Raw genomic sequence first — 57,671 nt, forward strand, 5'->3', positions numbered from 1 at the left:
CCGTGCAGCCATGGCCCTCGCTGCGATACCACCTGCCTTGGGCTGTGGTGCAGCCAGAGGATCAGCAGGGTGAGCAGGTATTCCGCGATGAAGTGGGCCAGAAGAGTTTGCCATTGAGCTCGTTAGATCCTTTGAACGCATACCCCTCTCAAATCAGAGGGAGAATCTCCAATACTTAACGAGGAACAATATAGCAACAACATTGAAGAAGCGAGGCATCAGCAAAGAGATACACATCGTTTTGTAAGGCAAGGCATCTTCACTCAGTAACTCTTGCCTCACGCCAGTTTTGCTCTGTGATGTTTTATCAAGCTTGTTCTGAGTTACTTGAAATCCGGGAGGCCCTTTAGTGTTTTAAAGAGGAAGTATGCGTATACTTGCCAACGAGAATAACTCAGCTTAGCAATGGGAATATCTTCACTTCCGAAAGACAAACAACACTGTAACAACCTGAAAGAAAAACTATGAATACTGGTAAGTTACACATGACACGTCGGAACGCCGTCATTGGCATCTCCGGTTCTTTACTGGCAGCACCTGCTCTGGTTTCCTCCGCCCAGGCCAACCACCACGGCTCCACCGATTACACCAACAAGACGCTGACAATCAGCCCCTTCTCACTTGCCATCAGTGAAATGGCGACAATGAAGGCCAGCAATCCATTGGTGCGCCAGTTTGCAGAGCTGGAAAGCGAAGAACAAACTGCGGTCTCAAAAGTGATTGAATCCACAGGCGCCATGCCTCCCCCGCGTCCCGCTGCTCTGGAAAACATCTACAAGAAGCTGGAGGCCGAAAACGGTGAGGACTTTGACCGTCTGTACATCTCAGCTGAAATCACTGGTCATGAGGACTTGCTGAAGATTCAATCACCGGAATCCGGTAAAAAGCCTGTGAACGTGGATGTGGCAACAGCAACCATTCTGGTCGCTTTCATCCATACCCATCTGGCGATGCTGGCAGAGATCCGCAAGCAAATCGGCTAAACAACTCATTCAAACATCTCAGAAAACACCAGTGGTGCGCTCCGGCCTCACTGGTGTTTTCCTGTCAAATTCAGCCACCCCAACGATCACATCTTCAAATTTGGCTCAATTATCGCTGTCTCCCGAGAGATCTTGCTAAGATTTCCTGCCCACTCTCTTAGTCACGGATGTTGCTTTTGGAGAACATCTGACCGCAACTGGAATGGAGTTTGAGATATGCCGAAGGTCATTTGCAGATATAAAAACTACGATGACTTCTATAAAAACCGCACAAGCATCTGGGCTGAAATCAGACGTCGGATGAACATCCACGCGACGGACACTGCAAGCTTCGACAAACTCATTTTCCAGGGCAAGGCAGCCATCCGGCTGACCTACGACAATCATGTCGAAGACGCGCCGGATATGAAGAAAGCCAGAACGAACATTGCCGCACTTGAAAAAGAGAAAGCAAGAACCTTCCGCTTTGTTCAGGCCTCCAAGTCACTGGAAGAGGATATCTCGACAAAACACAAAATGCTCAAAGTGCTCGAAAGCCAGCTGAAGCAGCAGGAAAAAGACCCTAAAACTGATCCCAACTATCGCGATACGGCGAAAGAGCTCAAAAAGCTGCTCAAGCTCCAACCTGCAGTCAAAAAGAAGATCCAGGAATACGACAGTGCTCTGAAAGCACTTGAAAAAGCTGAAGCAGACTACGACCCGCTGAAAAAGCAGGTTGAAAAAACCATCCCAATGAGCGTTCAGACAGACGGCAAAAACATGATGCTCTATATCGGCGGACGCGCCGAAGCATCTGTCCGCCTAAGAGCAACATTGGCGCAGAAGTAGGTTTTGCCGCAAACCTGCGAATGCAGCGAGAGGAGCCAAACAGCTCCCTCGCTTTTTAATTATTGATCGCCAACCAGCACGAACCAGTCATCCTCTGAGATAACCTGAACACCAAGGCTCTGTGCTTTGGTGAGCTTAGACCCAGCCTTCGGACCCGCGATCACCAGATCAGTTTTCTTGGAAACAGAACCAGATACTTTCGCACCCAGACTTTCCGCACGAGCCTTCGCCTCATCACGACTCATGCGTTCCAAACTACCTGTAAACACGAGTGTTTTTCCAGCAACAAGGCTGTCAGAGCTATCAACAACAACCACATCAAGCGGGGTGATCTGGTCAATCAGCGCAGTAAGCGCGTCGCGGTTATGTTCCTCTGCAAAGAACTCGACCAGAGCATTGGCAACTGTGCCGCCAACTCCGTCAATGTCATTGAGTTCACGGTAAGCTTCTGAAGTTGCATCAGTTGCTGCAATCATGGCATCAGAAAAAGCACTCCAGGAGGAGTAAGCCCGAGCCAGCAGCTTGGCATTTCCTTCACCAACATGGCGAATACCAAGCCCGAAAATCAAACGGTTCAGTTCAATTTGCCGTTTGCTATCAATAGCTTCAAACAGCTTGCGCGCAGAAACAGCACCAAACCCCTCACGAGACCGCAGTTTATTGAGAGACCCCTTATCCCGTTCCGCTAACGTGAAGATATCCGCTGGAGTGCGGATCCCACCTTTATCCATGTCATATTCGTAGAACGCTTCCACCTGCTTCTCGCCCAGTCCTTCAATATCGAAGGCATTACGGGAAACGAAATGCTTAAGCTTCTCAATCGCTTGCGCTGGACAAATCAATCCACCTGTACAACGGCGAATAGCATCAACCTTGCCAGAGTTCGGATTGACTTCGCGAACAGCATGAGAACCACAGGCCGGACAGTTCACGGGATACTCGAATGGAACAGAATCCTCAGCCCGTTTACTCAAGTCCACGTCCACGATTTGTGGGATAACGTCACCGGCACGCTGGATAATCACCGTATCACCAACACGGATGTCCTTGCCATCTCGGATGGGTTCACCATCCTGACCAATGCCTTTGATGTAATCTTCATTGTGAAGAGAGGCATTAGAGACCACAACACCGCCAACCGTAACAGGTTCCAGCTTTGCAACCGGAGCCAGTGCACCCGTTCGTCCCACTTGAATTTCAATGGCATTGAGCGTTGTAAACGCACGTTCTGCCGGAAATTTATGAGCAATCGCCCAACGCGGTGAGCGCGATACAAAGCCAAGACGGCCCTGCAGATCCAGCCGGTCCACCTTGTAAACCACGCCGTCAATATCATAACCAAGACCGGAGCGATCCTCCTCGATCCCATGATAGACTTTCAGGAGTTCCTCAGCGCTCTCACAGCGCTTCATCAGCGGGTTGATCTGAAAGCCCCACAGTCCGAACAGTTCCACCATGCCCATCTGCGTATCAGCAGGAACCTCACTCATATCCCCCCAGGCATAGGCGAAGAACTTAAGTGGACGTGTCTTGGTGATCTCGGAATTCAGCTGTCGCAAAGACCCTGCCGCCGCATTGCGCGGGTTTGCAAACACCTTGCCGCCATTGGCTTCCATACGCGTATTCAGTGCCGCAAAGTCCGCATGACTCATGTAAACTTCGCCGCGCACTTCAACCACATCCGGCACACCCGCAGGCAACACCTGCGGAATATCCTTAATGGTCAGCGCATTAGCTGTCACATTCTCACCAGTGGTGCCATCACCACGGGTCGCGGCATAAACCAGTTTGCCGCTCTCATAGCGCAAAGAAAGGGAAAGGCCATCAATCTTAGGCTCAGCCGTCACCGCGAGGGCACCCATCAGCGGATCGTACTTTAAGAAACGACGCACCTTGCCAATGAAGTCCTGCACATCCTCATCAGAAAACGCATTGTCCAGAGAAAGCATCGGCACGGCATGAGTAACCTTGCCAAACCCGTCAGCAACTGCACCACCAACCCGGTTGCTCGGGCTGTCAGCGCGCACCAGGTCCGGGTGAGCAGCTTCCAAAGCCTCGTTCCGGCGGCGCAGCGCATCATAGGTTGCGTCATCAACAATCGGTGCATCTTTGGTGTGATAGGCTGCATCATACTCAGCTATCAGCCCCGCCAGCCGCTCCAGCTCCAGCGCAGCTTCCTCCGCGTTCAGGGCTTCAATTTCTTTTTGAGAGGTATCAGCAAGGCTCACCGGTCTACTCACCTGTTTAATCATCAACTGGGGATTAGTCTTATCGCCACCGGGAATAACACACCACCCGGAACAGCCAAGATTTAGACAGGAATTACCCTGAGCCCAAGAAAAGTTGGCCCACGACTTTACGCAGTTTGCGTTGCTTTGTGTGATTTTGCGTTGATTTGCGTTTTTTACGTGAAACCTGCGTTCCTATGTAACGGGAGGCCCAGGCTCAGGTTGTCCCAAGCCCTTCATCCTTTCCAGGCTCATCAGAAATGGAGTTATCCCCCTCCTCTGGGTCATCCCCTACACTTGTTTGCATCTCATCAATACCGATCATCCGCATCAGCACCGCAGCCAACGCCAGCGCAGTGAAGATTGGCCCCACCGGGAAGCCGTGAGCCGCCAGCCCAATATTAACGATCGGCAAAAGATAAACCGCAAACAAAAGGAGCGGCGCCACAAACGGAGAATTTGCATCATCATCAAACAGACCAGTACGCGTCGCATAAAGGTAGAGCGCTGGAGAAAGCACTGCATAGTCCCAGAGGAACAGGAAAGGCGTTGCCAGCAAAACACACAGCGTCACAGCAAGATTACGGGCAATCGGTTCACGCTCACGCATAAACAGCCAGAACACCACCACGAACGCCAAAACCGTAAAGGGCAATTGCACCAGATATCCAGCCGTTGCAGAAAACCCGAGCGCCCGCATGGCACCAAATGCAGACGGGATCAGATAAAGGAAGCTGCCCTCACCTTGGTCCATGACAGTTGCCAGCAAGGACGGAACCGTGTCCAGATAGATCCACCAAAGACCGGACCCAAAGAACACAGCAGAGGCATCAACAAGGAACGCCACAGTCGCAACACAGGCGCACAGCGCGATGATGCTGCGATGGGCAATCAGTATAATCGGGATCAGCATAAACAGCTCAGGTTTGATGGAAACACACCCAAGCAACACACCCGCCCATGCCGGATGCCGGTCCAGCAGACGCAACCCGCCATAAAGGAACCCGCCCGCCAACATGCCAAACTGGCCGTAAAACAGGTTCACCAGTGTTGCAGGAGCAAAAATGAAAAAGGTGAACGCACGAATGGGCGCTTTACGGCTAAAGGCGACAGAAAACGAGAGCAAAGCTCCCATCCCCATCCAAAGGCTATAAGCTTGTAGGTAGGTAAGTCCAGACAACGGAACCAGAAAGACCAACAGACTTGGCGGATGCACCCACGCGTAAAAGCCGGAGCCACCAGCCACATTGCGCTGTACTTCATCATAAAACCAGCCAAAGTCATAAAGCTGCGCAGCTTGCCCCGCCACAGCCATGCGAGAGGCAAGCAGGAACTGGTAGAAGTCGCCGCCCACCCTGCGCAGATCGAATCCATCAAGGCCCATCACCGATCCAAACAGATACAGCGGATAGACCACCACAATCAGCAGCAGCGCGATGACAAAATAGATCTGTAAGCGGGCGAACGAGATAAACATCTACCGGCCTCCATCTATGCATATCCCCGTAAGTGGTTCCGGTTTTCGGATGAGAATATGCGCAAGTATAAAGTCTTGGTTGCCGGAGAGTTTAGAAGATACCAAGTTAATTATTTGAATACGCTACGTAATTTAAGATTCTTTTAGGGAAATGAAACAGTGTTCACAAGAGAAGGTATGCCACCAAATTCTTTATAGGAAAATCTGAAGAAGGGTTATGCTCGCAAAACCTGTCCCTTGCGCCTAGTTAGAGCACGGCCTTGGCTCACCCAAAAAAGGTCCACTCCCAAAACACCATGGCCACCACTCCCTCCTTGATTTTCAGCAGTAACTAGGGAACTCTCCCTCCTGCAATCAGGAGTTCCAATGGCCGCCCCTCAGGACGCAAAGCGTGTGCCTCTTATCGAGGCCCGAAATATCTCAGTCACCAAGCAAGGGCGTCAGCTCTTTTACGCCTATTCGTTCAAGCTGTATGAAGGCGATAAACTGTGCCTCAGCGCTCCTTCCGGTCGTGGCAAAACAGTTCTCCTTCGCATTCTCGCAGGGCTGGATAAACCGGAGGCAGGCGAGCTGCTCTTCAATGGCGTCTCTTACACAGCAGGCGGACGAACGCAGCTTCACAAACAGCTCAACTGGCTGCCTCAACGCGTCAGCCCTTTGGCAGATCATATTCGCGATGCCCTGCTGGCCCCGTTTGAGCTGCAAGCCAACCACAAACGCAGGCCATCAGATGTTCAAATGCTGGAAGCTCTCACAGTAGCAGGTCTACCCAACGCAGCACTCGATCAGGCGACAAGCAGCCTTTCTGGCGGGGAACGTCAACGCCTCGCACTCGCCCGTGCACTTCTCCTCCAGCGCCCGTTATGGATTGCAGACGAACCTACAGCCGCCCTCGACAAAGCCCACGCCCTCGCCTGTGGCGACCTGCTAATGGAAACCACTGGGACACTGCTGGCTGTCACCCACGACGCCCACCTTCAAAGCAAGATTGATCAGGTAATTGAACTGCCAGAACCAGCACAGCCAGGCTCACAGGAGCGCGTGCAATGACCTCAAATGTCGCATGGAGTGATCTGGCTCTCTTTTATCTCATAGCAATCATCCCACTGTCCCTGCTGTGGACCATGGGTCTGAGGGACCTTTCACGGGATCTGGCAATATCCATTGCCCGCATGAGCATTCAGCTGCTGGTTATCGGGTTCTATCTGCAAACCGTCTTCGATCTGGACAATCTGGCCCTTAACCTGCTCTGGCTGGTTGCCATGGCAACAATTGCTGCAATCACCTCGGCTGGCCGCGCACAAATGCCCCGCCTCAAATCAACAGCCCCGCTCACGGCAGCTATACTCATTGCCATGCTGCCAGTGCTGCTGATGTTCATCGTAATCCTCAGCCGTCCTGTGCCGTGGTACTCCGCGCAAGTCACCATTCCAATCGCCGGCATGCTGCTCGGCAACGCTCTGGGTTCACTGGTCATCGCACTGCGCCGGTTCAACCTGAGAACGCCGGAAGATAAGGAACACATCGAGCTGCTCACCACCATGGGAGCGACCAAACTGGAAGCCCGGCGAACACTCGTCAAATCCTCCCTGCGCGCAGCCGCCTCCCCCGTTATCGCCAGCATGGCAACACTGGGACTGGTCTCTCTTCCGGGAATGATGACCGGTCAGATTCTCGGCGGCTTCAACCCGATCGAGGCAGTCCAGTACCAGATCGCCATCATGCTCGGCATCTCCGCCACCCAAACCCTCGCCATCATCCTCGCCCTCCGCTTCACCATCTATATGGAGTCGGAGTACGAGTGATCAGAGACAAAGTGTCTTTCACCAGCAATTCTTGGGCATCAGCGATTTTGCGGGAGGGGTCAGCTTTTTCGATATGATGGAATGAGCCAACATATGGGCAATTTCTTTGTGACAATCTACCGGTGTATCGTCGGAGACGCGATTCCGGGTAACTTAGGCTATAAGTAAGTCAATAACTTACCATAGGAGAGGATCAAATTTACCCTTATGTGTTGCAGGAACTCCGATCAAAGTAGGAAGCTTAAATCAGCTCTTCTTGGCCCATTAGACGCTTGGCTGCGGCACGGGCTTCTTCGGTGATGGTGGAACCGGCGAGCATACGGGCGATCTCTTCGTGTCGGTCGCCCTCGGCGATCTCAGTCACGCGGGTCGCCACACGGTCCTTCTCCACCTCATCCTTGCGGATCAGGAAGTGACCATTGGCACGCGCGGCCACTTGCGGCGCATGCGTCACCGTCAGCACCTGAACACTGTTCGCAAGGCGGGCAAGACGCACGCCAATCGCTTCAGCCACGGCACCGCCAACACCCGTGTCGATCTCATCAAACACCAGTGTCGGAGACGAGCCCTTATCTGCCAGCGACACCTTCAGCGCCAACAGGAAGCGGGAGAGTTCACCACCCGAAGCAACCTTGAACATAGGCCCCGGACGAGTACCCGGATTGGTCTGCGCCCAGAACTCGACAGTGTCGATACCGGACGGCCCGCGCTGTTCAACATCACTCTCGATATTGATGATAAACCGCGCCCGTTCCAGCTTTAGTGCCGGAAGCTCAGCATGAACCGCAGCCTCAAGGCCTTTAGCAGCTTTCTGACGCTTCTTTGACAGCGCCGCCGCCAGCTTGTCATAGGTTTGCTTGGCAACCTCTACAGCGCTTTCCAGCGCCTGCAATTTCTCTTCACCTGCATCCAGATCAGAAAGGTCACCTTCCATCTGGGCCCGCAGTTTAGCAAGATCATCCGGCTGTACAGAATACTTGCGAGCCGCAGCCCGCAATGCGAACAGACGTTCTTCCGTCTGCTCCAGCTCTTGCGGGTCAAAATCAGTATCGCGCAGCGCCTGCTCCAAACCACCGCGCGCTTCCTCCAGCTGGTCCAAAGACCCGCCGATGGCTTCAACCACACTTGTCAGATAGTTGGGCGCCAGATCAACTTTGCGCTCAAGACGGCGCAACAAACTGGAAAGCTCAGGAATTGGAGAGGCTGGTCCGTCAAGTGCTTCATAGCCCTCGCGCAGATCGCCTGCGATCTTCTCCACCTGCATCATATCCTGACGACGCAGAGCAAGCTCATTCTCTTCCCCATCACGAGGGTCAAGCGCACTCAGCTCATCAGCACTGGAGCGCAGATAATCCGCCTCACGACGGGCTTCCTCAATGCGAGCAACATGATCCTTCAGAGCCTTCTCAGCACTACGAACCGCTTTTGCGCTCTGCCCCACCTTCGCAGCATCACCTTCCAGCCCGCCAAAGCTGTCCAGCAGCTGGCGATGGCTCTCAGGATCAATCAGTGCACGGTCATCATGCTGCCCATGAACCTCAACCAGCAACTCTCCGATCTGCCGCAGCAAACCAGCACTCACTGGCGAGTCGTTCACAAACGCACGGGTGCGTCCATCAGACGCCTGCACGCGGCGCAAGATGATATCGCTGTCGTGCTCTAGTTCATTTTCCTGAAGAAGGGTGCGCAGAGGATGCGCCATTGGAACGTCGAAAACCGCGCTCACCTGACCGCGGTCCTGACCATGCCGAACCAGTCCGGCGTCTCCCCGCCCACCAAGGGCGAGGCTTAAACTGTCGAGAAGAATAGACTTACCTGCACCGGTTTCACCCGTCAAAACACTCATGCCGTCGCTGAAATGCAAATCCAGCTTATCAATGAGAACGATATCCCGAATAGAAAGCGATGCCAGCATGGTAGTCTAGGAAACTCCGATTCCTTGAAAGGCTTAAAGGAGTTTCATATCCCCAAATGCCCTGCTAAGCCAGCTGCCTTTGTTCTCATGTGGCTCCAGACCGCCCTTTTTCAAAAGAGAAAACGCATCTTTGTACCACTGGCTCTGCGGGAAGTTGTGTCCCAGCACCGCTGCAGCTGTCTGTGCTTCGTTCGTCACACCAAGTGCATAATAGCTTTCGGTCAGACGATAGAGCGCTTCTTCAACGTGACGGGTGGTCTGATAATTGCTCACCACAGTCTTGAAGCGGTTGATAGAGGCAAGGTAGTTACGGCGCGCCAGATAGTAGCGGCCAACTTCCATTTCCTTACCAGCCAGCTGGTCTTCCGTCGCGCGGATACGCTGACGAGCCTGCTTGGTGTATTCAGAATCTGGGTAACGCTGAACAACTTCACGCATTGCATCCAATGCTTTGGCGGTCACAGCCTGATCACGACCCACATCTGGGATCTGACGGAAGTAGGACTCACCAATAATGAAGAGCGCGTAGGCGGAATCATCGTTACCAGGATAAAGCGAGGTAAAGCGCTCAGCAGCGGAAATCGCTTCAGGATACTTACCCATTTTGAAGTTCAGGTAAGCAATGTTGATCAGCGATTTACGCGCGAATTCGGAGTAAGGATAGATGCGGTCAAGCTCGTAGAACTTTTTCGCAGACGCTTGCACGTCGCCAGATGCACGAAGAGCCAAAGCCTCATTGAACATTACTTCCGCAGGAGTTTCATCCAGCGCAAGATCATCAACATCATCCTTGGTTGCACAGCCCGCAATAACGAGTGCCATCGCCAAAGAGGTATATCTAATCGCTCTTTTGAGGCGATTAGCCCCCAAAGCAGTCCCGGCAGCATCTGAACGCAGCAATGTTTCCGACTCCTATCGTGTTGGGATTCGGGTAAAATCCCTCCCAGTTCACGCTTCTATCTCAATGTTTGGATAACGTCACGTAGTACCACAGCATTTGCCTCGAATTTATGTCGGAATAGAGGCAAAAACCGTTGAATAACTATTTTAGCCTCAGGAGACGTTAGGGCCAAATGCTGCAGCCTGCAGTCCGCCAATCAACTCGGCATGACCTTTTTCGCGTGCATGACGATCTACCAGAGCAACATCAGCTTCGACAATTTCAAAAGCATCCGGGTTCTTGAAAAGCTCCACAAGGATGCAGTGATTCATACGGTGACCGCCTTTGTAAGAGCGGTACTCGCCCAAAATAGGCAGACCAGCAAGAGCAAGATCACCGATCGCATCAAGGCTTTTGTGACGTACGAATTCGTTTGCCCAACGGGTTCCTTCAGGGTTCAGAACGCGATCACCGTCAAGAGCGACGGAGTTCTCTAGGGAAGAGCCCATGGCAAAGCCAAGCTTCCAGAGTTTCTCAACATCCTGCACGCTACCAAAGGTACGGGCACGGGAAATCTCATCACGGAAGTAATCAGGTGTCAGGTCAAACTTGAGCTGCTGACAACCAATTTTTTCGTGATCGAAATCGATGGTGATGTCAAAACGGGTGCCGTCAAACGGGTTGAGTTCACACCACTGATCACCAGAAACGTAGCGAACTTTTTCTTTGATGCGGATAAAGCGACGCTTTGTGCCGAGCGTTTTCAGGCCAACGCGGTCGATAGCTTCAACGAATGCTTCGGAGCTACCATCCATGATTGGCATCTCAGGTCCATCAATGTAAGCGGTCACATTGTCAACGCCCATACCGCGCAGAGCAGCCATCAGGTGCTCAACGGTAGAGATGCCGCTGTCATGAGGATCACCAAGTACGGTGCACAAAGATGTTGCAGTGACTTCCTTCCAGTTTGCTTCCGTCTGCACGTAGCCACCCTTGGTGCTACGATGGAAAACAATGCCGGAGTTCGCGTCTGCTGGGTGAAGTGTAATGGAAGCTGGACCGCCAGAGTGAACCCCAATACCATTCAAGGTTACACTGTCCGCAAGCGTTGTCTGTTTTTCGACACGCATTCCCATATTGTTCCAGCCTTTATCATTCCGCTCCAGGTACATACTGAACCTCACGAGCCACTACTTTCGAATACCCTCTGCGGGTTGGCTGGAACATAGCTCTTGGAGCTTACCAAATAAAATAAAGCTTTATTACGGTTTGTAACGTCCTGAAAATTTTAGGTACATTTACCGACAATTCCATTTAAAAACGCAAAGCAGCAACCCGGAAAAATCCGGATTGCTGCTCGAGAGGCGCGAGTTCTGTTGATAATCAGGTGGCTTGGCGGCGCAGGAACGCCGGGATTTCCAACTGATCATCTTCGATCATTTGTGAGCGTGCAGGCGCAGGGCGTCCACCAGCGTCCAGAGTCCCGGCTGCACCGTGATTCTGAGGCTCGGTTGGACGAGGCGCTGCTGGCTGGCGTGGAGCCTCAGCAAACGCATCTGCCTGTACTGGCTCATGGTGCTCCATGTGCTCATCTTCACGGCGGCCAAGACCACCAGTCAGACGGCGCAGAAGACCCATTGGGCGACGCTCTTCTTCCATGTGATGCTCATCATGCTCTTCAACCTGCTGGGCCATAGTGGCTGGAGCTGGCTGAGGAGTTGCAGATGCCGGCTGTGGTGCAGGCGCTGCAGCAGGAGCATCCGTGCGCGCACGAATTTCACGCTGTGCAATTGGCGGAAAGTCTTCAACACGTGGCATACGTGTCTGAGGCTCTACCTTTTGTGCAACAGGTGGAATAAATGGCTCAGGAATATTGGTAGGCTCATCAAAAGCCTGCGTTGGTTCCTCAAGTGCATCATATTCCTGCACAGGCTCATAACGACGAGACTGATAAGGAGAAATTTCCACTTCCGGGTCAGTTGCAACAGCAACCGGCTCAGAGTGCATAAGTGTTTCGGCTGCTGCGGAGCCCATCGCGCGCATCGCACGAACTGGGGTGGGTGCAGGAGCTACTTCTACCGGCGCAGCTACCGCTGGACTGGGCGTAGGCGTAGTAGCGCTCTGCAGACGCTCTGTGAGTTCAGCCATACGAACCTCTGCAGGAGAGATATCTTCACGCAGCTCTTTGTCGATGCCGGTGGCAACAACAGAAACGCGGATAATACCGTCCAGAGATTCATCGAAGGTCGCACCAAGAATGATGTTCGCTTCTGGATCTACTTCCTCGCGGATACGAGTTGCAGCTTCATCAACTTCAAACAGCGTCAGGTCGTTACCACCAGTGATGGAGATAAGCAGACCGCGCGCGCCCTTCATGGAAGTCTCGTCAAGCAGCGGGTTCGCAATCGCAGCTTCAGCAGCCTGGATGGCACGCTGTTCGCCGGATGCTTCACCGGTACCCATCATCGCTTTACCCATGCCACGCATTATGGAGCGTACATCAGCAAAATCGAGGTTGATGAGACCTTCTTTGACCATCAGGTCAGTGACGTTCGCAACGCCGGAATACAGCACCTGGTCAGCCATGGAGAAGGCGTCAGCAAAGGTGGTCTGTGCATTCGCAATGCGGAACAGGTTCTGGTTTGGAATAACAATGAGAGTATCAACATTACGCTGTAACTCTTCGATGCCGGCTTCGGCAACACGCATACGTCTGGACCCTTCAAACTGGAAGGGTTTGGTAACCACACCGACGGTCAGTATACCTTGTTCACGCGCAGCTCGAGCAACAACTGGCGCAGCACCGGTACCGGTGCCACCACCCATACCCGCGGTGATAAACACCATATGCGAGCCGGACAGGTGATCGTTGATCTCGTCAATAACTTCTTCTGCAGCAGCTGCACCAACTTCAGGCTGGGAACCAGCGCCCAAGCCTTCCGTAACAGCAACGCCCATCTGGATAACACGCTCAGCCTGGCAAAGAGCCAATGCTTGTGCATCTGTATTAGCAACAACAAAGTCACAGCCCTGAAGACCGCTCGTTACCATGTTATTTACGGCGTTTCCGCCACCGCCACCAACACCGAATACGGTGATCCTGGGCTTCAATTCCTGAATATCAGGCATTTTCAGGTTGATTGTCATATTAACCTCGCGACCCTAATAACATGCCCGAAGTCGGGCATGTCGTTCTTCCTCTCGTGCGTCCGCCGCATCTGGCGAAACTCGTGATAGTGGGGGTTATGCGATCCCCACTAGAAACTTTCTCTAATCCACTGACCAACCCGAGCCAGATAGCTCCCGCGACCCTTAAGGCCACGGCGTTGGTGCCGGGGTTCGAATTGCTCAATCTGTGCTACCTGCGGATAAATCAGCAGGCCCACAGCTGCCGAGAACGCCGGACCCTTGGCTTCCTCTGGCAAACCGGAGATACCCAGCGGACGCCCCAGACGCACACTGCGCCCAAGAATGCGTCGTGCCGTTTCAGAAAGGCCAGTCAACTGACTGCCCCCGCCTGTCAGCACAACACGTTTACCCACTCGGCCTGCAAAACCAGAAGCGACAATCCGGTCTCGCACCATCTCCAATATCTCTTCAACGCGCGGGCGAATAACCCGCGTCAGCATCGCCCGGGGGATCTGCGTTGGCAGATCGCCATCCGTATCCACGGGCGGCACCTGAATAAAATCACGGTCATCCACCACACTTGGCAGCGCAGACCCATGTAAAACTTTCAAACGCTCAGCAGCTTCCATCCGAGTGGAGAGCGCGCGCGCCACGTCCATGGTGACGTGATTACCGCCAACAGCCAGCGCATCCAGATGCACCATCTGACCATCAACAAAAATCGAAAGCGTGGTTGTGCCACCGCCCATATCAATACAGGCAACACCCAGCTCAATCTCGTCTTCTACCAGCGTGGAAAGGCCTGCTGCGTAAGGCGTCGCAACCAGTGACTCCACTTGCAGGTGTCCACGCTCAATACAAAGCTCCAGATTACGCACTGGCGGTACTTCTGCAGAAACCACCTGCATGTCCACGCCCAGCTTGCGGCCCATCATGCCGCGCGGATCACGAATGCCGCGGTTGCCATCCAGCCCGTAGGAGATCGGTAGCGCATGCATCACCGCCCGTCCCTCGGTCGCCGTATGGGTAGAACCCGCCGCCAGCACACGCTGAATATCGGCCTCAGTCACACCTTCAGTTCCAAGCGGCACAGTGGCGGAGAAGATCTCGCTCTGCAGACGGCCACAGCTGACAGTCACCAGCAGCGTTTCCACCATCACACCGGCCATACGCTCGGCCTGATCAACAGCGCGGCGGATCGCCTGCTCAGCCTGATCCATGTCCACAACAACGCCGGACTTCATGCCTGCAGACGCCTGATACCCGTATCCCAGCACTTCAATGCCATGCGAACGGCCCGGCATCAGGTCTTCCTCGTCGCCAGGCACCAATTTCGCGATAATACAGCACACTTTCGTGGAGCCGACGTCCAGCACAGAAACCACAACAGATCTGCGGCTCGGCAAAGGCCGCATCCGCGGCAGAAAAATCACGTTCTTATTCGAGCTCATGTGTCCCTCCCGGAGTTGGAGGGCGTACCCCGTTGCTCGATGGTGGTTTTGCGGCGAATGGCGGCGTCATCCGAAAGACGCACCACAACGCGATCCTGCAAACGCAGGTCCACCGCGACGATATCGCGGGAGAGCAAACCACCTTGATCATCCAGCTTCTTAAGTTCCGCCAGCGCATCGCCAACATCAAATTCTGGCAGGCGCACTGTAATTCCGTTTTCCAGGGCAAGATCCCAGCGTCGTTCGGAGCGCAGCTTTGCAGCGCGCACCCGGGCACGGATACCTGGGAAATTGTCCAGCTCGCTCATAATCTCACCAGCACGCAGCTGCGCACCGTGATTAACCACGCGAAGCAAATTCGCATAACGGCCATCCACCTCATCGGTGATGACCTCGCCTTTTTTGGTGATGACAGACGTAATGTCCCCACGCTGCCAGAGCGCATAAGGCTCTTGCTCTTTGATCATCACACGCAGCGTACCGGGGTAGAACTTCTGGATGGCCGCATTCCGGATCCAGGCAATACCTTCCAGACGCTCTTTCGCGTCAGCCGCATCAAACAACATCAAAGAAGGGCGTTCGTGAAGTTCAAGCGCTTCCAGCACCTGAAACTCGGTAACACGCTGCAAACCTTCCATTTTGATCTCGTTCACCGCGAAACCGACGGAGGATGTAACTGATTCGCTCACATTACGGGCGTGTCCACCCAGCGTAATGCCATAAGCAGCGGACAATGCAAGGAAGCCAAAAGCGCCCGCAGTTGGTGCCCAGGATGGGATAAGTGCAAAAAATCCAGTGACCCCCCAAGCGGGTCTCTGGTGCAAACGCGATACGCCACGACTTCTGAAGCGATAGCTCCAGACGCCTGTGCGTTCCCGCAATGCATCAAATTTTGCCTTTATCTTCCGCAACTTGCGTCCTCCACGATCCAACTCACCAATTCTTGAAAATCATGTCCGGCATGTGCCGCGATTTCCGGGAGCAGTGATGTTGGCGTCATGCCGGGTTGAGTGTTCACCTCAAGACAAATCAGTTCGCCTAGGCCACCGGGTCCTTCGTTAAAACGGAAGTCGGCGCGTGTAACGCCGCGACACCCCAGAGCCTGATGTGCCTTGAGACTTGATTTTTGTATTTCTTGGTAAACAGATGGTAAAATTTCCGCAGGAAGTATGTGTTGTGAACCGCCTGGGACGTATTTTGCGTCATAATCGTAATAAGTGTGACCCAGCGGTACAATTTCTAGTACCCCTAACGCCACATCACCCATCACCGCGCACGTCAATTCGCGGCCTGGTATGTAACGCTCGACCATGAGCAAATCACCATACTGCCAATCTTCGCGTGTCAATTCCTGCGGAGGATGCTCTTGCCCCTCCTTCACAATCAGCACACCGAAGGACGATCCTTCGTTGATTGGTTTGATCACATAAGGCGGTTCCATCACATGACGGCGCGCAGCATCAGCGCGGCTGGCCACAATGGCATTGGCAACCGGAACACCGGCAGCCTTCATCACGGCCTTCGCCTTTTCCTTATGCATGGCAAGCGCAGACGACATCACCCCGGAATGGGTGTAGGGAATATCGAGCACTTCCAGAATACCCTGAATAGCCCCGTCTTCGCCAAACGGCCCATGCAGCGCATTGAATGCCACGTCTGGTTTCAGTTCCTGAAGCACAGCAGAAATGTTGCGGTCAACATCCACACGCGTGATCTGATAACCAGCCGCTTCCAGAGCGTCCGCACAGTCTTTGCCTGAAGACAGAGAAACAGGCCGCTCAGCAACCCATCCACCCATCAAAACTGCAACATGCTTGGTCATCACAAAACCCAATCCTGATTTAAACGCCTAAAACAACACGTGAACGGAATTAGCCCGCTTTACCCAAAAACGGCTTAATCGCCGCTCCGTCCACAAACGTCCCAAGACGCTTGATTTCCCATTCCAGACGCGTCCCTGTCTTTGCCAGAGCATCCCGGCGAACAGTCTCGCCAAGCATTTCCAAATCGTGAGCGGTAGCGTCTGCAACGTTCAACATAAAGTTGCAGTGTAATTCCGACATTTTTGCGCCGCCGATCTGCAATCCACGACATCCAGCCGCATCAACCACCTTCCAGGCACTGTTGCCGTCAGGATTTTTGAAGGTGGAACCACCGGTTTTCTCGCGAATGGGCTGTGCTTTCTCACGATGAGCAACAACTTCAGCCATTTCCGCTCGGATCTCATCTTCACTCTGCGCAAAACCTTCAAACACCGCACTGGTAAAAATCAGGTCCTTGGAGGCAGAAGAATGGCGATACGCATAGCCCATTTCCTCATTGGAAAGAGTGAGGATTTCGCCGGATCGTGTCACCGCGTTAACGTTAACAACAAGGTCCTTTGTCTCTGTCCCGTGAGCTCCTGCATTCATGCGCAAGGCGCCACCAACAGCACCCGGAATACCGGTGTAGAATGCAAATCCACCCGTGCCCGTCTTGGCCGTTTCTTCCGCCAGCTTCTTGTCAGGAACGCACGCCCCTGCCCGCAGCTTATGGCCGCCAAGGTATTCAACCTGACCAAACCCGCGGATTGGCAGACGAATAACAACGCCTTCAATGCCACCATCACGCACCAGCAAGTTGGAACCAAGCCCAACCACAGTCACCGGCACATCCTCTGGCAGTGCTTTCATGAACACAGCCAGATCTGCCTCATCAGCAGGCTGGAACATCAACTGCGCGGGGCCGCCCACACGGAACCATGTCACAGCAGAAAGCAGCTGGTTCGGAATAAGACGACCACGAATGTCTTCGACAGCATCACCAAGAAGCGGCAGGAGATCAGGGTAGCTTACAGTTTGGCTCATACAGTCTCTCCTTTGGGAGAGAGCGCTTCCAGCTCTACAGGCAACTTGTAAGCCCACTGGGTAATGTTCCCTGCACCAAGGCAAATCACCAGATCACCCGGCTCCGCCAGCTCTGCAATCTTACCAGCCAGCTCATCAGGACCGGCAATGCTGTGAACCGAACGGTGACCACCAGCACGCAAACCAGAAATCAGGTCAGCCTGATCAGCCCCTTCAATCGGCTGCTCACCAGCCGCAAACACAGGTGTAATCACAACCTTGTCTGCATCATTGAAGCAGGCACAGAAATCTTCAAACAGGCTCTGCAAGCGCGTAAAGCGGTGGGGCTGCATCACAGCAACCACCTTGCCTTCAGCTGCCTCACGTGCCGCATGCAAGACGGACTTAATCTCAACCGGATGGTGCGCGTAGTCATCAAAGAACTCTACGTCGTTCCAGGAGCCAGTGTGCGTAAAGCGACGCTTCACTCCGCCAAAGCTTGCAAGCCCCTTGCGGATGTTCGCATCAGAAATACCGAGAGAATGCGCCAGAGCAATTGCAGCCGTCGCATTGGACACGTTGTGCAGACCCGGCATTGGCAGCACCAGATCTTTCAGCTCAGTTACCTTGTCCCCGCGACGATCATGAATGATCACGGTGAAGATGGACTTGCCACCCTTGGTGGAGACATCAGTAAAGCGAACATCTGACTGCGGGTTGGTGCCGTAAGTGATGATGCGGCGGTCTTCAATCTGACCCACAAGGCTCTGCACCTCTGGGTGATCCAGACACATAACCGCAAATCCGTAGAACGGAACATTCTCAACGAACTGGGCAAACGCAGCACGGACACCATCAAAATCGCCGTAGTGATCAAGATGCTCAGGATCAATGTTGGTCACCACAGCAATATCAGCAGGAAGCTTGACGAATGTCCCGTCGGACTCGTCCGCCTCAACCACCATCCAGTCACCCTCACCCATACGGGCATTGGTGCCGTAAGCGTTGATGATACCGCCATTGATAACAGTCGGGTCCATATGGCCAGCATCCAGCAGCGCCGCAACCATAGAGGTCGTCGTCGTCTTGCCGTGCGTACCGCCAATGGCAATCGCTTGCTTGAAGCGCATCAGCTCCGCCAGCATTTCAGCGCGGCGCACAACAGGCATGTTGTTTTCGCGTGCAGCCTTCAGCTCAACATTGCTGCCTTTGATTGCGGAAGAGATGACACAAACATCAGCGCCCTCAAGGTTCTCGGCAGCATGACCCACCATGACCTTGATGCCCTTATCACGCAAACGCTGCACATTTGCATTCTCGGACATGTCAGAGCCCTGAACACGGTAGCCAAGATTATGCAGAACTTCGGCAATACCGCTCATGCCAATGCCGCCGATACCGACGAAGTGTACTCCCCCAATGTCTACTGGCATTTTCATGAGGCAATCTCTTTCTGTTCAGTTGCCGGTGCAGCACCAACAAGTGTTTCGGTCAGATCCGCAAGGCGCTGTACAGCTTCCGGCGCGCCCTGCGCCTGTGCTGCGTGTGCTGCCTGTGCAAGACGGCCCGGATTATCCATGAGTTCTTTCAGCTCACGGGCCAGTCGTTGCGGATCAAGTTCTTTTTGTGGGATCGGCCATGCGCCACCTGCCTCAGCAAGCACATTCGCATTCATGCCCTGATCGTTATCAAGAGCACCCGGTAAAGGTACTAAAATTGAAGGACGCCCAATCGCTGCCAGCTCGCATACAGTACCAGCACCGGAACGGCTGATAACCAGATGAGCCGCCGCAATGCGCTCAGGCAAATCCGTAAAGAAAGACGCCACCTGCGCGGCAACACCCATCTCGCGATAGGAGCATTCAAGCCCTTCCAGATCTTCAGGGCGGGCCTGCTGCACAACGACCAGCTGCTCGCGATCTTCCGGCGCCATCAGCTTCAACGCAGCCGGCAAAATCTGAGAGAATACACGCGCTCCCTGCGAGCCACCAAACACCAGCAGATGAAAAGCGCCACCTTTTTCAGGTGCGTTATAAGTCTGACCACACACCGCAATCACATTGTCACGCAGTGGATTGCCGGTCATCATTGCTTTAGCAGCCAGATCAGCAGGCAGTGTTTTCAGCGGAAAACTAGTCGCAACCGCACTTGCACCCTTGGCCAGCATCCGGTTCGCCCGGCCCATCACAGCATTGGCTTCATGCAAAATGGATGGAACGCTTAAGAGACGGCCAGCAAACATTGGCGGAAAGGTCGGATACCCGCCAAAACCAACAATCGCAGCAGGTTTAGCTGCGCGGATTGCTTTCATGGCCTGCAATGTACCCAAACCAAGCTTGATCGCTGTCTTGGCAAGGGAGATCGGGTTCCTGCCGCGAATGGTATCACTCTTGACCAGATGCACGTTATCTGCCGGAAAAGCGCTGCCATACTTGTCAGCGCGACTGTCCGTGATGAGCTCAACACCATACCCACGGCGCTTCAGCTCACAGGCCAGCGCTTGTGCAGGAAACAGGTGACCACCCGTTCCTCCAGCAGTGAGCATAATCTTTGGCTTCATTTCACTCTCCGACACAGGCAAAACTCTTTTAGGCAGGCTGCACAGGGGCAGCACGGGTAACGGTAATAATCGGGTTCTTGCGCGGTTGCGGACGTTTCCGCGTCAGCGCCAGCACAAAACCCATCGTCAGGGAAATCGCCATCAACGACGACACACCTGATGAGATCAATGGAAGGGTCATTCCCTTCGCAGGCATTAGATTGAGGTTCACCGCCATGTTGATGGTGCTTTGCAGGCCAAACATGACGATAAGACCGGACGACGCCAGACGGCCAAACGGATCCTGATCCTGTGTTGCCATGTAAAGACCACGCAGCACAACGAATGCAAAAACGGTCACCAGCACCACACAAACGATGATGCCGTATTCTTCCGCAGCCACTGCAAAAATGAAGTCCGTATGACTATCGGGCAAAATTCGTTTCACCGTACCTTCACCCACACCACGACCTAACCACCCCCCGGCAATGAAGGAGTCGATCGCTTTATCGATCTGGTAGGTGTCACCGGAAGACGGATCCAGAAAACGCATGATACGCCCGCGAACGTGCGGCAGATACGTAAAGCCCGCAGCAACGCCAAGAATGCCCATGATCCCAAGCGGCACAATCGCCAGCCAGGACAACCCGTTCAGGAAGAACAGCGCAAACAGCACAATGGTCAGCAGCATGGTCTGCCCAAAGTCAGGCTGCGCCACGAGCATGGCGGCCACAATGCCAAACAGAAGAATGGAGATCAGCTGCCCCGGAATGTCCTGCGCTTTACGCCCCTCAGACAACAGAAACGCAATGATTACCACCAGCACTGGCTTGATAAACTCTGACGGCTGAATGGAAATACCAAACAAGCTCACCCAGCGCCGCGCGCCTTTAATGTCAGACCCGAAAAACAGCGTGCCCAACAACAGCACCAGCATCACGCAGAACACCACCAGTGCCACCCGGCGGATATAGCGCGGGGACAGCGCAGAAACGCCCAGCATCACGGCAGCGCTTGGAATAAGGAAAAGCGCCTGCTTCTTCACGAAGTAGAAGCTCTCAAGCCCAAGGCGTTCAGCAACAGGAGGGCTCGCGGCAAGAGACAATACCAAACCAGACACCATCAGCGTGAAGATGCCGATCAGCATGTAACGATCAATCGTCCAGAGCCATTCTGCAAATGCACTGCGATCCGTACGTGATACCATCAGCGTGCTCCCTCACCCTTCAGCATTTTGGCAGCAGCAACTGCCGCGCTCACAAATGCATCCCCGCGAACTTCAAAGCTCTTGAACTGGTCAAACGAGGCACAGGCCGGAGACAGCAAAACCACCGCCTCACTGCTCTGATCCCGCGCAGCATCTTGCGCCGCTGCCTCAACAGCCAGCTCCAAAGAGCCAAACTTGTGCGCCTCAACAGCCCCGGCAAGCTCTTGCTCAAACTCTTCCGCCGCTTCCCCAATCAGGTAAGCCTTCACGACTTTCGGGAAGTAGGCTTTAAGCGAAGAAATCCCGCCCGCCTTAGGACGGCCACCAGCAATCCAGTAAATCCGGTCAAACGCCGCCAATCCATGGGCAGCAGCTTCCGCATTGGTTGCCTTGCTGTCATTCACAAACAAAACCTTGCCTGCTTCAGCAACCAGCATCAAACGATGCGCAAGACCCGGGAAGGTCGCAAGCGCCCCCGCAATCTCCTCAAGCTCCAGCCCAAGCGCTGCACAAACCGCAACAGCAGCAGATGCATTCTGCCCGTTATGAGAGCCACGCAAAGTGTTGGAGAAAGACAGGTCAGCCACAACCACCTGCTCTTCATCAAAAACCTCGAAGACCTTACCGTCTTCAGCATAAACGCCAAACTCGACAGGCCCCAGACAAGAGATCAGCTCAACCGGCTCACCGCTTTCCGCCCGGCGCTGTGCAATGGCAGCGCTGTACTCATCGTCCACGCCGACAACAGCCAAACGCGCCGCTTTAACAATCCGCTCTTTGATGGAAGCGTAATTCTCCATGTTCCCATGCCGGTCCAGATGGTCCGGCGACAGGTTCATCATCACCCCAATATCCGGCACAAGACTTGGGGCAAGATCGATCTGGTAGGAGGAGACCTCAACCACATAGACGCGATCCTCGGAAAATTCTTCTAGGTCCAAAACCGGACGGCCAATATTGCCCCCCATCTGAACATCCATGCCGCATTCTTTGAGTACATGCGAGATCAGTGCAGTCGTGGTGGATTTGCCGTTGGTCCCAGTGATGGCAACAAACGGCGCCTCAGGACAAACCGCTTCCCGCTCATTGACGAAAAGCTCCACATCCCCAATCACCGGAATACCAGCCTGCCTCGCCCGCTCCACACTCCAGTGCGGTGTTGGATGTGTCAGCGGAACACCCGGCGCAACAACCAGTGCTGCGTAGCGGGACATATCCGCCTCTCGCAGATCGATCGCAGCAAGCCCGTATTCTTCAGCCGTGGCAACGCTGGTCTCGTTATCGTCCCACACATCAACCCGAGCCCCGCCAGCCTCAAGCGCACGCGCAGTCACAAGCCCGGACCCTCCGAGCCCGAACAACGCGACTTCTTTGCCTGCAAGATGACGGATAGGGATCATGTGTCGAACCTCCTAGCGCAGCTTCAGTGTGGCAAGACCAACAAGGGCCAGCACAACAGCAATGATCCAGAAACGAATAACCACCTGGCTCTCAGTCCAGCCCAAATGCTCAAAGTGGTGGTGAATTGGCGCCATACGGAACACACGTTTGCCAGTCAGCTTGAACGACGCCACCTGCACAATCACAGAAACCGCTTCCAGTACAAACAGACCGCCGATGATCGCCAGAACAATCTCGTGTTTGGTCGCAACAGCAATCGCGCCCAGCATACCGCCCAGAGCCAGAGAACCCGTATCACCCATAAAGATCGCTGCAGGTGGAGCGTTGAACCATAAGAACCCGAGCCCTGCCCCAATCACCGCACCACACACAACAGCAAGCTCCCCTGTGCCCGCGACATGGTGGATCTGCAAATAGCTGGAGAACACAGCATTACCAGTCAGATATGCGACCAGACCAAACGCGGCAGCAGCAATCATCACCGGCACAATCGCAAGACCGTCCAGACCATCAGTCAGGTTCACCGCATTGCCCGCGCCAACAACAACAAAGGCAGCGAATGGGATGAAGAACAGACCAAGGTTCAACGTCAGCTCTTTAAAGAACGGAAAACCGATACTGGTGGAAAATGGCTCAGCATCCAGAAGCGTCACCGCAAAAGCCGCAAGACCCGCAATCAGGAACTCAAGACCCAAACGCGCTTTACCGCCAAAGCCTTTGTGCGAAGACTTGGTGACTTTCAGATAGTCATCATAAAAACCAATGAGGCCAAAACCGACAGTCACACCCAGAACGATCCAGGTATAGGGATTGCGAAGGTCAGCCCACAACAGCGTCGCCACAATCATCCCGGAAAGGATCATCAGGCCGCCCATGGTAGGCGTACCCTTTTTTGTCAGCAGATGGCTCGCAGGCCCGTCTTCACGAATAGGCTGTCCGTGACCCTGACGCGAACGCAATGCATCAATGATGCGCGGGCCAAACAGGAACACAAACAACAAAGCAGTCATAATCGCGCCGCCGGTACGGAACGTAATGTATTTAAAAACATTCAGCGCAGACAGGGAAGGATAAACCTCTGAAAGCTCCGCCAGCAAATATAGCATTTAGTCAACCTCAGGACTTACCGGTTGCAGCCGGTTCAGGAAAACGTTTCTTCAAGGCATCCACAAGTGGACCCATACGGGTTCCAAGGGAGCCCTTTACCATCACGATGTCGTTGGGACGCACTTCCGACAACAGGTCTTTTTCCAGTTTGTCGGAGGTCTCTGAATAGGCGCCTCTGGTCTGTGCAGGCAACAGGTCCCAGAGCACCTTCATGTGAGTACCCACACAATAAACCACGTCGATCTTTGCGCGCTCCAATTCACGCGCAAGGTCTGCGTGCAACTTGTCGGAATCTGCACCTAATTCGAGCATATCTCCCAATACGGCGATGCGACGGCCATTCTTCGCAACGGGCAGACCAGCCACCAGATTGATCGCAGCGCGCATACTCGCCGGGTTGGCATTATAACTCTCGTCAACAAGCAACGCCGTGCCACCATTCACATCAAGAACGGTCTGCGCACCACGCCCTTTCGGAGCAGACATTTCCGCCAGAGCCAGACCAGCAAACGCAAGGTTGGCCCCCAGTTCCATGACCCCAGTCAGCACGCCCAAAGAGTTGATCACATGGTGTGCGCCCGGAGCGCCGATCTTGTAGGAAATCTCCTGCCCGAGAATATTGGCATTCAGACAAGAGCAATCTGGGTTTGCGGCTACTTTCTTGGCGATAGACTGAGCACCTGGCCGCATGCCAAAGCTGACAATGTTCCGTACCCCGGCCACAGCTGCCAGATAACGCAGCAGGTCATACTGGCGGTTATCCCGGTTCAGGATCGCCACGCCGCCCTTCTCAATACCACTGAAAATCTCGGCCTTTGCACGCGCAATATCTTCAACTGAGTTAAAGGCTTCCAGATGCACGGGTTCCACAGTGGTTACGATTGCCACATGCGGACGAACCATTTTCACCAGTGGAGTGATCTCACCCCGGTGGTTCATGCCAATCTCAAAGATGCCAAACTCAGTATCAGCATGCATACGCGCCAATGTCAGCGGCACGCCCCAATGGTTATTGAAGCTCGCGACAGGCGCATGGGTGATACCGGACTTGGACAGGCAAAGACGCAAAGCTTCTTTCGTGCCTGTCTTGCCTACAGAACCAGTGACCGCGATGATCCGTGCTTTAGAGCGAGCGCGAGCAGCCACACCAAGACGCTCTAACGCTTGAAGCACATCATCAACAGCCACGTATCGGCCACCTTCTGGCAGCTCCGCAAGCTTGTCACGCGCAACAACAGCGACGACGGCACCAGCCTCAACAGCTGTTCCGGCAAATGCATGACCGTCAAAGTTCTCGCCCTTGATCGCAAAGAAGGCATCTCCGGGTTGGATCACCCGACTATCGATAGAGATTCCGGTTACGTCATCGCTCAGATCACCGTAAACATCCCCATCTACTGCCTCCAGAAAATCGTTAAGCAGCCACAGCGGCCCACGGTCTATTTCAGGCAGTTCAATCATTTGCCGCTCATATTCCGACTTAATGTCCGGGTCCAATAGGTTGATATGGGGGACGATAGTCCACTCAGGCTTGTCTATCGCTGACTTGAGCTTTGGTTTTTCTTCGGTTTTGCTCTCGAAAGCAGCGGTCTCAGCCCTCTCAGCAGGCTCCTCAGAAGCAGGTAATCCACCTAATGCTTCTTTACCGTCCTGCTCATCCGGTTGAGTGGACTGCGATACATCCTCAGTGACCTTGGGAGCAACCTCTTCGAGACCTTCATCCGCAAGAAATGCATCCGCATCCGTGTTTGTCTCTTCTTCCGGCGCAGGAGCACTCTCAGCGTCTGCGTCTGCCTCAACCTTCTCCTCGGCTTCGGCTTCGGCTTCGGCTTCGTTAGCCGCTAAATCACCCAGCAGCTCGTCTTCAAGTGCATCCGGTGTGTCTTCCGCAACATTCGGAAAGCCATCCTTGCCAAAATCAGGATCATGGCTTTCAACATCAGCTAATTCTGCATCTGCCAGATCATCAGCACCCAGAACGTCTTCTTCCAGCGCCAGCCAGTCTTCTTCCTCTTGGTCCTGCGCATCATCGGGGTTTTCCGGCAGAGCAGCTTCCAGCTCCTCAACACCAGCCTGAACCGCAGCCAATAGATCATCATCATCCAGCGCGTCTGCAGCAGCAAGCTCATCACCTTCATCTGCAAGAAGATCCATCTCATCCAGATCAAGTGAGATCTCAGGGAGGTCATTCTCAACAGCAGGAGAAGCGCCATTTTCAGCAGAAGCTTCGGCCAGTGCCTTCTGGATTTCTTCATGGTCAGAGAAAGGCAGGACTTCTGTTCCAACAATCTGCCCTGTTTCATGCCCCTTACCGGCCACACAAAGCACATCGCCTTCTTGCAACATCTTCACCGCTTGGCGGATGGCAAGAGCACGATCCCCAATCTCAAGAGCAGCAGGACAGGCAGCAACAATCTCCTCACGAATTTTGTCAGGATCTTCCGTGCGCGGATTATCGTCAGTCACAATGGAAACATCCGCAAGACGATCAGAAATCTCGCCCATCAACGGACGTTTACCCGCATCACGATCACCGCCACACCCCAACACACTGATCAGGCGACCAGCCGCAAAGGGACGCAAGGCTGCAAGCACATTCTCCAGCGCTTCCGGCTTATGAGCATAATCAACGAATACCAGAGCACCGTTTTCACGTGTGCCCACATGCTCAATCCGGCCCGGCGCACCACGCAGAACAGTCAGCGCTTCAAGAACAGTTTGAAGCTCTACACCAGCAGAAATTGCCAGACCTGCAGCAATCAGCGCATTGCTCACCTGAAAATCACCAGCCAGCGGCAACGCAACAGAAAACACGCCCTCAGCCGTTTCCAGCTCAAGAACCTGACTGAACCCTTCGGGCTGAACGCTAAGCACCTTTAGATCATCGCCGAAGACACCCGTCGTAAACGTCTTAAGGCCGCGCTCCTCTGCATTCGCAAGAACGCGGTCAGCAAATTGCGTTTCCGGGTCAACGACAACCACACCATCATCCGGCAGCAAATCGCAGAACAAACGCAATTTTGCCTGAAGGTAGTCTTCCACCGTTGGGTGGTAGTCCATGTGGTCTCGGCCAAGGTTGGTAAAACCAGCTGCAACAATTTGCACACCATCAAGACGATGCTGATCCAACCCGTGACTGGACGCCTCCAAGGCCGCATGGGTAATCCCATCCTCAGCCAGACGCTTAAGGTCTTCATGCAAAGACACAGGGTCAGGCGTGGTCAATCCGCCATAGCTCTGCCCTGTCGATGTGACAGTACCAATAGTTCCAAGACTGGCAGAAACCAACCCGGCATATTCAAAGATCTGACGCACGAAAACAGCAACAGAAGTTTTGCCCGCAGTGCCAGTCACAGCAACCATCTTCTCAGGCTGTTTGCCAGAGAAAGCCGCAGCCATCAAAGCAAGTTCCCGGCGCGCATCTTGTGCAGCGATCAGCGGAACCTGTTTGGCTTGCTTGCGAATATCATCAGAAAGTCTGTCCGCATCAATCAAAATGGCAGCAGCACCCGCGTCCACGGCTTGCTCGATAAACTGCGCACCATCAACTTTCGCGCCCTTAAGGGCAGCAAAAACAAAACCGGGCTCCACTGCTCGACTATCAGCAGTAAGCCCCGAAATATTAAGAGTATCAACCCCGTCTGGCCCATCGCCCTCGGCGGAGATTATCTCTTGTTTTGTAAGGTCTTTAAGCAACATAGCGTCGATATGTCCGGCCTATGAGACATGAATGTGGCAAACCAGATTTGGAGAACAGTTGTCTTCATATTTCCCCAAAATCTCCGTGTATTGCCTCATTCAATTCTCCTGTTTAGTTTCGGTTCTGATAGGAAACCGGAATTGTTTCCGCGTCATCTGCGAAATCAGGCACCACGCCGAGCATTGGTGCAATTCTGCGGATAACAGATGCAGTGGTTGGCACAGCATTCCACCCGGCAGTAGAATAACGTTGCCCTTCCACGGCTTGTGGCTCATCCAAAACAATCAAAACGAGATACTCAGGATTGGACATCGGGAACGCCGACATAAAGGAGTTCAGATAAACACCTTCAGCATAACGGCCATTCACAACTTTCTGCGCTGTTCCAGTCTTACCGCCAACATCATAACCCGGCACAGCAGCACGCCGCCCGGATCCACGCAGGACATTTTCACGGTTGAGATACCGAAGGATCTCGCTGGTTTGTGGTTTCAGAACCTGTTTAGCAAGCTTGTCAGCTTCTTCCTCACTGCGAGGCAGGAACGTTGGTTCAAGATATTTACCGCCATTGACCAGCGTCGCACCCGCAACAGCCATCTGCAGCGGCGTGATGCCCAAGCCATGACCAAAAGAGATCGTCATTGCAGCAAGGTCATTCCACTTCGGTGGAAGCAGAGGCCGCGCAACGCCCGGTATCTCGGTCTTCATTTTCTGGGTCAGCCCAATCTTTTTCAAAAACGCCTTCTGCTCCTCAATGCCAGCTTTCTGCATGACTTTGATGGTGCCGATATTGGAGGAGTAAATGAAAACTTCAGGCACGGACAAAACACGGCGCTTCCCGTGGAAGTCATCGATCTTCTGACCTGCAACACGGATAGGTTTGGTGGCATCAAAGCCATCTTCCAACTTCACCTTGCCACTATCCAGCGCCATCGCAATGGTAATACCCTTGAAGATGGAGCCCATCTCAAACACACCACCAGTCACCCGGTTCATGCGTTCTTTTTCAAGCGCTTGCTGACGGTTGTTCGGGTCAAAATCCGGCAGCGACGTCATGGCGATCACTTCACCGGTGTCCGCTTTCAGCACCACACCCATGGCCGCTTTGGCCTTGTAGTATTCCATGGAACGGCGCAACTCATCACGCACTGCATGCTGAACACGCAGATCAACCGAAAGCTTGACGGGCTCCATGGTCCGATCCTGCGTAAAGCCAAGATCTTGCAGATCCTTCAACCACGCCTGATCGACATACTTCTCCATGCCAGAGAGGCCCTGGTTGTCGACATTCACAGTCCCCAGAATGTGACTGACCGTCTGACCACCCGGATAAAACCGCTTATTGCTCTCACGGAAGCCAACCCCCGGAAGACCCAGCGCATGTATAGCCTGACGTTGTTCAACCGAGATCTCACGCTTGAGCCAGGTAAACAGTGCATTGCTCTCAAGACGCTTCTTGATGACAGGCGTATCCAGCTCCGGCAGAATAGAGATCAGTCCATCAAAGACTTCATCCGTATCCGGGATCTTGCGCGGCTCAGCATAAAGCGCAGCACTCTTGATATCGGTCGCAAGAATTTCACCATTGCGGTCAACAATATCAGGGCGCGCCTGAGTAACAGAACTCTGCGCAGCAAGGAACCCCTCAGCAGGGTCCCTGTCCTGCAACCCAAGCAGGATCAGACGACCAGCGATAGCCCCATACACAAACACAAAGATGGTCATCGCAAAGAAAATGCGCGAGCGTCCCGGACCACGAAGCCGGATCGCACTTGTGCCATGTTTTTGGGTCACATTAGACCGCCGCAAAAAGGAACTGTCAGCTTTCCTGGCCACGAGCCCCCCCCCCCTTACTGCACGGATGTAACGCGACTGGCGTAACCGCTCATCGCATCAGCAGAGACTGGCTCCATCAGAACAGGTCTAACCGGCAACGCCTTCAGTGTCGTGATCTGCTCCGCACGCAGTGGCTCAAGCTTCAAAATATCGTTGTAACGATCAACGATACCCTGCAAACGCCCGGGCTGATTAAGCACACTCCACTGGGCTTTGTAGTAACGGATATCGTCTTTTTCCTTGGCAATCTCAGCAGAAAGCTGACGCACCTGATCGGCAAGGTTTTCGTTAGACATCTTGATGTCGTAAACGAGCGCAGCACCAATAACCACCGCAACAACAAAGAACAGATTTACGAAGCGCAGCATAGCTTAGCCTCCTAGACCATGGAATGAAGCAAGGCGCGGAACGCCTGCCGCATGAATATCTAATTCCCGCGAAGGCGTATCCAGACGCCGCCCAGCTCTCAAACGAGCAGAACGCGCGCGAGGATTATCAGTAATCTCTTCAACGCTGGCATCCTGATTGCCCTTCACGATAAATTCGAAAGTCGGAGGAGGAATATCCATCTCTGGCATATGACGAGATCCACCACCGCGGGTCTTGCAGCGATCTGCAAGGAACCGCTTCACAATACGATCTTCCAAACTATGGAACGTCACAACAACCAGACGCCCACCCGGACGCAAAATCCGCTCAGCAGCAGCAAGAGCACCAGCCGCCTGATGCAACTCACCATTCACATAGATACGCAGTGCCTGAAAGGTCCGCGTTGCTGGATGAATGCTGGCTTTCTTAGGATTACGCTTCACCACCTTTTCAATAACGCGAGCAAGCTCAAGCGTCGTCTCGAAAGGCTTCTCTTCACGCGCCTGACAAATGGCATACGAAACACTGGAAGCACGCTTTTCTTCACCAAGCATCCCGATGATGCGCGTCAAGTGCTGGCGCTCCATGGTATTCACCACGTCCGCCGCACTTGGACCATCCTGTTCCATGCGCATATCCAGCGGCCCGTCAAACCGGAACGAAAATCCACGCTCCGCCTGATCCAACTGCATGGAAGACACGCCAAGATCCATCACCACACCGTCAACGGCATCATAACCAAGCTCACGCGCATGGTCATCAAGATCAACAAACCGACCATGGACCAGCTGCAAGCGCCCATCGGACTCTTGTTCCAAAACACGACCGTCGCGGATCGCATCCGGATCCCGGTCAACGCCAATCACACTGGCTCCAGCCTCAAGAAAAGCCCTGGAGTAACCACCAGCACCGAACGTGCCGTCAATAATCACATCACCCGGCGCGGGGGCCATTGCCTCCCGCACCCGTTCCAGAAGGACTGGAATGTGACGCGCTGGTCCGCCAGCGATATCGGATTTGTCTCCGTCGCCGCCCGTCATCATAGTGCCCCTCCGGCTGCTGTCCCCGGTGCACCGCCGGAAGACAATACTGCAAGCGCCCGCTTCATGGCCTCGTCGCGGTGCTTGGCGAACCTCACAGGTTCCCAAATCTGAAACTTAAACCCCTGCCCAACAAAGGTGACTTCACCATCAATGCCGGTGTGGTTGCGAATCATCTCAGAAAGAACAATCCGGCCATCCTGATCAATCTTCAGGGTTTCACTGGCACCATAAAGCGCCGTGGACAGAGCGTCATACTCCATTGAGAGCGTCGAAAACGCATCAAGTCGTTTTTGGATTTCAGCTGTAAGTCCGTTACCACCTGCATCAACCGCCTCCTGAAAAGGAGATGGGAAGCAGTAGAGTCCCTCAAAGCCGTCTTTCGCCAACGCTGCACGAAAGGGTGCAGGGATCGATACACGACCCTTTGCATCCACCCGATTGGTGAAGTGCGAAACAAAACCAGCCATTGGTCCCCTCTTTAATGAGCCAGATCTTCTTGATCTGTCAGCGGCACATCAAACAACTCTCCACTCCTTGGAGAGCCAGCGCTCAAATCAGGCAAAAACAACAAGATTACTGAAGTACAAACCGGAATATCCCGGGAGCCTATGGGATACCATGGGATGCCATGGGACGTCAATGAACCCACCAGCCCAAACCGAAAAGAATGCCCCTTAACATCTGGTAGTTATCACCAATTATGGTAAACGAAGTATTGATAGGAGTTTACGCAGGGATTTCTGCGAGTTACACGCATCCAAATTGCGATTACAACCAGAAGCACTCACAGTTTTCACAAAGGTCGAAGAAAGAATTTCGCCGATTAGCTCTAGTGATTTTAACCTATCAGCCTTGGCAAAACTCCGTTTTTCCCATGCCGGACCATGAAATTCCATGCCCATTCAGAGGACGGTGGGGCAAATTCCCATACCTACCCACGATTGTCCTGAGTCGATAATTTCTGCCGGAAAGACACGTCACGCACCACGATCACAATTGGTTTTACTGGTTATTTTGACCGCTCAAACAAAGGAGGCCGGCAGTGCTGCCGACCTCAAACCTCATAAGAAGAAGCAAACTGAGCCGTTATCTGGCGAGACCCAGCCCAACCAGATAATCTGCGCCCTTGCGCAAAGTGGTCTCATCCATGATCTCAAGGATCAGGCGTAGGTTGCTTTTCAGTTTTGCCAGTTCCGCAAACAGCGGCTCCCACGGAATAGACCCCTCACCCGGATTCCAGTGACGGTCAGCATGGCCATCAATGTCCTGAATGTGCACGTGCTGCAAAGCATCGCCTGCTGACTTGATGAAGTAATCAACCGGAGGAGCCCCATAGCACGAGTGCATGTAGTGAGCATGGCCGGTATCAATCGAAAGCGCCAGAGCTTCGCTCTCAAAACTCTTCAGGATCTCCAATCGGTAGGAAGGATCCAGATCTTCAATGTTCTCCAACACGATGACACAACCCATGTCCTCCGCCTTGGCAACAACGTCCTTCAGGTTTGCATGGATCATTTCCAGCTTCATCTGGCGACCATTGTCATAAAGATCGAGGTTGTTGTGATCCCAGATCGTGTAAGGACTGTGCAGCACCATCTGGTCTGCACCCATCTTGGCACACAACTCAATACCCTGATCCAACCGCTTGCGGACAGCCTGCTGAAACAGCGGATCAGCCGCAGAAAGGTCCAGATTCCAGAATGGGCCATGCAGACCGAGGCGCCCCTCATGTCCATCCAGAAGCTTCTTTGCTTCTGCGACCAGGTCATCACACCCATTGTCCAGCAAGTTCCAATTATAGAAATCCTGCAGCTCAAGATCGCGAGGCAGCTCCAGCAACCATTCACGATGTTGGGGAAGATGTTTGACACACATTGCTGCGCCTAAAACCGGCAAACCACTCATGCGGATATTCCAAGATAAGGCCTCAAAAGGCACTGCTTTCAGTTATGCCTTTGCTCTTACATGTCTTGCATGTCAAAGGCATTACATCGCCTAAAGCTGCTTACCTTATTCCGGCTCGCTCTCACTGCTTTAAGCGCTCATCCCGCCGCATATAATTTGCGGCAATCGGAGCACCATGACAGCTTCGATTTGCGCGGTCTACGTACTATTCCAGAGCGATCGAGAGCATCAACAAAAAATGCGCATAACACGTTCAAACGCTGACGCTCTCGTAAGCCCGTTACACTCAGTTTTCCATCCGCACAAACGCCGTTGCCGCCTTACGAACCGAGCGCCAGATAAAGACGAGTAAGCCGATAAGCGCCATACAGGTCAGCACAGTGGCCACAATCCGAAACGTTCCGGCAAATCCAACCGCAGCAATCAAAGGAATGCTGACAAAAACAGAGAGGAACTGACCAAGGAAAACGGAGGAAGTCAGCACCCCACCTGCCATACCACGCCGGAAACTCGGAGCCACCTGAAGTGCAATCGCCGGAAAGTTCGGCATCGCAAGCGCATACCCGGCCCCCATAGAGGCCGTTCCAAGGAACACGCTCCAGGTTTCCTGCAAGGTCAGCAACATCAACCCAATCGCCATAAACCCATAGGCCAGTGTAAATGCACCACTGTAACCAACACGCGCTTTAATCCGCCCATAAAGCAGAGCCGCCGTGCCACCAGTCAACATCAACGCGCCCAGCGCAGCACCTGTCATACTCGCACTGTCATAACCTTGAGCATCCAAAAAGAACGGCAACTGTGTCGGCATGAGGAAGAAGATCATATTGGTCAGCATTTGCAGCAAAGCCAGCGCTGCCAACAACCAGACCCAAGCCGGAGATCCATCGTCTTCTGCACTTGCAACCTTCTTTGCAGCTGCTGAGTGCTTCACCGGCTCGCTGATATAACGCCACAAAAACGGCACCATGAGCAACGCAAGCCCATAAATCGCAAACGGTAACCGCGGAGAAGTGACGGCCAGCAATCCAGCCATTGAGATAAAGAGAAAACCGCCGAAGTTGCGAGCAGAAGTCTGTAATCCCATCAACGAGCTGCGCTGGTTGCCGACAAAGTAGTCACCGATCAAAGCTGTTTGCGCCGTCATCACCATGGCAACTGCAATGCCAAGTCCCAGCCGGCTCACCAATATACTCGTCAGATCCGGCAGGATCATGCCGGCGCTTCCCATCACAGCAAACAGCAAAACACCTGTAAGCAACAGTGCCCGCCGACCGTAGCGATCTGCGATCACTCCAGCCAGCGGGGCACAGATAATAACAGTCAGCGAGGGCGTTGAGACCAAAAGCCGGGACAACCAGAGAACATTTGGATCATCCCGGAACATCTCCTCCAATCCAGCAAGAGCAGGACTGATCGTTGCGTTCGCCATGACTGTTAAAGTAGCCGCCATTAAAAGAGCAATCGCTCTGGGGTCTTTCCAGACCTGTTGCTCGGGCTCCACGTGCACTTGTTTCATTTGCTTATCCTCTTGCAAAATTACCCTGTTGAGATCAGGATACGACTTCAAGTCAACTTGAGGTCAAGTATGAAACTGCTAGATATTGGAGAGATCACCGAACGCTCAGGTGTGAAGCCCTCCACACTACGATATTATGAGGAAGTCGGGCTCATTCAGTCCATAACGCGGCACGGTCTCCGACGTCAGTACGAGCCGCAAATCCTGACGAAACTCTCTCTGATCACACTCGCCAAGGCAGGTGGATTTTCACTGACAGAGATCGCAGGCATGTTTTCTGAAAAAGGACAGCTCCAGATCCCGCGAGAGCAGATCCGTGAACGTGCCGATCTGATTGATGAGCAAATCAAGGAACTCACAGCCCTGCGCGATATCCTGCACCACGTAGCCGACTGCCCTGCCCCGAGCCATATGGAATGCCCCTCCTTCCAACGTATGCTCAAGGCATCGGACAGAAGGAAACCAGCAAAGAAAAAACCGCCGACCAAGTAGCCGACGGTTTCATATTTTCAGGACGCGATTGCTAAGTTCAGTTTACTTCGCTGCACGCTCAACAAGCTTAAGGCATACCTGTGTCGCGCATGCCATATCCTGCACGCTGATCCATTCCAACGGGCCATGGATTTCCTGCATGCCGGTGAAGATGTTCGGACAGGATGTACCCTTCGCAGTCAGCACAGAACCATCGGTTCCACCACGGATCGGTTTGGAAGATACGCTCAACCCCATGTCCTCATAAGCTGCCTTAGCAAGCTCAACTGGGGTCATATCATCACGCAGCCAATGGTGCATGTTGCGATACTGCTCTCTAACCTCGCAAGAGATGGAAGCACGCGGCTCGCTCGCCTGAACAGCAGCACACACCTGCTCCAGCAAATCGGCTTTTGCTTCAAGACCTTCCAACTCAAAATCGCGCAGTACAAAATGCAACTCCGCTTCAGCTGCATTCCCCACCATGTCAGCAACGAAGATAAAGCCATCACGACCATCGGTGGTCTCAGGTGTCATCGTTGCATGTGGTAACATAGCGATGATTTTGCCTGCCAGATGCAACGCATTGACCAACTTATCCTTCGCATAACCAGGATGTACAGAAACACCAGTGATCTTTACTGTCGCACCATCAGCGCAGAAGTTTTCATAGTTCAGCTCGCCCACTTTGCCGCCATCCAGCGTGTAAGCGAAATCCGCACCCAGAGCGCTAGGCAACTTGTCATGCACACCGCGCCCGATTTCTTCATCCGGCGTAAACGCAATACGAAGCTTGCTATGAGGGATCTGCGGGTTTGCCAGCAGATGACGAGCAAGACACATGATGATCGCAACACCAGCCTTGTCATCCGCACCCAGCAACGTGCTTCCACTGGCGGTGATAATGTCATCACCGATTTTCTCGCCAAGATAACGGGAGTTCTCAGGAGACAGGGACAGCTCAGAGGCATCCGGGAAGGAAATTGCAGAACCATCATAAGCACGATGAACGCGCGGCTTCACACCTTCAGCATGGTAGGCTGGGGCGGTATCCACATGCGCAAGCAAGCCAATCACGGGCCCATTCGTCTCGATAGTCGCAGGAATGGTGGCAAGAACAACGCCGTACTCGGTCAGTTCAACGTCGCTGGCACCAATTTCCATCAGCTCAGCACGCAGCACCTTTTGTACATCAAGCTGGATCTGAGAGCTTGGGGACTCCGGGCACGTCTCATCGCTCTGGCTATCAATAGCGGCATAGCGAACGAGGCGCTCTTCCAGTTCCTGATCAAATTCTGTTCTCATAGAAGATCTCCTTGCAGTTACCTTCTATCTGCGCGAAGCTCCATCAACTTTCAAGTTGGAACACTGCCATAGGAGCAAAAGCAAACCGCTTTTACCGCACCTCACTCGCAATTTTCCCTGCAAACCCAAAAAGAACAAAGCCCGACAACACACGGAACCGGCGATACCGCGCCTGAGTAATAAAGCGCGCCCGTAACAACGAGGCCAACGCAGAATACCCGCTTAAAGATAGGACAGAGATTCCGCAAAACGTTGCAACAAGAATACTGGCCTGTGGCAGCAGGGCCAACTCAGAGCTCATAACTTGCGGGAACAGAGCAACAAAAAAACAGGATCGCTTTTGGGTTGGTCACCGCCAGCAAAAACGCTTCCCAGAACAGTGTCAATCCAGATACAGAAACGCTGACATCCCCTGATAAATCAATCTCCTCACGCTTGAAGACAAACTTAAGCCCAAGCCAGACCAGATACCCAACGCCCAACCATCGGAATAAGCTCCACAAAACCTCAGAGGTGAGCACAAAGCTCACCACACCACCTGCGCAAAATGCACCTGCAATCGCAAGCCCCAGCGTATTACCTAGGATAGTCGGGAAAACCCGGCCCATCCCCAACTGCGCAGCCCGTCGCACCGTGTTGAGGATCGCTGGCCCCGGCGTGACAATATTCGCCGCGGAAATCAGCATAAAAGAAACCCAAGCCCAAAAATCTATTTTTGTATCCCATTGTATACATAAATTAAACCTTGGGTACTTGATCGGATTGAGACAGTCAACCCAACAAGACGGTATCTGTATTTTCTTGGATCAAGGCTCACCTTCTCGGCAAGCAAAGCAAACAGCCTACTTTATTGACCGTGCAACACGAAAGGTTGGATGACTACGCCGCCTGTTGGTGACAAGGCAGCCACGCTCATCATCTGCCCAACCACCACCTTTGAACACGCGGTACTCTCCATAAACAGCTGGATCATAGAGATCCCAACACCACTCCCAAACATTGCCCAGCATGTCGTAGAGCCCAAACTCATTCGGCTCTTTGCACCCAACAATCTGCGGAGTTTCAACCGAATTTCCAGCAAACCACGCGATATCTTCAAGCGGACCATATTCTCTGGTGATTGCTGCACTCTCACGTTAGTGTACAAAGATGAGTACTGAACCCAGATTTGATATTATCGGAGCTGCACTAGCTGACCCCAACCGCTCCCGAATCCTTTGCGAAATGATGGATGGCCGAGCGTTTACCAACAAAGAACTAGCGTGCGTCGCCAATGTAACAGCTCAAACGGCGAGCGCACATCTCAAGCAACTGGAAGCAGCAGGATTGACGGCATCTCTTCGCAGCGGGCGCAATGTTTATCACCGAATTTCAAGTGCTGAGGTTGCAAGTATTTTAGAAACTCTGGCAGGCCTGTCACCCACAGATCACCTACACCGCGCTAAGAACAGAAACAAACCAGAAGTTGACGCCCTGCGCGCACGTAGCTGTTATAACCACATTGCCGGCAGGCTTGGCGTATTGATTACAAATCAGCTCATCACAAAAGGAGCTTTGCTATTACAAGGTGACTCGGCTTCAGTTACCCCTGAAGGAGTGGCATTTTTTCACGCAATCGATATCAACGTGCTGAATATAAACAACACTAAGAAACCTGCTGTAAAACTCTGCCTCGATTGGACCGAACGCCGTCACCATATATCCGGCCCCCTGGCAACAGCCATTATGGATAGGTCTTTAGAAAAGAAATGGTTAGAGCGATGCAAAGCGAGCCGAGCGCTTAAAATAACGGCTCTTGGATATGAAGCCTTTGACCGAAACTTTGGGATCAGTCACGACAGTCTTGAAGGCATATCTCTCACCTAACAGTTCGTTCGGAACCGAACTGTCTGTTCTACCTTTTGCAGTCAAATTCAGTTATCTCAAATGAGAGATAACCGGAGAACAAAATGCCCCTTCCAACCCTAAAAACCAAAAGATTTACCCATGAACATGGCTTAAGAATTACTGTTCAGGTTCCAGAACCAAGTGCCCAGAATATTATAGACCATCTATGCAAGATCACGTCATTAAAATATGGCGATTATGATAGCGTTACCTTTAAAACTGCCGGAGGAATACAGCGGTTCCGATCATTGGGAAGTGGTCGCAATGCAGCGACAACGGATGCTGTCGAAGTGCTATGTATCGAGTTGTCTTTCTTCTTAGAAAACGACGCGGCTCTGGCAGCGCAGGTAATTGAAGAAGTCTATTGCACCCACCCCTATGAAGAGCCTGTCATCTTCGTAGAAAATTGTTTGCGGACATTACACTTTCGCGGCATGGATGAGGGTAATCCAAATAGATTTTGGAATGCTGCGCCTGCCGATTGGGTCCCAGAAGAGCACAGATAAATCAGCTAAAACCAAAGCACATTATCAATGTGCTTTGGGCGGCTTTAGCGAACGCGAAGAACATAGTATTTGCTAAGATACAGGTGAAGGTAGTCCTGTAAGGGCATTTCCTCAGAACAAGGGGCGAAAACTTTGGGCGAATTCCTTTCACAGATATAGAGTAACCACTATGGAAGAAAATCTGGAACAACTTGGGAAACCAGTACACTTCGTTGTAAACGAAAATTAAAGTCGGAGCGCCTGAAGCGTGGAGTAATGCTCTGCTCCCTCCACAATGTGTAATTTTGCATCTGTCGGCAAAGCTTATTTTATTGCATACACCATTTCGATAGGTGACCATGTATCAGCAGACCCGTACCAAAGTTCTGTAGGGCAACGGATGCCATTCAGTACAGCAGACCAATCAGAGACATAGGCCTTCAAATAAGCCCAATAAGTATCAGGATGTTTAACAAGGCTGCTTGTCAGTCCTGCACGCAGCACTCCAAAAACCTCAGGTTTTTCTATGAGTTCTTTTTCCTTCGCCCCGCACTTTGCAAACAGTCGGTTCAGCAAAAGCGCTGGCCCGATACGAAAGAAAAGCCCTTGAAAGGCAACTAGAAACTTCAGCAAACGAGGTGTAGACTGCGCCACCTTAAACACAGGAGCTCCGGCAGTTTTGGGTAGGAAGTCGCCAAGACCAAGCGGAGCTGCAGCTGAAACGAATGTGAGCTTTGCCACCTTATCGGCCCGCGCACCAGCAATATGTGCAGCGGCCATCGTTCCAATCGAAAACCCAATAACGTGGATCACGGCTTGACCCCGACCAGCAGTCATCTCATCAAACTGCTGAACACAAGCCTCTTTGGGGTCCCCTTCCACATCAAGCAGATTGGGTGCAATAACCTCAACTCCTGACGGCAGGCTATCCTGAATAAAGGCAATGTCATATGCACTTCCGGGAATGCCATGGCAAAAGTAGATCACTTGGGAAGGTTTAGAATCCTGCATGATCTGACTATATAAAAACATCGTAATATTGTCGACATATGCGCCAACAATCACGTTCAGCAGACCTGTGCCAAAAACACAGGCGTCCATGATGAAGAAATAAATACCAGTCGGCCTGTAAGCCGGGTTTTGTAAGGCACAGGCTGTTACACCCATACGCGACGGCAATTCATCTGGGATGCCCATTACTGAACACCTCTAGCGACCCACCCGGGCGGTCAGGTCTGGAAACATGACTGGAAGTAAACTTCCGCGCCGCCCCTATTCGGTCTTGCTCCCGGTGGGGTTTACCATGCCGTTTTTGTTGCCAAAAACGCGGTGGGCTCTTACCCCACCCTTTCACCCTTACCAATGCATGCACTGGCGGTTTGCTTTCTGCGGCACTTTCCCTAAGGTCACCCTCGCCGGACGTTATCCGGCACCGTGTCTCCATGGAGCCCGGACTTTCCTCCACTGCGGCCTTTCGGCACTTGCAGCAGCAACCGTCCGGCCGACTGGTGCACCTGAACTACGGAGCCTAAGGAAAAAGGTCAAGCAAAGAATTACGCTTGCACACGATCTCCGCTCAGTTCCATTGCTTGCTCAAGAGCTTGAACAAAGCCACTCCGCAGCTTCTCATTCGCCTCAGCAAACCCAACAACAAGCCCCTTCTGCGGTGCGCCAAGATAAAATACAGAAAGCGGATTAACTCCAAAACCTTTCTGGTTCATCAAATCCGCAACAGCCACATCATCGCAGGTCTCCGGCAGATAAAGACAAGTCTGTAAGCCTCCGGTTGGCATGGAAACACCAACCTGATTGCCAAAACGCTCCCCGATCAATTGGCAAAGAGCCACACCGTTTTCATGGTAAGCACTGCGGATCTTGTTCAGATGCGCCCGAAAGTGCCCGCTCTCGATGAAATCAGCAAAAGCCATCTGTACATGCACATTGGCCAGTGCACCCGATGCCCGCTGCGCCAACTCCAATCCCACCACATGCTCTTTAGGAACAACAGCATAAGCAAGCCGGATCCCCGGCATGAGCGACTTTGCAGAAGTACCGATATAGATCACAGAGTGACGATCACTCAGCCCCTGAAGCGCTGCAATCGGCCGCCCTTCAAACAAGAACTCACTGTCGTAATCATCTTCTAAAATCACCGCACCTTTGTCATAAGCCTGCTTAAGCAACATAAGTCGCTCACTCATCTCCATGCGCCGGCCAGTTGGATATTGGTGTGAGGGCGTCACGTAGATCAAAGAGGCCCGCGTAACCTGATCGATCTCTGTCAAAGCTTGCACCTTCAACCCAGCAGCAAAAAAGGCTGATCGCGCACCCAGGTACCCCGGCTCCTCAAGCAGTGCCACGTCCCCTTCCTCAGAAAAGCACTGAGACATGAGCGAAAGCGCTGACTGTGTGGTTGGAAAAGCAAGAACCTGCTCGGGAGAGCAGACCACACCGCGCTCCTGCGCCAGATACTGCGCCAGTACCCGCTGCAACTCCGGCAGGCCGGAAGTGTGCTCATACCCAAGCGCATTACCGTTGAGCAGTCGCGCTGCTCGCCGCAAGCTCCGTGCCCACTGTTCTTTAGGAAACAGCTCCCGCGAAGGTTCACCCGGCTGCATGGAAACACCCCGCCCCGACGGGCTTGTGTAACGATGATTACAAGAAAACCGCTTTCCACGCGATGAAAGTGGAGGTGTCGTTTCACGAACAGGACCTGCAACAACAGCCCCTTCGACCTCAGGCAAGGCCACCACTTCAGGCCGTGCACCAGACCGCACATCCACCAGCCCTTCAGAGCGCAGCAAATCATAGGCTGTGTTCACTGTGTTGCGAGAAACGGAGAGGCTGGTCGCCAACTGACGTGAGCTGGGCAACCGCTCTCCTTCAGGAACACGCCGCTTCAGAATTGCATCCCGATACTGCTGATAAATCTGACTTGATAGCGGAGTGCTGACCTCACGATTGATCATCACAACATACTCAAACAACTGGCACCCCAAAATTAGATTAAGCGGACCTATATACAGGACCAGTTTTGCAGAGAATACGTATCAGCGCAATACTTCTTCGCCTCGCAGCGGAGGTAAGGTGCACAAATGAAACAGAAAACCCGGCAAGCAGTCAGAGCACAAACTCAAACCACTTGCCGGGCCAACTGGTCCCATATTGCCGACTTCGCTCAAAACCGGAGACCAGAAAACGGTTAAGACAATGACAGCAGAAATGACACTTGAAGCAGCACCAAGCACCAGCACTCGTGAAACCAAGCCACCTAAATTTGCTCGTGTCAGAACAAGTCTGCGCGCGGATTATGATTGGAACACAATCCTCCCAATTCTGGAGAGCTCCCTCGTCGTTCATGTTGGCTTCATGGATGAAGACCGCCCTATGGTCATTCCCATGGCTTTTGCGGTTATGGACCGCACCATCTACATTCACGGCGCGAAAGCAGCGCGGATCGTGAAGAAGATGAGCAAAGACTCCCAAGTCTGTCTCACATTCACACTTATTGACGGCATTGTTGCTGCGCGTTCAGCTTTCCACCATTCCGTCAACTACCGAACCGCCGTCATTCACGGCACTGCCCGTCTTGTTACCGACCACCAGGAAGCATGGGACTCCCTCAAGGCAATCACCGAACACCTTCTGCCTGGCAGATGGGATGAGGTCCGCCCGATGACGGAGAAGGAACAGATCTCAACTGGTGTCATTGCAATCGAGATCGAACACGCCTCAGCAAAAATCCGACAGGGCGCTCCGGTCGACGATGCGGAGGATTACGCGCTGCCCTATTGGGCTGGCGTTGTTCCGGTCACAACGTCACTCGGTCTACCTATTGATGATGGGAAACTACTGGATGGCGTGAAGGTGCCCGCTTCGCCAACAAATGCAGCTCGAAAGTTCGCCTAATTTTCGGGGAATTCGCCTAAAATTTTAAGAGTTAGGGTGGTTGACTTTGCCCGGTCAACCACCCTGATATGTCCTTGCAGACAGACTGACCGTCGGTCAGACATTCGTAAAATTCTAAGAAACTTTGAATGGGAACTTACAGTCCCCTGCCCGAATATGCAAGATGCATTTAGCTGCGTGCCATAATATCCTTAACGCGCTTGCAGTACTTGGCACTAATCCGGTTCATACGCTTGGCATAGTGGCCAGCGTTGTATCGCAAAATGGTTCCGCACAGATCTCCGCCAGCGCGCTTGTAAGCACCAGCCAGATATCGCATGCCCCATTCGATGTTGTTCTCTGGTTTATAAAGCGCTTTGGTCGAACCGCGATAACCCATACCACGTGCGGTAGATGGCTTAATCTGCATGAGACCAACTTCACCGGCACGGCCGCGCGCTCTTGCGTTGAAGTTACTTTCCACTTCAACAACAGCCTTCGCGATGTGGTGCGGGACACCGTGCTTCTTGGCTTTCTGTTCGATCAGCTTGACGTAGCTTCCCTTTTTTGTAGCTGCTTCAGCTTCATCAGAGAAGACATTGGTATTCACAACACCGCCGAGCATAACACTTGCAGCAAGAACGGGGATTACTACGTTATTTTTTATTTTTGTAAGGTTCATCTTCATTTCCTGGCAATCATGTTTTGAGCAGGAGTGTTTATCTTCAGAAGATGAGACGAAAATCAGACAGGTCTGATCACAAAAAGTTACAATTTTAATGTTTAAAAATTGGCATAAACCTTAGTTTATGGCGCAAAAAAGGCTGATACAGGGCATATCAGTCTTACTTAAGGAAACTTTTCAACAAAAAAAAGTCATTCCCCTACGTAATCAATTCGTATTTCAATTACGTATTTGCCCCTGCTTCGCTGATATTTCAATGACATCTATCACAATCAGAAGGATTTTAGCTTTTTTAGTAGGCTATGCAGTGTCGCAATGGTCTGCGCATCAGCAATTCCGTCAACTTTCGCAGGACGGAAGTGACGCTGAAACGCTTCAACTGCGTATTTGGTCTTCTCATCGAACACACCACTGACCAATACATCATATCCATAGAGCCCCAGAAGCGACTGCAGAGCTTCAATCGGCTGCCCTTCATCACCTTCCTGAAAGAAGCTCGAAGCCTCAAGCTCTACCGGCTCAATATAATGTCCAACACCAGCCTCAGCCAATCGCGCCCATGGGAAATGACGACCCGGATCCTGTTTACGGGACGGAGCCACATCAGAATGCCCGAGCACCCGCTCTGGAGAAATACTGTTGCGTTCGCAGATATCCTTGGCGAGAACGATTACAGCTTCAATCTGCACATCAGGATAGCCTTGCGTTCCCTCTTCCTGATCCCCCAGATTGGAAATCTCGATTCCAATGCTGCGGGAGTTAAGGTCATCCTCACCTTTCCAGCTGGAAACACCGGCATGCCAGGCCCGGCGACTTTCCGGCACCATCTGCGTAACCATGCCCAGTTCGTCAACCAGATAATGGCAGGAAACTTCTGAGCGCGGATCACACAGCCACGAAACAGCCTCCTCAGCACTTTCCATCGCAGTGTAATGCAAGATCAGCATATCAACGGCAGGAACGCGGCGCTCGTTGTGATTGGGAGATGGACGAAGACGCGCAGGCACTGCGCATTCAGTTTTAACGCTCATATTCCTCGTTCCGCGCAGATCTGCTCATACGCTTTATTCAATGCGACCAGCTTATCACTGGCGATCTTGACGAACTCTTCAGGGACACCTCGACCAATCAACCGATCAGGATGTGTCTCCCGGACTTGCTTGCGATAGCAGGAACGCACCTCTTCATCACTCGCCGTCACATCAATGCCAAGAACCAGATATGGATCTCCGTCACCTCTTATATGACGGGCCTTAATCTGCGAGAAGCCAACCGCATCAATTCCAAAGATTTCAGCAATCCGGCTCAGGTAGGCAACTTCTCTTTCATGAATAACGCCGTCTGCCTTGGCTATATAAAACAAGCCATCCAGCACATCCGTGCGCGTCGTCTCATCTTCAGCAAACAACACAGAGAGTTTGGAAGCATAGATCTCAAAGCCCGCTACGTCCTGCTGCGCCAGTTGGAAGAGCCGCGAAACGTTGCGCTCCTCACCCGGTGGCATCTCAAACAGATCGTAAAATGCGATCACTTCGTCATGGGTCACAACACCATCGGCTTTTGCCATTTTCGCAGACAAGGCAATCATAGCGACCGTAAAGGCAACATTCCGGCGCGCTTCACCAACTGACTGAACAAGCTGCTGCAGCCGGTCAACCAACTGGGCACCACCGGTTTGCAGTGCACCTACAATCTTGTCAAAGCTGCCCCAAAAATTCATTGGCATCCTGCTCTCTAGTTCAATCTGCTTGACAATTTCGCCGGAAAAGACAGCAAAATAATTAGTCACCGCAAATCAGGTTTATACCTAACAAATTATTTATCAATCTGAATAGTTTGTTTCCCTTGGGTTTTATTTGCCCACTGCTATCTATAAGTGCCCATTGCCAGATTTCAGTTCAAGCCTCAGTCAAGCTTGCCCTCAAAATATGACCCCATGAAACACATGGGTAATGTTTTACAGATATATTCGCTATTAATTAAGTACACATACAGGTAACAGCGCCAACTAACTTCTCAGTTGCCTGCTGCCAGCGCACATTATTTCGTGCGTTTCGGGATGGGGATTTCAAGTGGAAACGATACCTCCACATCGTAAATTACTTTACGCCGGCATAGTGTTTGCTGTGATTGGTGCCATTGCCACAAGCTTTTATGCCATTGACCAAGCGACTTTATATTATTTATTCAAGAGTGAAGCTCAAAAAGAATTCGACACTGCAAAGAATATCATCAAATTACACCACCCTCTTGAGGCACCCCCCAGTGAAGGCACAGGACAAAAGGATGTCTCTTCTCCATTAAACTTCGGCCTGCGCGGTTCCAGCGCGGCCCCAACCACCGAAATCATCTCTCCAAGTTGGAAACTGCCAGCGACCAAAGCCACAGCAGTTAAGCAGGCTCTGGTCGAGCAGTTTGAAGAATTCGAACTGCTGGTCGTCAACGTTCCTGGCCACCCATTGGCCGTGCATCCGCGGGATATGACCAGTGACCGCGTTAACGAAATTCTGTCCGACCCCTCCGCCTATGACGCATGGCACTCAGCGCTCAACTCAGGACAGCTGGTGATCTACTCCAACTTCAACTGGTTTGAATGGCGGATACCAAAATTTGGCGTCGTCATTCCTTATGTGAATGATGACAACAAAGCCCGTGGCGGCTTCATCTTCACCACAAAACCAGCACTCAACACCGTCGTGTTTATGGATGCAATCGCCTTCGGGTCGGCCTTTGCATTCCTACTGGTCCTCGTCGTAGCAATCGCCTCCATCATGTTCGCCTGGAAAGGGCTGCATGATCGCTGGAGAACCTCCAAAACAATCCGCTTCCTCGCGCATAATGACCCGCTGACTCATTTACCAAACCGCGCGGTTTTCTCGGACGAGTTGAACAAAGCACTCCGAAAAGCATCCATCACAGCCTCCAATGTCTATGTCATTGCCATTGACGTTGATAAGTTCAAGGAAGTGAACGACAACCACGGCCATGCAGCTGGCGATACGTTCCTCCAAATCATCTCGGACCGGTTGCGGCTCGTCTTCACCGATCATCTCGTCTCGCGCCTTTCTGGTGATGAGTTCGCCGTAATGATCGAAGGCGAATACACCAGCCACGACATCACCGTGCTTGCCCAGCGCGCCATGGCAACCACCAACTCCAGTTGCGTCATCGACAGCAAAGAAATCCAGATCTCCCTATCGATGGGCATCGCTCAGGCAACCGATGCTGCATGGCGGTCTTCCCGGCTCCTCCATTGCGCTGACCTGGCGCTCTACCGCTCCAAGAACGGTGGCCGCTCCACTTACACCTGGTACGAGTCCAGCATGGATGAAGAGCTGGAACGCCGCCGTGAGCTGGAAACAGAGATGATCCGTGCGCTCAAGCTAGACGGATTCTCAGTCGTGTATCAGGCTCAGGTTGGCTTGGCAGACAACAAGCTCAAAGCCTTTGAAGCCCTGCTTCGCTGGGTCCATCCTGAAAAAGGCCGCATCTCGCCAGACGTCTTCATCCCGATCGCGGAAGACACAGGCCTTATTGAAGCGCTCGGCGAATATGTGCTCAAAAAAGCTTGTACTGACGCGGCAAGTTGGGCTGACCCAAGCCTGAAAGTCGCCGTCAACTTCTCGCCTGCACAGTTCAAGACCGGATTGATCGAGCAGAAGATTTCAGAAGTCCTCGAAGAATCTGGTCTGGCACCTGAGCGCCTTGAGATCGAGATCACCGAAAGCCTTCTGATTGCCGACACCACCAGCGTGGTGAAGTCGCTCAAGAAGATCGGGAACATGGGCGTTTCCATCGCCATGGATGACTTCGGCACGGGTTATTCTTCCCTAAGCTACCTTTCTCGCTTCCCGTTCAACAAAATTAAGATCGACCGCAGCTTCATCATGAACATCGGCAAGGATGCCCACACTGATGCAATCGTTGCTGCGATTATCGGTCTTGGCCGTTCACTTGACGTATTGATCACAGCAGAAGGCGTTGAAGAAGAAATGCAGGCCCAAATTCTGCGAGCCGGCAGCTGCGATATCGTTCAAGGTTATTACTTCGGCAAACCATCCAACGTTGATCCGGCCAATCCGCACGCAAATGTCCGCTGCACGCTTGGAACACAAGAGGCCAAGCAGACCGAAGCTGCCTACGTCGGATAACCTCTCAAATAAGCCTAGCGAGAATAGCAGGATATCTCTCGCTAGGTGCAGCACGCTACCTTGACACAAATGACCCGCGCTTGGGATTCGCTGTGAGGTAGATATGGCAGACAAGAGCAATGCAAATACTGAGGACATGAGCGAAGAGGAGGATCTTGCGGAGATTGCACGGCCCTTCCACTACTTGTCTTTCTTCCAGCTGCTTCAATCCCTCATTACAGCTCTCTTGCTGGGCGTCGTAGCACTCATTTCTCTGGAAGTGCTCATGTCACCCATTCCAGAATCTGCATTACGACCCATGCTGATCTGGCTTGCATTGGCGTTCTTCTTTGTCGTGATCGTAGTGCCGAAAAACTTCACACTCGGCTTTTTGTGCATGTTGCTGTGCCAACTCGTCGCTTGGCGGATTGCCTCACTTTATTATGCATACCTGCTCAGCTGGCCTCTTGCCTTTGCCTTCTTCGTCAATCTCATCTGGTTCCTCAGCACAATCCAGCGCAATTCATTTGAGACCGCAGGCCGTGGCCTGACACTTTGGCAATGGCAACTCACCTTCTTCCGCATTCTGGTTGGCTTTGTGATGGTGCCACACTTCACCGACAAGTTGTTTGCCGGGTCTCTCCCTTACATGGAGCATGTAGAGTTCTTCTCCCTACTCGGTTATCCCGACCCTGCAATGATTATTGATGCCGCAGGCTTGGCAGAACTGGCCATTGCAATTGGTATCGGCCTCGGGCTGCTCACCCGTCTCTCTTGCTTCTTCGCAGCCGCCTATATCTTGTTTGCAGCAACATTGAGCGGGGCGCTGGAGCACGGCTTTGTCTCCTTTGCCACAGCCGTCTCATGGGAGTTGCCGCTGATCTTGTTTGCGTCTTATCTTAGCTTCACCACCACAGGAGGGGGAGAATTCTCCATAGATGGCGCATTGCGCAGAACCGGTAAGATGCCCGGATGGATCAAACTGCTCATGGGAGACACAGGCCTCGCCCACAATGAGCATGTCGATTGAGTAAGCGATAACTGGTTCCCGCTGCGATCACATTACATTGCAGCGGCAGAACGAGCGGCCTGATCGTAGTGACCTGACACACTGCGCAAAACAGATGCAAGCCGGGACAGCTCGGCTTCATCAAGCCCAAGCTCTTTCACGGGCTTCACCAGCAAGGCATCACGCAGCTGCTTGTAAGCATCACAAAGCGCACGACCTTCCTCTGTAATCTCGGCAATTTTCTCCTTACCGCGCTTACCGGATTGCACAAGGCCAGCCTTCTCCAGCTTTTTCAAAGCGTAAGACACCGTGTGCGTGTCCTCAATGTTCAGAACGAGACACAGATCAGCCAGCGTTTTTGATCGCTCACGGTGATTGACCGAGTGAAGCACAAGCGTTTCCAGAGGGGATAACCCCTCCTGTCCTGCAGCTGCCATGCATCGCACCATCCAACGATGATAGGCATTCACCATCATCGTCACCGCAAATTCCACTTCAGACAGTGCAGGCAATTCACCTGATGCAAGGTGCGATGAGGACACGACCGGTCCAACGCCCAGCCCGCCAGTATTTTTCTGCTCTAAAGCATCACTCATTTTCGACCTCACAACCATCAAGTTAGAATTGCGCAGATTCGCACCATCTCACGCAACATAATGTCGAGAGTTTACGTAGATCACACAACCTCTCTTAAAAGACCGATCCACGTAAATTTCAATACCAATCGCTGCGTTTCTCCTGACTCTCGCATATTCACATTGACAATATGTCTACATTTTGTAGATGTATCACAGAATAAGATTTCAAATCGAGGTGGGACAAAACATGACAATGGGCAAGTGGGACTTCTGGATCGACCGCGGCGGCACCTTCACAGATATCGTTGCACGCACACCTCAAGGAGAAATACGCGCCCATAAAGTTCTCTCCGAGAACCCTGAGGCCTACAAAGACGCCGCTATTCAGGGCATCCGCGATCTCATGGGCGTTGCCAAAGACACCCGCATCCCATCCGACCAGATCCGGGCGGTAAAAATGGGCACCACAGTCGCGACCAACGCACTGCTGGAACGTAAGGGTGACCGCACCCTTCTGCTCATCACCAAAGGCTTCCGCGACGCTCTGGAAATCGGCTATCAGGCCCGCCCGAACATCTTCGCCAAAGAAATCATCAAACCAGAGCTTCTCTACGATCAGGTTCTGGAAGCGGATGAACGCGTCCGCGCTGATGGCACCGTTGAAGCGGCTCCAGACCTTGACCAGATCAAAGCCCAGCTCGAAGCAGCCTACGCTGATGGCACACGCTCCATCGCCATCGTCTTGATGCATGCCTACGCTTTCCCTGAGCACGAGAAGCAGCTGGCGGACATCGCCAAACAAGTCGGCTTCCCGCAGATTTCTGTCAGCCATGAAGTCTCTCCGCTCATGAAGCTGGTTGGCCGTGGTGATACAACTGTCGTTGACGCTTACCTCTCTCCAATCCTGCGCCGTTATGTGGATCAGGTTGCTAATGAGCTCAACATCCAGAACACCGACTGCCGTCTCATGTTCATGCAGTCCTCCGGCGGCTTGACCGACGCCTCCCTCTTCCAGGGCAAAGACGCCATTCTCTCCGGCCCGGCTGGCGGCGTTGTTGGCGCAGTTGAAACCTCCAAAATGGCAGGCTTTGAGAAACTCATCGGCTTCGACATGGGCGGCACCTCCACCGACGTCTCCCACTTCGACGGCGAATTTGAGCGCGCCTTTGAAACCGAAGTGGCTGGCGTGCGCATGCGCGCGCCAATGATGATGATCCACACCGTTGCGGCGGGTGGCGGTTCAATCCTCCATTACAAAGACGGTCGCTTCCAGGTTGGTCCAGATTCCGCTGGTGCAAACCCCGGACCAAAATGTTACCGCCGAGGTGGCCCACTCACCGTCACCGACGCCAACGTCATGACGTCCAAGCTCAACGCTTCCTACTTCCCTAAGATCTTCGGTCCAAATCAGGACGAGCCGCTGGCAATCGAAGAAGTCAAAGCAGCCTTCAACGCGCTCGCCGCTGAAATCGGTGATGGCCGCACTGGCGAGGAAGTCGCAGAAGGCTTCCAGAAGATCGCCGTTGAGAACATGGCCAACGCCATCAAGAAGATCTCCGTGCAGCGCGGCTATGACGTCACCGAATACGCCCTCACCTGCTTTGGCGGTGCTGGCGGCCAAAGCGCCTGCATGGTTGCCGACAGCCTCGGCATGAAAACCGTCATCGTGCACCCGCTCTCCGGCATCCTCTCTGCTTACGGCATGGGCCTTGCGGATATCCGCGCCACCCGTCAGCAAGCGGTCGTTAAAGAGCTGAACACCGACAATCTGACAGCTCTTGCAGACCTCGCTCAGCGCCTTGCAACAGACGCGAAAACAGAAGTCGAAAATCAGGGCGTTGCAGAAGACGAGCTCTCCATCCTTCCGCGTGCGCATCTGCGTTATGACGGCACCGACACCCCAATCGCGGTGGATCTGAACACCGGTGATCTCGATGCCATGGTCGCCGCTTTCACCCAGAACCACATCAAACAATTCGGCTTTGCTTACGAGAACAAGACCATCGTGGTCGAAGCTCTCGAAGTGGAAGCAATCGGCGGCGGCGCTCGCCTTCAGGAACCAGACGAAGCAGTGGCAGCAAATGCCCCGGCAATTGCAGAGCAGACCCAATTCTACGCAAACGGCAAATGGCAGGATGCGTCCATCCTCAAGCGCGATGCGTTCCAGCCGGGTATGAAGCTGCAAGGCCCTGCCCTCATCATGGAACCACACGCCACCATCGTTGTAGAACCGGGCTGGCATGCTGAGGTCAACGCCAAGAACCACATCATTCTAACACGCACCATCCCGTTGGAGAGAAAAGTCGCTCTCGGCACCACCGCCGATCCGGTGATGCTGGAAGTGTTCAACAACCTCTTCATGTCCATCGCCGAGCAGATGGGTGTAACCCTTCAAAACACCGCCTACTCCGTGAACATCAAAGAGCGTCTGGACTTCTCCTGCGCGGTCTTTGATCAGAACGGCGCGCTGGTTGCCAACGCACCGCACATGCCGGTGCATCTCGGGTCTATGGACCGTTCCGTTGAGGCGATCATCTCCCTCAACAAAGGCAAGATCAAACCGGGCGACGTGTTCGCACTCAACGCCCCTTATAATGGCGGCACCCACCTGCCGGATATCACTGTTGTCTCTCCGGTGTTTGACGACGACGGCAAAGAGATCCTGTTCTGGGCGGCCTCCCGTGGTCACCATGCTGATGTCGGCGGCTCCGCTCCGGGCTCCATGACCCCGCTCGCCACCAAGGTGGATGAAGAAGGCGTCTTAATCGACAACTTCAAGCTGGTGGACCAAGGCGACTTCCGCGAAGAAGCATTGGTCGAGCTGCTCACCAACCACAAATACCCGGTTCGCAACGTTCACCAGAACGTGGCCGATCTGAAAGCCCAGATCGCCGCTAATGAGAAGGGCGTTCAGGAACTGCGCAAGATGACAGACCACTTTGGTCTGGAAACCGTGCAGGCCTACATGGGCCACGTGCAGGACAATGCTGAAGAAAGCGTTCGCCGTGTGATCGAAGCACTCTCCGACAGTTCCTACGAATATCCAACGGATCAAGGCTCAACCATCAAAGTCAAGATCACCGTTGATAAGGACAAGCGCGAAGCAACTGTTGATTTCACCGGCACCAGCCCGATGAAAGAGAACAACTTCAACGCACCGGAACCTGTCACCCGCGCAGCCGTGCTCTACTGCTTCCGCGTCATGGTGGAAGGCCACATTCCGATGAATGCAGGCTGCCTGCGTCCAATCAACATTGTGGTGCCGGAAGGCTCCATGCTGCGTCCGCATTATCCGGCAGCAGTTGTGGCAGGCAATGTAGAAACTTCGCAGCACATCACCAACGCGCTGTTCGCAGCTCTCGGTGCCATGGCGAATTCACAAGGTTCCATGAACAACCTGACCTTCGGCAACGATACCTACCAGTACTACGAGACCCTGTGCTCCGGCTCTCCGGCAGGTCCGGGCTTCAACGGTACTGATGGCGTCCACGTCCACATGACCAATTCTCGCCTCACTGACCCTGAAGTTCTGGAGTTCCGCTATCCTGTGCTGCTGGAAGACTTCCACATCCGCAAGGAAACAGGCGGCAAAGGCAAGTGGCATGCAGGTGACGGCACCAAACGCACCATCCGCTTTCTGGAAAAGATGGACTGCGCAATCCTGGCCTCCCACAGAACCATCGCGCCAAAAGGCATGCAGGGCGGCGAAGATGGCCAGAAAGGCCGCACCTACGTGCGCCGCAATTCCGGCCAGATGGAAGAGCTGAAAGGCTGCGACCAAACAATTCTGGAAGCCGGCGAAGCCATCACAGTCGTCCCCCCAACCAGCGGCGGCTGGGGCAAGGCAGAATAGGCAAACAAGTCACTGCACCCACCAACGCCCAGCTTAAATAGCTGGGCGTTTTTAAATGTTTCTTGAAGAACAGAGCAATATAATTTTCAGGGTTTTGCGCTCTAAATCTTCACGATGTAATCATCTCCAAGATTTCTGGAGAATGATCTGTGGAACCCTTGGCGGACGTTCCGCTAACCACTCTGCATTGCAACCTCAACATGTCACAGGCAGCCCAAGGCTGTCCTGATAATTGGCGTTGACTCCCTCCCAAAATCTGACATCTATCGCACATGACATTACGCAAAGCGAATAATTCAGATGCTTCTAGCATTGCAGCGATCTCGATTGAGGTATGGATAGGCACTTACCTTAAGCGTGGTGTAAGTGCTTTTTTTGCAGACTTCGCCTTGGAGGAGTTCGCCCCCTCGAAGATCGAGAAGCTTATATCTGACCCTAATCAATTCATCCTCGTTTCCGAGAATAAAGAAGGAATCGACGGCTTCATACGGGTTTCCTCAGCAAGCAAAGCCCCTGTATCAGGCTGTTCAGAAATGGAAATTGCAACCTTCTATGTTCAGCCACGCCATCATAGGAAAGGCATCGGTAAACGCCTATTAAATGCAGGTTTCCAGCACTGTCGTGAAAAAACTGCCGATTCTGTTTGGCTAACAACCAATGCAGAAAATGACCCTGCAATCGATTTCTATCTTGCACAGGGTTTCGAGCATGTTGGAGAAACCCACTTCTGTATTGCTGACGAGGCATATCTGAACAACGTATACTCATATCGCTTGTCATGATCCAACGCCCTCACTACCACAAACACCAGTAGCACCGCATGGCCTCCCATGCGGTGTTGAACCAGAGTTCCCGAAGGTCGGGATGAGCAAGGCGGCAGGCAATACCTGCGCTACTTGTTTAAAAATGTTTCTTCAGCATTGGCTACACGCCTTGCCCGGGTTTTCTTATAATGAACAACGTCGCCTCTTTTGCCTATAAGGCACGATAGCCGGTTTCCCGGAAAGACAGTGGCTTACCCAGTCAGGTTTCCCTAAGCAGACAGTTCCTCCGTCTCTGACAGACACATCTGCAAAAGCAGGTTATCCCTGCCATTACATCGGCCTCTGTCACCGCGTGATACCCTATAGTCCTGGGCCCTTCCCCTCAAACCATGCGGTCACGTTTGAAGTTCGGTTCACCGGACCACTGAAAGGTGCGTTACGTCTTCCAATAGCCCCGCCCAACCTACGACAAACTGACGGTCGCTCCGCCAGCAGCCCGCTACGTAGGCATAGGTTCAGAGTATGGGAGGAATTCAGAAGGGGCATAAGTTTTTTGAGACAGCCCGCCTCACCTGCCAACGCCAGCACGTATAGCACTGGGTACCGGATCACCGCTTCGCTCGTCCGGCATGACGGCAGTGGCATCGCAAGCAGTGGCCCAATCAACTCCCCAAACGGGAAAAGGAAGCGGCAGAGAACCTTGATGTCGATGGGTGAAAGCCTGATCCCGGCTCGGTCGCCTGCCACTGGTCTCCCGGAAGTGCAGTTCGGGAGACCAACTCAATCCTAACACACCTCATCACTAACAATCTCGGACCCCAAGCCGTGACCCATACAATGATTGCTGCATACCGCGAATGTAGTGCTCCTCGTGAGGTGGTTAAAGGTCCCGGGTCTCCGTTACGCTCCGCACATGATGACAGTGTGTGGGGGGGGGAACAGATTGGCAGAGGAGCATTCCCCCTCGCCATCTTCCCGCACTTGATGCGGGATCCAGAGCCACACCCAACAACGCATCCATATACGCACGCAAAAACGCTGGCCTGCGGAGGGTGGTGGCTCCGCAGGCCAGCAGGGTGCCGCCCGCGAGGATGCGGGGTGTAGACGCGTCTCGCTTCCGGCACCGGAGCGGATGGCATTGCTGCCAAATGCTCTTACACAGTGCGCCAGTACATGCTCCACGAAGGTAGGTTCCCTTGCTTTATGGAGCCCATAACAGGCTTAATCAGGAAGCGGATTTTTGGTGTTTATCGGTTGCGGATGAGCGACCCGCTCTCCTGCGTATTCCCGAAAAGTACTAGCGGTTTTCGGATAGGAATACGCATTAGATAAAGTTCCGCAGCGTTTTTGGAGTGCTTCCAGTCGGTCGCGGAAGGCATGATGCAAAGTGAACAAAGCATCACGCTCGCTGCTGTGCTGTAGTCTCTCAGTCAGCAATAAGTGCTGGATATAGCTGAGATTCTGCAGGTCTGAAACAGCGATGGTGACTTCGTCTATTTCATTTTGGAAAGTATTTGTGGTGCCACAGGCACATGCAAGGTCGTTCATTTTCAAAGCCTCGTTGTTGGCTGTTGAAGGACCGCACGACAGATAGGGCTTTCTAGTGCCCGCTGGCGAGCGGGAGGCTAGAAACCTGACAACGACAGGCGAGTTTATTCCCTCCCGAAGGAGGTATTGTATTCACCGCCCTCCCGCTCATAGCAAAAGCTTGCGCCTTCAGAAAAAAGACACAAAAAATCCGCTAGTTAACGGGAGCGGGTACCGCGTTGAGAGGGTTCTAGGCCTCAAGGTTGAGTGTGGAGTGAAAACCTATGGTTGTCAAATCGGCAGGTTTGACAAGGGTGTGGATGACGAGAGAAACCCCAGGCACCATCAAACAATACCAACTGCAGCACGCAAACCGGGCGTAAGTTGAAAGACCATGTAGGCCACGTAACAGCATAGGAAAAACAGACCTTCCCGGCGGCTCACCCGCCAGCCGGTAATGCAGGCAATGGCCATCAGCACAACCGTGCCCACCATCACCCAGATATCCACCTGCGCGATCTCAGAGGGAACCGGGATTGGCACAACAAGAGCTGTTACGCCGCCAATGCCGAATATGTTGAAGATGTTACTGCCAACAATATTGCCAAACGCAACCTCAGCATGGCCCCGTACCGCAGCAATGGCCGAGGTGGCAAGCTCTGGCAAAGAGGTGCCAATCGCAACCAGCGTCAAACCAATCACCGCGTCAGAAACCCCAAAATGCTTGGCAATCACGATACTTGAGGACACAAGCAAACTCGCCCCAATGACGATGCCAACCACACCCACAATAAAGATAGCAAGGCCCCACCATATGGTAAGGTTCGGATAGCTCACCTCATCGGCTTCAGCCTCATAAATCTGAGCTGCTGCTTTTCCTGCTTTGCGTTCCGAACAGTAGCTGAAGAGTGTGTAGGACAGCAGCAGAGCAATCAGAATGAAACCAGCCGATCGGGACAAATAACCCGTCAGGATAACGCCCAGCAAAATCAAGCTGGACACAACAAGCACAACACCATCACGTTGGAACGCTTCCCGGTTCACAGCAATCGGCAGGATCAATGCCGTGACACCCAATATCAGCAGCACATTGGCAATGTTGCTGCCCACAATATTGCCGACAGCAACACCGGGGTAACCGGCAAGTGCCCCCTGCAAACTGGCCACAAGCTCCGGCATGGACGTACCAAAACCAACAAGCGTCAGGCCAATAAACAGCTTTGAAACACCCAAACGCGTCGCAACAGCCACACTGCCGCGCACAAGGGCTTCGCCGCCAACAAGCAGCAGCACAAGCCCTCCAATCAACTGAAGGATCACCATGTCAGAAAACTTTCCATAAGCACAGGTCGCGCTCGCGGTTAAGACTGCTATGCAATTGGGGATCCCTTGAGCAGTTTACAAGCATGGTGCACATCACATTACATTCAGCCAAAGCTCTTTGATGATGAGCCCCAGACCGGAGAAAAACATCATCACCAACACGCAATAGCGGAACAGTGCCGGACTGAAATGTCGACCGATATAATTGCCGCTTTTGGTGCCGATATAGACAAACACCAGCCCGGTGATGGAGATGGCAAAAGCACCCAGATGCAGCAAGCCCATATAGGTCAGACCCAGGATCATCGTGGCTGTCACAACCGTGAAGAAGCTATTGATCGTTTGGATGAAATGGCTACGCGGGAGATCCAGAGATACCAGAAACGGCGTAATCGGCATCAACTGTGAGCCCGTCATCCCTGTCAGCAACCCGGTTGAAAACCCGGAAAGCGAACATCCCATCTTCTCCCAATGCGTTCTCAACTTCAGGTTCTTGGAGAGCAGCGCATATCCCACAAACGCCATGATGACGAACCCCAGCAGGATCGTCAGCCAATGCGTGGAGGCCCACCCCAAAAACCAGAGCCCAATGACAACACCCGGCACCGAATAAAGATAAATCCGCCAGAAGCGAGAAAACGACTCCCGAAAATACCCGGCCTCATAAACCAGAATGAGATCACTGATGAGCCCCGGAACCACAATAAGCGGAATGCCCTTCTTCAAACCCACCGTGTAAGCGAGAACAGCAAGGCAGATTGTTGTAAACCCAAGCCCAGCAAGGCCTTTCACAAAAGCAGCAAAGAAGAACGTAAACATGATGATGACAATCTCAAAGGCCGTATAGCCGAGATACTCCGCCGCCATTGCCATGTCTGCATCCATGTCCATCATGAAGCAGAGCCTAGGTGCGAACTTGCAACAATCTCTAACATCCCCATCTCCAAACTGAAGGGATCCATCAACCACCAGTTAGCCTAGAGCGGAGCCACTAAAATCCTTTGACCAACAAACTCAACCCAAGCCCGAACAACAGCAGCAAAATAGACGCCCTGAAGACCGAGGGCGACATCAGCTGACGCACCGCCGAGCCCAGCTTGGTGCCCAGATACACAAACGCCAGCCCAAGCGCAGAAACACCAAGCGCACTCAGGTCAAGCAGTCCGAGATAGTAAAGACCACCCACCATCACAAAGGAGGACAAAGTAAAGGAGCAATTGATCGCCTGCACAAAACGCTCACTGTTCAGATTAAGCGACAACAGATAGGGCATCACAGGCATGATCTGCGAACCGGTAATGCCATTGACCACACCCGTAATAAAACCGCTGACAGGCCCAAGGAAGCGCTCCATCTCATGGGAGAGTTTCAGGTGCGGTGTGAAAAAAGCAAACAGGGCATAGCTGATAAGCACAAAGCCCAGCACAACAACAGCTTCCTCAGCTGGCGCCACATCCAAGAACCAGAGGCCCAACAGAATCCCCGGCACAGTTGCAAGCAACATCCAGCGAAAGCGAACCACCATCTCCCTGAAAGACCCGGCATCGACCATCACCAGAAAATTGCTGGTAATACTGGGCAGTAAGATGAGCGGAATTCCTCTTTTCAACCCCACCGCG

General features: G+C 53.0%; 48 protein-coding genes and 1 other RNA gene (2 of these 49 cut by a window edge). 12 read left to right on the forward strand and 37 right to left on the reverse strand.

The features are described 5' to 3' along the window. Window positions 1–114 carry the 5' portion of an ATP-dependent helicase gene (locus PsAD37_RS23695; RefSeq protein ID WP_063298183.1) on the reverse strand. Its footprint begins 2,325 nt before the window's first position, so 114 of the gene's 2,439 nt are visible here — the first part of the coding sequence; its start codon is at window positions 112–114; its stop codon lies beyond the left edge, outside the window. A gap of 371 nt (window positions 115–485) precedes the next feature. Here PsAD37_RS23695 and PsAD37_RS23700 point away from each other — a divergent pair, with 371 nt between their 5' ends. Continuing rightward, window positions 486–983 (forward strand): DUF4142 domain-containing protein, encoded by a 498-nt coding sequence (locus PsAD37_RS23700; protein ID WP_208992049.1) that lies wholly within the window; start codon window positions 486–488, stop codon window positions 981–983. A 216-nt stretch (window positions 984–1,199) separates the two neighbouring features. Next, on the forward strand, window positions 1,200–1,811 hold the full coding sequence (locus tag PsAD37_RS23705; protein ID WP_063298185.1) for a hypothetical protein: 612 nt from the start codon (window positions 1,200–1,202) through the stop codon (window positions 1,809–1,811). A 59-nt stretch (window positions 1,812–1,870) separates the two neighbouring features. Here the strand turns inward: PsAD37_RS23705 and ligA are convergent, their stop codons facing one another. Together ligA and PsAD37_RS23715 are read right to left on the reverse strand one after the other, a co-directional pair. Next, window positions 1,871–4,039 carry an NAD-dependent DNA ligase LigA gene (ligA, locus tag PsAD37_RS23710; protein ID WP_063298186.1) on the reverse strand — a complete coding sequence of 723 codons (2,169 nt, stop codon included), beginning with the start codon at window positions 4,037–4,039 and terminating at the stop codon, window positions 1,871–1,873. 217 nt (window positions 4,040–4,256) lie between these two features. After that, window positions 4,257–5,516, reverse strand: a complete 1,260-nt coding sequence (locus tag PsAD37_RS23715) for a glycosyltransferase family 87 protein (protein WP_063298187.1) — start codon at window positions 5,514–5,516, stop codon at window positions 4,257–4,259. A gap of 366 nt (window positions 5,517–5,882) precedes the next feature. Between PsAD37_RS23715 and PsAD37_RS23720 the strand changes: the two genes are divergently transcribed. Together PsAD37_RS23720 and PsAD37_RS23725 are read left to right on the forward strand one after the other, a co-directional pair. After that, window positions 5,883–6,566: an ATP-binding cassette domain-containing protein gene (locus PsAD37_RS23720; protein ID WP_063298188.1), complete on the forward strand. Its 684-nt coding sequence runs from the start codon at window positions 5,883–5,885 to the stop codon at window positions 6,564–6,566. Further along, window positions 6,563–7,321 carry an ABC transporter permease gene (locus tag PsAD37_RS23725; RefSeq protein ID WP_063298189.1) on the forward strand — a complete coding sequence of 253 codons (759 nt, stop codon included), beginning with the start codon at window positions 6,563–6,565 and terminating at the stop codon, window positions 7,319–7,321. The genes PsAD37_RS23720 and PsAD37_RS23725 overlap by 4 nt, the downstream gene beginning before the upstream one ends. A gap of 241 nt (window positions 7,322–7,562) precedes the next feature. Here PsAD37_RS23725 and recN read toward each other — a convergent pair whose 3' ends face one another. From recN to PsAD37_RS23825, 20 genes are all read right to left on the reverse strand, one after another. Next, entirely contained in the window at window positions 7,563–9,236 is a 1,674-nt protein-coding gene (recN, locus tag PsAD37_RS23730; RefSeq protein ID WP_063298190.1) for a DNA repair protein RecN, read from the reverse strand. A gap of 33 nt (window positions 9,237–9,269) precedes the next feature. Next, window positions 9,270–10,136, reverse strand: a complete 867-nt coding sequence (locus tag PsAD37_RS23735) for an outer membrane protein assembly factor BamD (protein ID WP_057465730.1) — start codon at window positions 10,134–10,136, stop codon at window positions 9,270–9,272. A gap of 153 nt (window positions 10,137–10,289) precedes the next feature. Next, entirely contained in the window at window positions 10,290–11,252 is a 963-nt protein-coding gene (gene lpxC, locus PsAD37_RS23740) for a UDP-3-O-acyl-N-acetylglucosamine deacetylase (protein WP_057465827.1), read from the reverse strand. A 247-nt stretch (window positions 11,253–11,499) separates the two neighbouring features. Beyond that, on the reverse strand, window positions 11,500–13,263 hold the full coding sequence (gene ftsZ / locus PsAD37_RS23745; protein WP_057465729.1) for a cell division protein FtsZ: 1,764 nt from the start codon (window positions 13,261–13,263) through the stop codon (window positions 11,500–11,502). Between the two features lie 110 nt (window positions 13,264–13,373). Then, window positions 13,374–14,696, reverse strand: coding sequence for a cell division protein FtsA (gene ftsA, locus PsAD37_RS23750; protein ID WP_063289938.1), 1,323 nt, complete (start codon window positions 14,694–14,696; stop codon window positions 13,374–13,376). Further along, window positions 14,693–15,607, reverse strand: a complete 915-nt coding sequence (locus tag PsAD37_RS23755; RefSeq protein WP_208980678.1) for a cell division protein FtsQ/DivIB — start codon at window positions 15,605–15,607, stop codon at window positions 14,693–14,695. Before PsAD37_RS23755 ends, ftsA begins: the two co-directional genes overlap by 4 nt. Then, window positions 15,595–16,521, reverse strand: coding sequence for a D-alanine--D-alanine ligase (locus tag PsAD37_RS23760; RefSeq protein ID WP_208980677.1), 927 nt, complete (start codon window positions 16,519–16,521; stop codon window positions 15,595–15,597). Before PsAD37_RS23760 ends, PsAD37_RS23755 begins: the two co-directional genes overlap by 13 nt. A gap of 46 nt (window positions 16,522–16,567) precedes the next feature. Then, entirely contained in the window at window positions 16,568–17,542 is a 975-nt protein-coding gene (murB, locus tag PsAD37_RS23765) for a UDP-N-acetylmuramate dehydrogenase (RefSeq protein ID WP_063298191.1), read from the reverse strand. Beyond that, the gene (gene murC, locus PsAD37_RS23770) at window positions 17,539–18,960 is read right to left on the reverse strand and encodes a UDP-N-acetylmuramate--L-alanine ligase (protein WP_063298192.1); all 1,422 of its coding nucleotides are present in this window, start codon (window positions 18,958–18,960) and stop codon (window positions 17,539–17,541) included. Before murC ends, murB begins: the two co-directional genes overlap by 4 nt. Continuing rightward, entirely contained in the window at window positions 18,957–20,081 is a 1,125-nt protein-coding gene (murG, locus tag PsAD37_RS23775) for an undecaprenyldiphospho-muramoylpentapeptide beta-N-acetylglucosaminyltransferase (protein WP_063298193.1), read from the reverse strand. The genes murC and murG overlap by 4 nt, the downstream gene beginning before the upstream one ends. 28 nt (window positions 20,082–20,109) lie before the next feature. After that, window positions 20,110–21,267 carry an FtsW/RodA/SpoVE family cell cycle protein gene (locus tag PsAD37_RS23780; protein WP_057465725.1) on the reverse strand — a complete coding sequence of 386 codons (1,158 nt, stop codon included), beginning with the start codon at window positions 21,265–21,267 and terminating at the stop codon, window positions 20,110–20,112. Then, on the reverse strand, window positions 21,267–22,667 hold the full coding sequence (gene murD, locus PsAD37_RS23785) for a UDP-N-acetylmuramoyl-L-alanine--D-glutamate ligase (RefSeq protein WP_063298194.1): 1,401 nt from the start codon (window positions 22,665–22,667) through the stop codon (window positions 21,267–21,269). The genes PsAD37_RS23780 and murD overlap by 1 nt, the downstream gene beginning before the upstream one ends. A 12-nt stretch (window positions 22,668–22,679) precedes the next feature. After that, window positions 22,680–23,774 carry a phospho-N-acetylmuramoyl-pentapeptide-transferase gene (mraY, locus tag PsAD37_RS23790; protein WP_063289943.1) on the reverse strand — a complete coding sequence of 365 codons (1,095 nt, stop codon included), beginning with the start codon at window positions 23,772–23,774 and terminating at the stop codon, window positions 22,680–22,682. Window positions 23,775–23,784: 10 nt separating this feature from the next. Further along, complete coding sequence (locus tag PsAD37_RS29555) at window positions 23,785–27,474, reverse strand: UDP-N-acetylmuramoylalanyl-D-glutamyl-2,6-diaminopimelate--D-alanyl-D-alanine ligase (protein ID WP_063298195.1); 3,690 nt, start codon at window positions 27,472–27,474, stop codon at window positions 23,785–23,787. Window positions 27,475–27,586: 112 nt separating this feature from the next. Further along, window positions 27,587–29,311, reverse strand: coding sequence for a penicillin-binding protein 2 (locus PsAD37_RS23800; RefSeq protein WP_063298196.1), 1,725 nt, complete (start codon window positions 29,309–29,311; stop codon window positions 27,587–27,589). A gap of 14 nt (window positions 29,312–29,325) precedes the next feature. After that, window positions 29,326–29,679: a hypothetical protein gene (locus PsAD37_RS23805; RefSeq protein ID WP_063289946.1), complete on the reverse strand. Its 354-nt coding sequence runs from the start codon at window positions 29,677–29,679 to the stop codon at window positions 29,326–29,328. A 3-nt stretch (window positions 29,680–29,682) separates the two neighbouring features. Beyond that, window positions 29,683–30,720, reverse strand: a complete 1,038-nt coding sequence (gene rsmH, locus PsAD37_RS23810) for a 16S rRNA (cytosine(1402)-N(4))-methyltransferase RsmH (protein ID WP_193778330.1) — start codon at window positions 30,718–30,720, stop codon at window positions 29,683–29,685. Further along, a complete protein-coding gene (locus PsAD37_RS23815; RefSeq protein WP_063298198.1) occupies window positions 30,720–31,190 on the reverse strand; it encodes a division/cell wall cluster transcriptional repressor MraZ in 471 nt (156 codons plus the stop codon). Before PsAD37_RS23815 ends, rsmH begins: the two co-directional genes overlap by 1 nt. Window positions 31,191–31,809: 619 nt before the next feature. Continuing rightward, window positions 31,810–32,628, reverse strand: a complete 819-nt coding sequence (locus tag PsAD37_RS23820) for a sugar phosphate isomerase/epimerase (protein ID WP_063298199.1) — start codon at window positions 32,626–32,628, stop codon at window positions 31,810–31,812. Between the two features lie 286 nt (window positions 32,629–32,914). Further along, the gene (locus tag PsAD37_RS23825) at window positions 32,915–34,147 is read right to left on the reverse strand and encodes an MFS transporter (RefSeq protein WP_063298200.1); all 1,233 of its coding nucleotides are present in this window, start codon (window positions 34,145–34,147) and stop codon (window positions 32,915–32,917) included. Window positions 34,148–34,216: 69 nt separating this feature from the next. Between PsAD37_RS23825 and PsAD37_RS23830 the strand changes: the two genes are divergently transcribed. Beyond that, a complete protein-coding gene (locus PsAD37_RS23830; protein ID WP_063298201.1) occupies window positions 34,217–34,639 on the forward strand; it encodes a helix-turn-helix domain-containing protein in 423 nt (140 codons plus the stop codon). Window positions 34,640–34,681: 42 nt separating this feature from the next. Here the strand turns inward: PsAD37_RS23830 and pepT are convergent, their stop codons facing one another. The 3 genes from pepT to PsAD37_RS27935 all read right to left on the reverse strand — a co-directional run bounded on the left by pepT (window position 34,682) and on the right by PsAD37_RS27935 (window position 37,044). Then, entirely contained in the window at window positions 34,682–35,923 is a 1,242-nt protein-coding gene (pepT, locus tag PsAD37_RS23835) for a peptidase T (protein ID WP_063298202.1), read from the reverse strand. 290 nt (window positions 35,924–36,213) lie between these two features. After that, entirely contained in the window at window positions 36,214–36,609 is a 396-nt protein-coding gene (locus tag PsAD37_RS23840) for a LysE family translocator (protein WP_208992050.1), read from the reverse strand. 156 nt (window positions 36,610–36,765) lie between these two features. Continuing rightward, a complete protein-coding gene (locus PsAD37_RS27935) occupies window positions 36,766–37,044 on the reverse strand; it encodes an SUMF1/EgtB/PvdO family nonheme iron enzyme (RefSeq protein ID WP_084408087.1) in 279 nt (92 codons plus the stop codon). 28 nt (window positions 37,045–37,072) lie between these two features. Between PsAD37_RS27935 and PsAD37_RS23850 the strand changes: the two genes are divergently transcribed. Together PsAD37_RS23850 and PsAD37_RS23855 are read left to right on the forward strand one after the other, a co-directional pair. After that, entirely contained in the window at window positions 37,073–37,789 is a 717-nt protein-coding gene (locus PsAD37_RS23850; protein ID WP_063298204.1) for a helix-turn-helix transcriptional regulator, read from the forward strand. Window positions 37,790–37,872: 83 nt separating this feature from the next. Beyond that, window positions 37,873–38,316, forward strand: a complete 444-nt coding sequence (locus PsAD37_RS23855; RefSeq protein ID WP_063298205.1) for a hypothetical protein — start codon at window positions 37,873–37,875, stop codon at window positions 38,314–38,316. A gap of 303 nt (window positions 38,317–38,619) precedes the next feature. Here PsAD37_RS23855 and PsAD37_RS23860 read toward each other — a convergent pair whose 3' ends face one another. The 3 genes from PsAD37_RS23860 to PsAD37_RS23870 form a co-directional block, all read right to left on the reverse strand. Further along, entirely contained in the window at window positions 38,620–39,396 is a 777-nt protein-coding gene (locus PsAD37_RS23860; protein WP_208992051.1) for an alpha/beta fold hydrolase, read from the reverse strand. 12 nt (window positions 39,397–39,408) lie between these two features. Then, an RNA gene (rnpB, locus tag PsAD37_RS23865) (RNase P RNA component class A) lies at window positions 39,409–39,804 on the reverse strand. A gap of 44 nt (window positions 39,805–39,848) precedes the next feature. Then, complete coding sequence (locus PsAD37_RS23870; RefSeq protein WP_208992052.1) at window positions 39,849–41,282, reverse strand: PLP-dependent aminotransferase family protein; 1,434 nt, start codon at window positions 41,280–41,282, stop codon at window positions 39,849–39,851. 223 nt (window positions 41,283–41,505) lie between these two features. Between PsAD37_RS23870 and PsAD37_RS23875 the strand changes: the two genes are divergently transcribed. Then, window positions 41,506–42,204: a pyridoxamine 5'-phosphate oxidase family protein gene (locus tag PsAD37_RS23875; RefSeq protein ID WP_063298206.1), complete on the forward strand. Its 699-nt coding sequence runs from the start codon at window positions 41,506–41,508 to the stop codon at window positions 42,202–42,204. 169 nt (window positions 42,205–42,373) lie between these two features. Here the strand turns inward: PsAD37_RS23875 and PsAD37_RS23880 are convergent, their stop codons facing one another. The 3 genes from PsAD37_RS23880 to PsAD37_RS23890 all read right to left on the reverse strand — a co-directional run bounded on the left by PsAD37_RS23880 (window position 42,374) and on the right by PsAD37_RS23890 (window position 44,588). Beyond that, a complete protein-coding gene (locus PsAD37_RS23880; protein ID WP_063298207.1) occupies window positions 42,374–42,871 on the reverse strand; it encodes a lytic transglycosylase domain-containing protein in 498 nt (165 codons plus the stop codon). A gap of 269 nt (window positions 42,872–43,140) precedes the next feature. Next, on the reverse strand, window positions 43,141–43,899 hold the full coding sequence (locus PsAD37_RS23885; protein ID WP_063298208.1) for an N-acetylmuramoyl-L-alanine amidase: 759 nt from the start codon (window positions 43,897–43,899) through the stop codon (window positions 43,141–43,143). Beyond that, on the reverse strand, window positions 43,896–44,588 hold the full coding sequence (locus PsAD37_RS23890) for a DnaJ family molecular chaperone (RefSeq protein ID WP_063298209.1): 693 nt from the start codon (window positions 44,586–44,588) through the stop codon (window positions 43,896–43,898). Before PsAD37_RS23890 ends, PsAD37_RS23885 begins: the two co-directional genes overlap by 4 nt. A gap of 352 nt (window positions 44,589–44,940) precedes the next feature. On the opposite strand from PsAD37_RS23890, the gene PsAD37_RS23895 reads away from it, so the two are divergent. Beyond that, a complete protein-coding gene (locus tag PsAD37_RS23895) occupies window positions 44,941–47,019 on the forward strand; it encodes a bifunctional diguanylate cyclase/phosphodiesterase (RefSeq protein WP_208992053.1) in 2,079 nt (692 codons plus the stop codon). Window positions 47,020–47,122: 103 nt separating this feature from the next. Then, a complete protein-coding gene (locus tag PsAD37_RS23900; protein ID WP_063289959.1) occupies window positions 47,123–48,028 on the forward strand; it encodes a DoxX family protein in 906 nt (301 codons plus the stop codon). A gap of 32 nt (window positions 48,029–48,060) precedes the next feature. On the opposite strand, the gene PsAD37_RS23905 is transcribed toward PsAD37_RS23900, so the two are convergent. Next, complete coding sequence (locus tag PsAD37_RS23905; RefSeq protein WP_057465707.1) at window positions 48,061–48,603, reverse strand: winged helix DNA-binding protein; 543 nt, start codon at window positions 48,601–48,603, stop codon at window positions 48,061–48,063. A 235-nt stretch (window positions 48,604–48,838) separates the two neighbouring features. Here PsAD37_RS23905 and PsAD37_RS23910 point away from each other — a divergent pair, with 235 nt between their 5' ends. Continuing rightward, window positions 48,839–52,438 (forward strand): hydantoinase B/oxoprolinase family protein, encoded by a 3,600-nt coding sequence (locus tag PsAD37_RS23910; protein ID WP_084408103.1) that lies wholly within the window; start codon window positions 48,839–48,841, stop codon window positions 52,436–52,438. A 272-nt stretch (window positions 52,439–52,710) separates the two neighbouring features. Continuing rightward, on the forward strand, window positions 52,711–53,220 hold the full coding sequence (locus tag PsAD37_RS23915) for a GNAT family N-acetyltransferase (RefSeq protein WP_063298211.1): 510 nt from the start codon (window positions 52,711–52,713) through the stop codon (window positions 53,218–53,220). A gap of 1,203 nt (window positions 53,221–54,423) precedes the next feature. Here PsAD37_RS23915 and PsAD37_RS23920 read toward each other — a convergent pair. The 4 genes from PsAD37_RS23920 to PsAD37_RS23935 all read right to left on the reverse strand — a co-directional run. Then, a complete protein-coding gene (locus PsAD37_RS23920; protein ID WP_063298212.1) occupies window positions 54,424–54,750 on the reverse strand; it encodes a hypothetical protein in 327 nt (108 codons plus the stop codon). A gap of 324 nt (window positions 54,751–55,074) precedes the next feature. Continuing rightward, the gene (locus PsAD37_RS23925; RefSeq protein WP_063298213.1) at window positions 55,075–56,052 is read right to left on the reverse strand and encodes a calcium/sodium antiporter; all 978 of its coding nucleotides are present in this window, start codon (window positions 56,050–56,052) and stop codon (window positions 55,075–55,077) included. 93 nt (window positions 56,053–56,145) lie between these two features. Next, window positions 56,146–56,946, reverse strand: a complete 801-nt coding sequence (locus PsAD37_RS23930) for a sulfite exporter TauE/SafE family protein (protein ID WP_063298214.1) — start codon at window positions 56,944–56,946, stop codon at window positions 56,146–56,148. A 97-nt stretch (window positions 56,947–57,043) separates the two neighbouring features. Further along, on the reverse strand, window positions 57,044–57,671 hold the 3' portion of the coding sequence (locus PsAD37_RS23935) for a sulfite exporter TauE/SafE family protein (protein ID WP_063298215.1). The gene runs 155 nt beyond the window's last position; only the last 628 of its 783 coding nucleotides appear in the window; its start codon lies beyond the right edge, outside the window — the gene reads right to left on this strand; the stop codon is at window positions 57,044–57,046.

Source organism: Pseudovibrio sp. Ad37, assembly GCF_001623075.1.
Lineage (GTDB): Bacteria > Pseudomonadota > Alphaproteobacteria > Rhizobiales > Stappiaceae > Pseudovibrio.

Excerpts from the sequence above, each read along its gene's own strand:
- PsAD37_RS23700 (WP_208992049.1), top strand. The coding sequence starts at position 486 with ATGACACGTCGGAACGCCGTCATTGGCATCTCCGGTTCTTTACTGGCA.
- PsAD37_RS23705 (WP_063298185.1), top strand. The coding sequence starts at position 1,200 with ATGCCGAAGGTCATTTGCAGATATAAAAACTACGATGACTTCTATAAA.
- PsAD37_RS23715 (WP_063298187.1), bottom strand. The coding sequence starts at position 5,516 with ATGTTTATCTCGTTCGCCCGCTTACAGATCTATTTTGTCATCGCGCTG.
- PsAD37_RS23720 (WP_063298188.1), top strand. The coding sequence starts at position 5,883 with ATGGCCGCCCCTCAGGACGCAAAGCGTGTGCCTCTTATCGAGGCCCGA.
- PsAD37_RS23725 (WP_063298189.1), top strand. The coding sequence starts at position 6,563 with ATGACCTCAAATGTCGCATGGAGTGATCTGGCTCTCTTTTATCTCATA.
- recN (WP_063298190.1), bottom strand. The coding sequence starts at position 9,236 with ATGCTGGCATCGCTTTCTATTCGGGATATCGTTCTCATTGATAAGCTG.
- lpxC (WP_057465827.1), bottom strand. The coding sequence starts at position 11,252 with ATGGGAATGCGTGTCGAAAAACAGACAACGCTTGCGGACAGTGTAACC.
- ftsZ (WP_057465729.1), bottom strand. The coding sequence starts at position 13,263 with ATGACAATCAACCTGAAAATGCCTGATATTCAGGAATTGAAGCCCAGG.
- ftsA (WP_063289938.1), bottom strand. The coding sequence starts at position 14,696 with ATGAGCTCGAATAAGAACGTGATTTTTCTGCCGCGGATGCGGCCTTTG.
- murB (WP_063298191.1), bottom strand. The coding sequence starts at position 17,542 with ATGAGCCAAACTGTAAGCTACCCTGATCTCCTGCCGCTTCTTGGTGAT.
- murC (WP_063298192.1), bottom strand. The coding sequence starts at position 18,960 with ATGAAAATGCCAGTAGACATTGGGGGAGTACACTTCGTCGGTATCGGC.
- murG (WP_063298193.1), bottom strand. The coding sequence starts at position 20,081 with ATGAAGCCAAAGATTATGCTCACTGCTGGAGGAACGGGTGGTCACCTG.
- PsAD37_RS23780 (WP_057465725.1), bottom strand. The coding sequence starts at position 21,267 with ATGGTATCACGTACGGATCGCAGTGCATTTGCAGAATGGCTCTGGACG.
- murD (WP_063298194.1), bottom strand. The coding sequence starts at position 22,667 with ATGATCCCTATCCGTCATCTTGCAGGCAAAGAAGTCGCGTTGTTCGGG.
- mraY (WP_063289943.1), bottom strand. The coding sequence starts at position 23,774 with ATGCTATATTTGCTGGCGGAGCTTTCAGAGGTTTATCCTTCCCTGTCT.
- PsAD37_RS29555 (WP_063298195.1), bottom strand. The coding sequence starts at position 27,474 with ATGTTGCTTAAAGACCTTACAAAACAAGAGATAATCTCCGCCGAGGGC.
- PsAD37_RS23805 (WP_063289946.1), bottom strand. The coding sequence starts at position 29,679 with ATGCTGCGCTTCGTAAATCTGTTCTTTGTTGTTGCGGTGGTTATTGGT.
- rsmH (WP_193778330.1), bottom strand. The coding sequence starts at position 30,720 with ATGACGGGCGGCGACGGAGACAAATCCGATATCGCTGGCGGACCAGCG.
- PsAD37_RS23815 (WP_063298198.1), bottom strand. The coding sequence starts at position 31,190 with ATGGCTGGTTTTGTTTCGCACTTCACCAATCGGGTGGATGCAAAGGGT.
- PsAD37_RS23820 (WP_063298199.1), bottom strand. The coding sequence starts at position 32,628 with ATGAGTGGTTTGCCGGTTTTAGGCGCAGCAATGTGTGTCAAACATCTT.
- PsAD37_RS23825 (WP_063298200.1), bottom strand. The coding sequence starts at position 34,147 with ATGAAACAAGTGCACGTGGAGCCCGAGCAACAGGTCTGGAAAGACCCC.
- PsAD37_RS23830 (WP_063298201.1), top strand. The coding sequence starts at position 34,217 with ATGAAACTGCTAGATATTGGAGAGATCACCGAACGCTCAGGTGTGAAG.
- pepT (WP_063298202.1), bottom strand. The coding sequence starts at position 35,923 with ATGAGAACAGAATTTGATCAGGAACTGGAAGAGCGCCTCGTTCGCTAT.
- PsAD37_RS23840 (WP_208992050.1), bottom strand. The coding sequence starts at position 36,609 with ATGCTGATTTCCGCGGCGAATATTGTCACGCCGGGGCCAGCGATCCTC.
- PsAD37_RS23850 (WP_063298204.1), top strand. The coding sequence starts at position 37,073 with ATGAGTACTGAACCCAGATTTGATATTATCGGAGCTGCACTAGCTGAC.
- PsAD37_RS23855 (WP_063298205.1), top strand. The coding sequence starts at position 37,873 with ATGCCCCTTCCAACCCTAAAAACCAAAAGATTTACCCATGAACATGGC.
- PsAD37_RS23860 (WP_208992051.1), bottom strand. The coding sequence starts at position 39,396 with ATGGACGCCTGTGTTTTTGGCACAGGTCTGCTGAACGTGATTGTTGGC.
- PsAD37_RS23875 (WP_063298206.1), top strand. The coding sequence starts at position 41,506 with ATGACAGCAGAAATGACACTTGAAGCAGCACCAAGCACCAGCACTCGT.
- PsAD37_RS23880 (WP_063298207.1), bottom strand. The coding sequence starts at position 42,871 with ATGAAGATGAACCTTACAAAAATAAAAAATAACGTAGTAATCCCCGTT.
- PsAD37_RS23885 (WP_063298208.1), bottom strand. The coding sequence starts at position 43,899 with ATGAGCGTTAAAACTGAATGCGCAGTGCCTGCGCGTCTTCGTCCATCT.
- PsAD37_RS23890 (WP_063298209.1), bottom strand. The coding sequence starts at position 44,588 with ATGAATTTTTGGGGCAGCTTTGACAAGATTGTAGGTGCACTGCAAACC.
- PsAD37_RS23900 (WP_063289959.1), top strand. The coding sequence starts at position 47,123 with ATGGCAGACAAGAGCAATGCAAATACTGAGGACATGAGCGAAGAGGAG.
- PsAD37_RS23905 (WP_057465707.1), bottom strand. The coding sequence starts at position 48,603 with ATGAGTGATGCTTTAGAGCAGAAAAATACTGGCGGGCTGGGCGTTGGA.
- PsAD37_RS23910 (WP_084408103.1), top strand. The coding sequence starts at position 48,839 with ATGGGCAAGTGGGACTTCTGGATCGACCGCGGCGGCACCTTCACAGAT.
- PsAD37_RS23915 (WP_063298211.1), top strand. The coding sequence starts at position 52,711 with ATGACATTACGCAAAGCGAATAATTCAGATGCTTCTAGCATTGCAGCG.
- PsAD37_RS23920 (WP_063298212.1), bottom strand. The coding sequence starts at position 54,750 with ATGAACGACCTTGCATGTGCCTGTGGCACCACAAATACTTTCCAAAAT.
- PsAD37_RS23925 (WP_063298213.1), bottom strand. The coding sequence starts at position 56,052 with ATGGTGATCCTTCAGTTGATTGGAGGGCTTGTGCTGCTGCTTGTTGGC.
- PsAD37_RS23930 (WP_063298214.1), bottom strand. The coding sequence starts at position 56,946 with ATGATGGACATGGATGCAGACATGGCAATGGCGGCGGAGTATCTCGGC.